Origin of the sequence: Salinicola socius, from assembly GCF_001937195.1 — a bacterium.
GTDB lineage: Bacteria > Pseudomonadota > Gammaproteobacteria > Pseudomonadales > Halomonadaceae > Salinicola > Salinicola socius.
Genome location: NZ_MSDO01000028.1, coordinates 1 through 44,091, shown reverse-complemented (window position 1 = coordinate 44,091; position 44,091 = coordinate 1). Strand labels below are relative to the sequence as shown.

Genomic DNA, 44,091 nt, shown 5'->3' with positions numbered 1-44,091 from the left:
CCGACATCGTCGCGCAGGTCGTTCCACTCCATGCACGCCACCTGACACGCCTTGCAGCCGATGCATTTGGAGACATCGATCAGCTTGGCCACTTCATCGACGTGACTCCGGACCTGAGGAGGCGTCGTCGTGGTGGCGGAGCGGGCGATGATGTTCTGGGAGTTGTTCATGTGCCCTCCTTAGACCTTGTCGACGCGGACGGTGAACGACTTGTATTCCGGCGTCTGAGTATTGGCATCGCCGACGAACGGCGTCAGGGCGTTGACCAGGTATCCCTTCTTGGCCACTCCGGTGAATCCCCAATGCAGCGGGATCCCCACATGGTGGACCTGCCTGTCGCCGATCATCATCGGTCGCAGCCGTTTGGTCACCACTGCCACGGCCTTGATGAAGCCCCGTTTCGACGACACCTTCACCCAGTCACCGGCCACGATGCCGATCTCGCTGGCCAGCGCTTCGCCGATCTCGACGAACTGCTGGGGCTGCACGATGGCATTGAGTTCGGCATGCTTGGTCCAGAAGTGGAAATGCTCGGTGAGCCGGTAGGTGGTCGCCGCGTGCGGGAACTCCTCGGGCTTGCCCAGCGCCTCGCGATCCTCGTCGAAAATGCGGGCGGCCGGATTGTTGCGAGCCCTTTCCTTGCCCGGATGCAGCAGGTTCTGGGGCACCGGCGACTCGAACGGTTCGTAATGTTCAGGGAACGGCCCGTCGACCATGCTCTGCCCGGCGAACAGATGGCCGACGCCCTCCGGCTGCATGATGAACGGCATCTGCCCTTGCGACGGCGGCGAGTTGGTCGGGAAGTCGGGTACGTCGGCGCCGACCCAGGCACCCTGCTCGCCATCCCACCAGATGAACGCCTTTTCAGGCCCCCAGGGCCGTCCCTGGACGTCCGCGCTCGCCCGGTTGTAGAGAATTCGCCGATTCATCGGCCAGGCCCACGCCCAACCCAGCGTGTTGCCGGTACCGTAGGGATCGGAATTGTCGCGGTTGGCCATCTGGTTGCCGGCTTCGGTCCAGCAGCCGGTGAATATCCAGCAGCCAGACGCGGTACGCCCGTCAGCGGTCAGTTCCGCGAACCCGGCGAGCTGCTCGCCGGCGCGTCGGGTGACATTACCCTGCTCGTCGGTGAGATCCTCCAGCGCACGGCCGTTGAACTCGCGTGCCAGCTCGTCCGCCTTCGGATCGGCCGGAATCCGGTAATCCCAGGTCAGGTTGAGAATCGGATCGGGAAAGACACCCCCTTCCGCCTGATAAAGCTGCTTCAGCTTGAGAAACAGCTCGCCCATGATGCGGGTATCCGGACGCGAATCCCCCGGTGGCGGTGCCGCCGCCCAGTGCCATTGCAACCAGCGGGCGCTGTTGACGATCGAGCCCTCGTCCTCGGCGAAACAGCAGGTTGGCAGACGGAACACTTCGGTGCCGATCTGGCTGGAATCGACATCGTTGTACTCGCCGTAATTCTTCCAGAACTCGCTGGTTTCGGTGTTGAGCGGATCCATCACCACCAGATACTTCAGCGAAGAGAGCGCCCTGGTCACCTTGGCCCGATTGGGGAACGACGCCAGCGGATTGAACCCCTGACAGAAATAGCCGTTGAGCTCGCCCTTGGACATGCGCTCGAATGTGTCGAGGATGTCGTAGAGCGGCCGCTCGAGCTTGGGCAGCCAGTCGAAGCACCAGTCGTTGCCTTCATTGGCCGCATCGCCGTACCACGTCTTCATCAGACTGACGTGGAATTTTTCGTAGTTCTTCCAGTAGGAGACCTGGCCCTCGACGGTCGGCTGCTTGGTGCGTTTGTCGATATAGGCGCGGTAGTCCTGCTCCTTGGCGTTGGCCAGGGTCATGTAGCCGGGCAAGAGCTGGGACAGCAGGCCCAGGTCGGTCAGGCCCTGGATGTTGGAGTGTCCGCGCAAGGCGTTGACGCCGCCGCCCGGCATGCCCATGTTGCCCAGCAACAGCTGGACCATGGCGGCCGTACGGATGATCTGGGATCCGATCGAATGCTGCGTCCACCCCAGCGCGTAGAGGATGGTCATGGTCTTGTCGGGGACCGCCATCGCCGCGATCTTCTTCCAGATCCGCTGGATGTTGTCGACCGTGATCCCGGTAATGCTCGAGACCATGTCCGGGGTGTAACGCGAATAGTGTTCCCGCAGCAACTGATAGACGCAGCGCGGATTCTGCAAGGACGCGTCGCGACGAGCGAAACCGTCGTCGCCCATCTCGTACATCCACGACTGCTTGTCGTAGCTGCGGGTCGACTCGTCATACCCGGAGAACAGACCGTCCTCGAACCCGTAATCCTCGCGCACGATCAGCGCCGCGTCGGTGTAGTTCAGCACGTACTCGCGCTGGATCTGATCGGTCTCGATCAGATAGCTGATCAGCCCGCCGAGAAACGCGATATCGGTGCCGGTGCGGATGAACGCCTTGTCCTGCGCCACGGCGCCGGTACGAGTGAAGCGCGGGTCGATCGTGATCAACTCGGCTTTATTGTGCTCGATGGCCTCGGTGACCCAGCGAAAGCCCACAGGGTGTGCTTCGGCGGAGTTGCCACCCATCGACAGAATCAGATTGGCATTGCGGATGTCGACCCAGTGATTGGTCATGGCACCGCGACCGAATGAAGGGGCAAGACCTGCCACCGTCGGTCCGTGTCAAACGCGTGCCTGGTTGTCGAACGCCACCATGCCGAGATTGCGCACCACCTTGTGGGTGATGTAGCCGGCTTCGTTGGAAGAGCCGGAGGCCGCCAGGAAGCCGGTCGTCGTCCAGTGGTTGACCGTCTCGCCTTGTGCGGTGCGCTGGACGAAATTGGCGTCGCGATCGTCCTTCATGTGCCGGGCGATACGGTTCAGCGCCTCGTCCCAGCTGATTCGTGTCCATTCGCTGGAGCCCGCTTCACGAACTTGCGGATATTCGAGCCGCCCCTTGCTGTGAACGAAGTCGAGCAGGCCAGCGCCTTTGGGGCAGAGCGAACCACGAGACACCGGATGATCGGGATCGCCTTCGATATGGAAGACATTCTGCTCGACGTTCTTGGAGCCGTCGCCCTTGCTGTAGATCAGAATGCCACAGCCTACCGAGCAGTAGGTGCAGGTGTTGCGGGTCTCTTTGGCGTGGGTCAGCTTGAACTGGCGGATCGAGGCTTCGGCGGGTTCGGGCGCAAACCCCATCATCGCCAGGCTCGAACTCGCCAATCCCGCCCCGCCCAGTTTGAAAAACTGGCGCCGAGTGACGTTGATTGACATGTGTCATCCTCATCGGTCATTGGCGGGCACCTCTACTCTTCAACGGTCATTCTGCGGGTGCCTCGCTTTTCTTATAGCAAACGGCTAGGCAAGCTGTCGTCATCACAAGCCCGGTAATTTGTCGGTAACGACTAAAGTCGTATCACCAGAACGGCAAAACGCCCACTCCCCGGAAGGGGGAATGGGCGCTCGTTCCGCAATGACCCGACTTGGCAGTACGTTGCTACACGGCTTTGGCAGGCGTTACCTCCGGCTTCGCCTTGGCCAGCAGGAACAGCACCACGGTAATGACCGCGCCGACGATGTCGCTGATCAACCCCGGGAAAATCAACGCCAGCGCACCGACCGCCGCCAGTATTCGCCAGAACGGGTTGAGCGGGCGTCGCAGATAGCCCTCGACCGCCACGGCCAGCAGCAGCACCCCGACCACCCCGGTCACGATGACCCACAGCGTGTTCCACAGGGTCGCATCGATCATCAGCATGCTGTGCGCGAATACGAACATGTAGGGCACCACGAAGCCGGCGATCGCCAGTTTCATCGCCTGGAAACCGGTGGCGTTGGGCGAGCCGCCGCTGATACCGGCGCCCGCATAGGCGGCCAGCGCCACGGGCGGCGTCAGGTTGGCGAACAGCCCGAAGTAGAACACGAACATGTGGGCCACGAAGATCGCCGTCTCGTTGCTGCCCGCCAGCTCCCGGAACATCGGCAGATTCAGCAGAATCGGCGCGGCCATGGTGCTGGTGATGATGTAGGTCGGAATACTCGGCAGGCCCATGCCGAGCACGATCGATGCGATCATGGTCAGCACCAGCGTGACCAGCAGCTGGATCATCGGAATCGGAATCTGCTGGCCCAGCGTCACCACGGCGTCAGCCGCTTCCAGCGCGATACCGGTGAGCGTGGCGATCCCGACGATGATCCCCACTGCCCCACAGGCCACGGCAACGGGAATGGCATTGCGCACCCCGTCGTGCATGGCATCACGACAGTCGGCCACATCCATCTTCTCGGCCACCATCCCCAGCTTGGCCCGCAGCGCGTTGATGGCCACCGTCACCGCAATGATCAAGAACAGCGTCCAGCGGCTGGCCGGAAAATTGGGCAGCGCGTGTCCACCGATCAACGCCCGCAGCTGCGGCTCGAAGATCAGCAGTGCCAGAATCAGGCTGAGCCCGATCGCCACGCGGCGCGTACCGCAGATCAGTACCGTTGCCGCGATCGACCAGAATGCCGCGAAGAACGGCGCCCGCCCCTCGAACAGCAGCCATAGCAGCACGGCCATCGGTATCAGCAGGTGACCGCGCTTGAGCATGACCTCCTTGAGCGGCGTGAGCTGGGAGCGAGGAATACCCTCCAGGCCGTTGCGCATGGCGCGCAGATGTACCTGGAACAGCACGCCAAGATAGTAGAGCAGCGCCGGAATGATCCCCGCCAGAATGACCTGGGTGTAGGGAACTGCCAGCACCTCGGCCATGATGAAGGCCGCTGCGCCCATGATCGGCGGCAGGATCTGACCGCCGACGCTGGCAGCGGCTTCGACCGCTCCGGCAAAGTTCGCCTTGTAGCCGGTCTTCTTCATCAACGGAATGGTAAAGGCCCCTGTCGTCACCACATTGGCGATGGCGGAGCCGTTGATCGAACCCAGAAAGCCGCTGGCGATGACCGCCACCTTGGCCGGCCCGCCCCGGGTATGTCCGGCGATGGCCAGCGCAAGATCGTTGAACAGCTGCCCCAGTCCGGACTTGCCGAGAAAGGCACCGAACAGGATGAACAGAATGATATAGCTCGCCGAGACCCCGATCGCCGTGCCCAGCAGCCCTTCGGTGATAAACACCAGATGGGAGATGATCTGCTTGCAGGTGGCGAGGACGATCGCCTCGTTGACCTGCGGGTAGAACGAGAGCTTGGCATAGAAGCCGTAGACCAGGAACAAAGCGGCCAGAATCGTCAGGCCCCAGCCGGTGACACGCCGGGTTGCGTCCAGCACCAGCAGAATCGCCACCATGCCGACCACCATGTCGACATTGTTGATGCGTCCTGCCGAAGCGATCACGCGATCGGACACCATCAGCATGTAGACACCGATGCCGAATGCGATCAGTGCCACGATGGCGTCGCCCCATGGCACCCGGTCGCGGGCTCCCTTGCGAGTCAACGGATAGAGAATGAAGGCCAGACCCAGCAGGGTATAGAGGTGGATGCTGCGCTGGGCGACATCAACCAGCGGCCCCGAAAACGAGGTGTAGAGATGAAACAGTGCCAGCAGTACCGACACGGCCATGACGAACCGGATCACCGAGCGCGGCAGTCTGTCTCGTACCAGACTTTCGCGGTCGAATTTTTCCAGTGCCTCCTTGACCGACGGATCCTGTGAATCGTCGGCGGAGATCGTGTTTTTCTGTTCGGACATGTGCCTTCCTCGCCAAGCGGGGATCTATGACAACCAGGGTCGCACCAGTGCCGGCAAGACTTGCCACAACGGCACCCTGAGTATGGAAAAAGTCAGTATTCGGGGCGGATCGCCGCGCGACAGCGGAATGGTATGGCCCGCGAAGATCAGACGGTAATGCTCTTCCACGGCTGCCTGCACCGCCAGCGGATCGACCACGCGATCGATGCCGGTCATCACCACCCAGCCATCCTCGAGATGGGTTTCGGTACCCGCATGCGACGGAACACCCGCACCGAACGTCTTGAAGCGCGTGCCGGTGATCTCTATGGCGTCGCCCGCGGTCACCGCGAACCACTCTTCCCAATCTTCTTTCTCGACCGAATGCATCCAGCGCAGCGTAAAGGTCGTGCCCTGCCACCCCGGAAAGGCAAAACGCCACTGCGGCCCATCACGAATGACCAACCACGGTAGCGGATACGCAGCGGTGGCGACCCCCAGGATCACCACCGCTGCGATACTCAGCCAGATTTTACGCATCAAGACGATTCATCAGAACGATTTATCAGACCGATCCACCAGGGCGATCCACCAGGGCGATTCATCGAGACCGTCATCATGACTGGCGCCTTGATCGGTCGGTCACGCCATCCCGCTCAGGATTGCGGCTCCTTGTCCTGCGCGTTGTCATCACCGCTGGTCTCGCTCCCCTCGGCAGCGTCGATGTTGTCTTCGGGCGTCTCGGCGCTGGTCTGCTTGGACGGTTCAGCTTCGGCACCATCGGATGTCGTCGTCGACGCTTTCTCGTTGGCCGGCATCGAAGCGGTCTCTTCCGACAGATCGCTGTCATCACCGGCACTAGCCGCATCGCCATCAGTTGCTGCACCCTCGGAAGAAGACAGCGTTTCGTAGAAGGCTTCGGCGCCCGGATGCACCGGTACGACCAGATTCTTGTCCATGGTGCTGGGATCGAACTGCTTGAGCGCACCCACGGAGACGCTGTCGGATTCCAGATAGTCATGGAACCGCTTGGCCAGATCCTCGGCCACATCGTCCCGCATGGAGGACGGCACGATCATGATGTTGCGGATCGCCACGGTATCCACGGCGTCACCCAGATTGTAGCGCTCGGGCGCCCCGGCCGGGATCTCGTAGTTCTCGTAGTACGGATACTTTTCCAGCAGCGTGGAGGCAACGTCGCCGCTGACCGGAACGAAGGTCACGTCGGTGCTCTGCATCAGCCCGGTGATGCTGGAGTTGGGCACGCCGGAGGTGAAGAACGCGGCATCGAGGTTGCCGTTGCTCATCTCGGTCACGCTGTCGGCATAGCCGGTATGGCTGACCTGGGCCAGATCGTCGTAGCTGAGGCCCGCCGATTCCAGCACCTTGGCAGCACTCTGTTCGACCCCGGAGCCGACCTTGCCCACGCCGACACGCTTGCCTTTCAGATCGGCAATGCTGTGGACATCGCTGTCGGCCGTGGCGACGATTTGCACCACGTTGGGATACAGACCAGCGATGGTCTCGATATCGGCAGGCTGGCCCTCGAACTGGTTCTGGCCCTTGACGGCGTCGTAAGCCACGTCGCTCATCACGATGGCGACCTGATTCAGACCATCGTTGATGTTGTTGATGTTCTGCACGGAGGCACCGGTCGACACCACCTGTACGCCGTCGACCAGGTCGCTCTTTTCGAACACGCTCTTCAGCGCCCCGCCGATCGGATAGTAGCTGCCACCGGTACCGCCGGTGCCGAAGATCAGATTGACGGGTTCGCCGCCGGCGGCAGCGGTGTCCTGGCTATCGGCATTATCTGCACTGCCGGCGGTGTCCGAAGACGCCGTGTCCTGAGTGCTGGAACCGGAGGACTGGGTCTCCTGTTGCGACGATGATGACTCTTGAGACTCGCTTTTGGCCTGATCATCACTGTCGTCACCGCAACCCACCAGCAGTGCGCCGGAAAGGCCCAGCGCCGCGACCAGCATTCCTGTGCGTAACATCATGGTTCACCCCGTCATTGAAACGTCATCGACCCATCTGATCGACGAAAAAGAAACCGTACAGTGACCCAAGAGTAAGGAACGCCCGGCGGCGATACCATGCCTGAACCACTGCATACCACTAAAGTCTAAGATTTTTTGGCATCCTGCGATAACACGCGTCGTACCACGCCACCGATGGTCAGCCCCTGAACCAGGATCGAGAACAGCACGATGATGTAGGTCACCATCACCATGGTATTTCGGTAATCGCTCTCGGGCAGGCCCAGCGCCAAGGCCACCGAGATGCCACCTCGCAGCCCGCCCCAGGTCAGCACACGCGTGGTGCCGTGACGAAAATGGACACACCGGTTCAATATGGCAATGGGTAGACCGATGGTGAGCAGGCGCGTCACCAGAATGACGACGATGATCGGGCCAGCAACGATGAGGTACGACCACTCGAAGGGAATGAGCAGCAGTTCGAGGCCGATCAGTACGAACAGCACCGCGTTGAGAATCTCGTCGATCAGTTCCCAGAAGCCGTCGACGTAGCGACGGGTGGTATCCGACATGGCATGTTCGCGGCCGCGATTGCCGATGAACAGCCCGGCAATGACCATCGAGATCGGCCCCGACACATGAAGATGCGTCGCCAGCGTATAACCGCCCAGCACCAGCGCAAGGGTGACCAGCACCTCGATCTGATACTGATCGATGCTCTTCATCATCCAGTAGGCGACATACCCCATCACCAGCCCGAGCAGAATGCCGCCGCCGGCCTCTTCCAGGAACAGCATCGCGGAGTGCGTGACCGTCAGCGCTTCGGTCGCGTTCGCCGCTCCCAGCATCATGGTGAACACCACCACCGCGACGCCGTCGTTGAACAGCGACTCGCCGACGATCTTGATCTCCATATCTTCCGGCGCGCCCGCGCTACGCATGATCCCGAGTACGGCGATCGGATCCGTCGGCGAGATCAACGCCCCGAAGACCAGGCAGTAGAGATAAGGCACCGCGATATGGAAGGTGGCGAAAAGCCACCAGGCCGCGCTACCGATCACCACGGTCGAGATCACCACACCGACGGTCGCCAGCAGACCGATCGAGTAGCGATAACGCTTGAGCTTGTGGAAATCGACGTGCAACGCCCCGGCGAACAGCAGCAGCGACAGCATCCCGTCCATCAGCAAGGTGTTGAAGTTTATCTGCCCCAGCCAGGCCTCGGCCCAATCGGTAATCCCGTCGAAGCCAGCGTGGCTCAACGCGATCAACAACATCGAAGCCAGCAGCGAGATGCACATCACCCCGATCGTCGCCGGCAGCTTGAGGAACCGGTAGTTGAACCACGCAAACAGCGCGGTGATCGTGATGAAGACTGCTGCGATTTCCAGCATGGAATTCTTCCCTGTGCCTGCCGCGGCGAATTGTCGGTGAGCGTCCGGCCCGGAGCCTTTACGATAGAGGATCGCAGCGGGGCGGGCTTGATAAGGGTTCATTCAGCCGATCGGTGACAAAAAAAGCGGGCCCGGAAATCCGGGTCCGCTTCGTCGTCGTGTGCCGATCAGACCCTGCAGGCCGGCGCCGACATGCAGGGCTCTCCAGGGACTCGCGATTACAGACCGGCAGCGGCTCTCAGCGTCTCGGCCTTGTCCGTCTTCTCCCACGGGAAGGCGGTAAAGGTCTCGGTCTGCGTTTCGCCGTTGACGTCGGTCCAGGTGTAGCTCGATTCGAACGGTTCGCGTCCGAAGTGGCCGTAGGAGGCCGTCAGTTGATACATCGGATGGAGCAGATCGAGCATGCGCGTAATGGCGTGGGGGCGCAGGTCGAAGTGCTCGCGCACCAGCTCGATGATCCTGGTTTCGCTGACACTGGCGGTGCCGAAGGTGTTGATCGAGACCGAGGTCGGCTCGGCGACACCGATGGCGTAGGAGACCTGAATCTCGCACTTGTCGGCGAGACCGGCAGCCACGATGTTCTTGGCCACGTAGCGCCCGGCATAGGCAGCACTGCGGTCGACCTTGGACGGATCCTTGCCGGAAAACGCGCCGCCGCCGTGGCGCGCCATACCGCCGTAGGTATCGACGATGATCTTGCGTCCGGTCAGCCCGCAATCACCCACCGGACCGCCGATCACGAACTTGCCGGTCGGGTTGATGTGGAACCGGGTCTTGTCATGTATCCACTTCGCCGGGAGGACATCACGGATGATCAGATCCTCCACCGCCTTGCGCAGATCTTCCTGGGAGATGTCTGGATCGTGCTGGGTCGACAGCACCACGGCATCCACGCCGTTGGGCTTGCCGTCGTCGTCATAGCTGAAGGTGATCTGGCTCTTGGCGTCGGGACGCAACCACGAAAGCGTACCGTTCTTGCGCAGTTCCGCCTGACGCTCGACGAGCCGGTGCGAATAGTGGATCGGCGCCGGCATGAACGATTCGGTCTCGTTGGTGGCGTAACCGAACATCAGGCCCTGATCGCCCGCGCCCTGATCTTCGGGCTTGCTGCGATCGACGCCCTGGGCGATATCGACGCTCTGCTTTCCGATCAGGTTGATCACGCCGCAGGTTTCGCCATCGAAGCCGACTTCCGAAGAGGTATAGCCAATATCGATGATCACCTTGCGCACCAGGTCTTCCAGGTCGACCCAGGCGGAGGTTGAAATTTCCCCGGCAACGATGGCGACGCCGGTCTTGACCAGCGTCTCGCAAGCCACGCGCGCCTGCTTGTCCCGCGCGATGATGGCGTCCAGCACGGCATCGGAAATCTGATCGGCGATCTTGTCCGGATGACCTTCGGACACGGATTCGGAGGTAAACAGAGAGTATTCGCTCATGGCGTACGGAGATCCCTTCGTTCACTGGTTGCGGCCCGCACGTGCGACCCGCCTGACAAAACGCAGCGCCGTCGGTCGGGAAGACGGATGAAACGACGCACGACATCGCTCTCCCGGACACGCCGGGACAGGGTACAAAAGTCTACACACAGAATGGCTAGCTGCCTATGTTTTGCCACCCGCGCGGATGATTGACCGGTGCTATCGAGGGCTAGCGGCGAGGGCTAGCGGCGAGGGCTAGCGGCGAGGGCTAGCGGCGAGGGCTAGCGGCGAGGGCTAGCGGCGAGGGCTAGCGGCGAGGGCTAGCGGCGAGGGCTACCGGTACCGTGCACGATATCGACCAGCCGCTCGATACCCGCCGTGGCATTCTCCCGCTGCCAGGCATTGCGGCCGAAAATCACGCCCCGTGCGCCGTTATCCAGTGCATCCCGGGTGAAACACGCCAGCGCCTCGTCGTCGTTCATCGCCGACCCACCCAGGACGAGTACCGGAACCGGACAGCTCTGTACGAGGCCCTGCATGTCCCGAGGGTCGCCGGTGAACTGCGCCTTGATCAGATCGGCTCCCAGCTCGGCGCCGATCCTCGCCACCCGCGCGATGCGCTCGCCATCGAGACGACCGTCTTCGCGCCCTTGCTCACGGTGCCCCCACACCACCGCCTCGACGATCAGTGGCAGTCCGATCGCCTCGCACTGGCGGGCGGTCTCCGCTACCGCCCGAAGGTTGTCGGCTTCGCGCCCGGGGTCGTCGTAACCGGAAATCAGACACATCACTACCGCGTCCGCCCCCATCGCCTGCGCCTGGGCGGGCGTTGCGATCATGCGGTGATACTCCTCTCCCGCCAGCGTGAAGTCGCCCACCATCGGATAGTCGATCCGAAGCACCACTTTGGGCGCGCGGCTGTCGGCGAACAGGTCAGCGCAAGACTTGAGCATGCCGGGCGACAACAGCACCGCTTCCGGACCGGCCGCGACGATCGCCTCGCAGGTCCGACGCGCATCGATGGCATGCTCCACAGGTCCCGCCAGCAGCGTACGATCGAACGCCACCATGCAGCTCGATCCGGTCTCGCGGCGAAACAGCCGTCCGGTGCGCAAGCCGCTGGCAGAAAAGACGGTCGTCATGGTGTGATCTCCTGGGCAGAGGACGTTCCCGGGTCTTCAGTGGCAGCCGCGACAGCCTCCGGCGGCTCCCCGCAAATTGGCGCGAGCGAAACGCCATGCGCCCGCAGGGCCACCTCTCGCACCGCCTCGATTTCGTCCCGGCAGCGTGATTCGGACCATTCCAGGGCCCTTCGGCAATGCGATGCGACCTCCTCGACCACGACGCCGTCCAGTTGCCCGGAGAGCGCAATCGGCAGACGACGGAACAGCACGTCTGCCAGATGCTCGACGCGCTCGAAGCGGCAGACGAAATCGATCTCCCCGACACGATAATCCGTCATCGAATTCAGCGGGCGCTGACGACAGACACCATCAGCGCTCATCCTCGCGCAGTGCCGCCCTACCGCTTCGCCTCGAGTGCCATAGCGGCTCAACAGGGTGATCGCCCGATGCCGGTCGCCGTCGCAGAGCGCGGTTACCCGCGCAAGCCAGGCCTCCCGCGATATCGCATCGCGGGGGTAATCCTTCCCGCCTCCGATCGCCAGCTCGCGGGTATCGATCTCGCGTCGGCAGCCGAGCCTGGCAAGCACGTCGTCGGCGACCTCCTCGGCAAACCCGCGAAATGTGGTCCATTTGCCGCCGACCAGCGACAGCACCGGCCAATCCTGGATGCGATCCTCGACGATGGCGTGATCTCGGCTGATCTGGCCCGGATCGGCGGCGTCGCTGCGCGGGAGCGGACGCACCCCGCTATAGCGATAACGCACCTGATCCGGTCCGATCGGCACGTCGGGGAACAGATAGCGCACCGCCTCGAGCATGTAGTCGCGTTCGGCATCCTCGCAGACGGCCTGGTCCGGATCGGGGCAACGAATGTCGGTGGCGCCGACCAGTACGTGATTCATGAACGGATAGATCAGGCAGATGCGACCATCCGGGGTGCCGAAATAGATCATCCGCCCGTCGAGCTGATCCCGAAGGATCGGCACATCGACGATCAGATGGCCGCCCTTGGTACCACCGATGTGCTGCGTTCCGCGCCCCAACCGACGGTTGATCTCATCGATCCAGGCGCCGCCGGCGTTGACGATGAGCTGGGGGCGGACCGTGAAAGCGTTGCCGTCTTCATCGTTGAAACTCACCGCTCCGCCTTCGCCACCGGTCAGGGTCACATGGTTGAGTGCCATCGCCCCGCGATGGGTCCGGCAGCCATCGTCGATCAGCTCGTAGCCGAGGCGTTCGGCCTGGCTGATCGCGGCATCGTAGTAGGTGTGAAGCGCACGAACGTCGCGGCGAATGTCCGGCAGCGATTCCCGCACCCGGCGCCCCAGCATCAGCGAATGACGCGGCATGCTGCGAAAGTGGCGACCGAAGAAGTCATAGAGCGTCAGCCCGACTTCACTGATCAGGATGCCGCGGTCGTCGATCTTCGCCGGGCGACGAAAGAACCGCTGGATCGACGGCCAGATGCCCCCCCACCAGCTGTGCGTCGGCATCGCGGTGCGCAGCGGATGCACCACGTGCGGCGCGTTGCGCAGCAGCAGATTACGCTCGCGGGTCGACTGCGCCACCAGGCGGAACTCCCCGGTCTCCAGATACTTGAGGCCGCCGTGAATCAGTCGCGAAGGCGCCGCGCTGGCCCCGGCACAGAAGTCCTGCTTGTCGACGATCAGCGTATCGACACCCTGCAACGCCAGATCGCGAAACAGGCCGGCACCGTTGATGCCGGCGCCGATGATCAGCACCGAGACCGCCGGATCGGCCCGCAGTCGTTCCAGCGTCTGCTGACGCGTCAGCGGTGGTGGATTCAGAGATTCGGTCATCGTGCGGCTCCCGCCGTTGGACTGGGTTGAGGTTCGACTGCCGGCGATGCCAACGGCGGCGCGTCGGCATCGAGCGTCGCCCACAGCGGACGCAGGCACTCCACCAACCGCTGGTAACGTTCGAAGCCCCGCTGGCACTCGGCCTGGCGCCGGGCCTCGGGTGTATAGCGATGGTCGATCTCGCAAAGCGGTGTAGCTGACGCAATGGCGGGAAACACCTCGGCCGCCACCCCCGCGCAGATGGCGGCACCCCAGGCGGCCGCTTCCTGGATACGGGACGTCTCCAGCGGCCGGCCGAGCGAATCGGAGAAGAGCTGCGCCAGCCGCGGCGAGTGACTGCCGCCGCCGGTGATGCGCACGCGGTCGATGGGGAAAGTCGACGCCAGCGCATCGACATGGACGCGATGATTGAACACCACGCCTTCCAGAATCGCGCGGAGTACATGGCCGCGATCATGCCAGCCCTGCAGCCCGAACAGCCCGGCGCTGGCGGGTTCGTCATAGGGTGAGCCGTAAAGGAACGGGTGATAGACCAGTCGAGACGGGCTTTGGAACGCGGCGTCCAGCGATGCTTCCATCTCGGCGAAAAAGGCACCGGTATCGCCGTCGCCGGCCCGCCCCCATTGGCGATGAAACCATTCGAGATTGCTCGAGGAAGCCGGTGAAATCGCCATGTTGAGCCATTGGCCAGGGCGCAGTCCGTTGCGCGTGGCCCAGCGCGAGTCGGGCTTCGGCGCGTCGGAGAAGACCTCGTTGATGCTGAAGGTGCCGGCTGCGATGGTCAGGGTATCCGACTCGACATTTCCCAACCCCACCGCGCTGGCCGTGACATCGTGAAGCCCCGCCGCCACCGGCGTACCGGCTTTGAGGCCGGTGGCGCGCGCAGCCGCCATGCTGACATGGCCGGCAATCTCGTCGGGCATGCGGACAGCCGGCAGCGTGTCGAAGACACTATCGATACCCAGCATCGACAGCGCCTCCCGGCTATAACGCTGCGTGTTCACATCGGTATAGCCGGTGCTGGCCTCGGTGAAGTCGGTGGCAACCTCGCCGGTCAGCTTGAATCGCAGCCAGTCCTTGCAGGTCAGCACGTGGCCGAGCGCGGACAACCGTTCGGGTTGATGTTCCTGCATCCATGCCAGCAAGGTCACCGGCGAGAAGGCAAAAGGCATCTGTCCGATCCGCGCCAGCGCCTCGTCACGCACGCCTTCTCGACACCAGCGTTCGACGATGCCCGCCGCGCGGCTATCGAGCGAGGTGATGGCTTGGCCGAGCGGCTCGCCTTTCCGATCGAGCGGATAGAGCCCATCGCCGTGCGCCGTGACGCCGATCGCCACAATCTCGCTGCCATCCACGTTGGCAGCGGCCAGCGCAGCGCGTATCGCCTGAGCGGCACTTGCCCAGGTGGCATTCATGTCACGTTCGACCCAGTGTGCCTGAGGATGCTCGAGCCGGGACGCCTCCCGCCCGATGCCCACGACATTGCCGTCGGTATCGAAAATCACCGCTTTGGTGGAACTGGAGCCTCCGTCGAGCCCCAGCAGATAACCGCGTGACATGGCTGTCTCCCGTCAATCGCATCCCCGCACCGCCGAAAAGGTACGGAATGAACGCTTCATGCCGCCATTTCTAACACTCTTTTGTGATCGAGCGACGTTAGACGTTGGTGTTAAACATCACCGCTGACAACAGATATTATTTTAATTTCAATCAATTAAAGTTTATCGCTAAAAGGTAAATCCTCTTCAAGACCAAAGTCATACGGCAAATCATCACTTTTTGATGTTATTTAATTGGCACTCGCTTCAGTTATCCCAACATGTCACCGCCGAGGTAGCTCATGCCCGATTCTCGAGTGTCTCTTCCCGACAGCATGCAGGCCGTGGTCTGTCGCGGGCCCGGCGACTATCGCCTCGAACGCGCGCCGACGCCCAGGCCCGGCCAGGGCGAGCTGATCCTCAGGATCCAGGCCTGCGGCATCTGTTCGAGCGATCTCAAATGCCGCGACGGAGCCGCGATGTACTGGGGCGACGGCGACCGCTTCGCGCCTTTCGTGAAGCCGCCAATGATCGTCGGCCACGAATTCGCCGGCGAGGTGGTCGCGCTGGGCGAAGAGGCTGCCGAGCGTTTTGGCGTCTCGCTGGGCGATCGGGTGGTGCCGGAGCAGATTCTGCCCTGCCGACAGTGCTTCTATTGTCAGCGCGGCCACTACTGGATGTGCGAGGTGCACAACATCTTCGGCTTTCAGGGTGGCGTCGCCGATGGCGGCATGGCGGAATACCTGCGCGTGCCGGCCAACGCGGTGCTGCATAGGGTCGATCCTCGCCTGAGCGTCGAGGACGCCGCCTTCCTCGAGCCGCTGGCCTGCGGTATCCATGCGGTCAATCGCGCCGAGATCCAGTTCGACGATACCGTGGTGATCGCCGGCGGCGGCCCGATCGGCCTGGCCATGGTTCAGCTCGCCAGGCTCAAGACGCCCAGACAGCTGATTCTGGTCGACACTCATGACGACCGCCTGGATCTGGCTCGCGACTACGGCGCCGATCACGGCTTCACTCCGCATCGCGACGATATCGCCAAGGAGATACGTGCTCTCACCGGCGGTTACGGCTGCGAGGTCTATATCGACGCCACCGGTTCATCGAGCGGCGTAGTCCAGGGCCTGGAATCGCTACGCAAGCTGGGCCGTTTCGTCGAGTTCAGCGTGTTCAAGGAACCCACTACCGTCGACTGGTCGACGATCGGTGATCGCAAGGAGCTGGATATTCGCGGCTCGCACCTATCACCGCACACGTATCCGGTGGCGATCGACCTGCTCGCTCGCGGGTTGGTGACGACCCGCGGCATCGTCACCCATCACGTTCCGCTGGCCGATTTCGAGCGAGGCTTCGAGATCGCCGCCCAGCGCGACTCGATCAAGGTCGTGCTGACGACGGGCGCGTCATGAGCTCGCTCGAAGCCGTACCGCCTCGCACCGCGACAAGGGGCGCAACAGCACGCCGCCAGGCGATGCTGGACTACATCATTCAGGCCGGCTCGGCCCAGGTCGACGAGCTGGCCGAGCGCTTCGGCGTCAGCCGGATGACGGTACATCGCGATCTCGACGCCCTCTCCGACCAGGGCATGGTCAACAAGCAGCATGGCGGGGTCACCACTCGCTCCTCCAGCGTGTTCGAAAGCAACTTCGCGCTGCGTTCGCATATCGCCACGCGGGAAAAGCAGGCGCTGGCCCGTGCGGCGCTGGAGGAGATCGCGTCCGGCGAAGCGGTGATGCTGGACGACTCCACGACGGCTGCCGAATTGGCTTCACTGCTGCCCAGCCGTGAGCCGTTGACCGTCATCACCAATAGTCTGGAGAGCATCGAACGGCTCAAGGCCGCCAGCGGCATCAAGCTGATCACCCTGGGCGGGGATTACCAGCCGCGCTTCAACGCAACGTTCGGCCTGCTGTGCGAGCAAACGCTCGCCAACCTGCGGGCCAACGTCGCGGTGCTTTCCGCATCGGCCATCCTCGGCACCACGGCTTACGTGCAGGACCCCGCAGTGACCCAGATCAAGCGCGCACAGATGGCGGCGGCAGAGCGCCGGATACTGCTCGTCCACAGCGCCAAGTTCGGCCACGGCGCATTGCATCGGCTGGCCGACCTGGGCGAATTCGACCTGGTCCTGATCGATGCGGGCCTGACGGACGAGCATCGCCAGGTACTGGATGATGCCGAAATTCGGTATCGGTTGATCGCTATCTAATCTGATCGGCGAAACGTCATCGACTGCCCCCCAACGAAACCGCCGCGAGCCTTAGCCCGCGGCGGTCGGTCGTCCTCAACCCGGTTTCGGAGGATCACTGCTCCATGACGAACGCAGAGGTGTACTGATCGACATTGTCCGGCGTGATGAGGATGCAATCGTAGAGTTTCTTCTCGCCGCCGAGCCCGGTTTCACCTGAAGTGATGAACTTGTCTGCCATGCGTACGGCGTCTTCGGAAAAGATCGCTACCGGCTGCAGCACGGTATACGCCAATTCACCGGCCTTGATCGCATCGACCGCATCGGGCGAACCGTCGAAACCACCGACGACGATATCCTTCAGCTTGCCGGCTTCCTTGAGGGCCGCAATCGCGCCCAATGCCATCTCGTCGTTGCCGCTGATCACGCCCTGGATATCCGGGTTGGCCTGCAGCAGGCTCTGCATCTTGTTGAACCCTTGGGTGCGATCCCAGTTGGCAACGTCCTCGCCGACCTTCTTGAGATCCGGATACTGACTCAGCACGGTTTCGTAGCCGTTGGAGCGGGTCGCCGCGTTGTTGTCCGACGGAGCGCCTTTCAACTCGACGTAATTGGCCGAGTCGCCGACCGACTGAACCCACTGCTGGGCGCCCATTGCCGCCCCCTGCGCATTGTTGGACACCAATTGCGCCTTGGCCAGGCCCTGCTCATTGATCTCGGCGTTGACCAGGAATACCGGAATGCCGGCATCGACGGCCTTGCGCACCGCGCCGACCGATCCGTCGGCGTTGGCAGGGTCGAGAATGATCGCCTTGGCCTGGTTGGTGATCGCGGTATCGATTTGTCGACTTTCCGTATTGGTATCGCCCTTGTGGGCACTGACATTGGCCTCGTACCCCAACTCCTCGGCGGTTTCACGGGCGATCTTGCCTTCCGTGAACCAGTAAGGGTTGGAGGTATCGTTGACGATGATCGAGATCAGCCCCTTGTCCTGCGCCATGGCACTTCCGGCGAGTAACGGCGCACTCACGGCGAGGGCTGCGATCAGCAGGCGCTTTCCTGTCTTGAACATGATGGATCACCCTTTTTTGCGGTTGTGTTGGTCTAACGTGTTGTGCTCTAGCTCGCGTTGATCGAGACGCACGGATCAATGCTGTGTTGCCGGCTTGCCGGCGGGACTTTCCGCCCCGGTCGTCACGCGTTCAGCGTCGGCGTTCGAGGCTGGAGAAGAGGGGGGCTGGGGCGTCTTTGGCTCTGGAGACGTAGGCTCGGACAATTTGCCGGCGCGTTTCTTGCGCCCGCTGTACTGAATGCTGTTGAGCAGCACCGCCAGCACGATCACGGCGCCTGTGAACACGGTCTGCCAGTAGGAAGAGACACCGATGATGACGAGGCCATCGGAGAGGAAGCCGATCACGAACGCCCCGAGCAGCGTGCCGCGCACGTTGCCACGACCACCGGTCAGTGCGGCACCGCCGATCACGACACCCGCGATGGCGGTCAGCTCGTAGGTGGTACCCGCCGTCGGGCCGGCCGACGTCAACTGAGAAGAGAGCACGAGGCCCGCGATGGCCGCGCAGATGCCAGAAAGCACGTAGACAGAGACCTGGACCCGCTTGACCGGCACGCCGGAGAGCTCGGCGGCACGCGCATTGCCGCCCGTCGAGTAGACCCAGCGCCCGAAAGGGGTGCGCGCCAGAGCCAGAATGGTGATGACCGCCACTGCTGCCAGAATCAACACGCCCACCGGTACGCCGAACAGACGGTTGAAGCCGAGCCAGTCGAAGCCGGTGTTGCCAAGCTCCGGGCTGCCTCCGAGATTGTTGTAGGTCAGACCATCGGTCATCAGCAGCGCCACGCCTCGGGCGACATAGAGCAGACCCAGCGTCGCGACGAAGGCCGGTACCTTGAAGTAGGCGATCAGTACGCCATTGATGGCGCCGATGAACGCGCCGACCGCGCAGGTCAGGATTACCACCACCCACACCGGCGGATAGAGCGTGACGCCGAACATGTCGAAGGTCACGCCCTGCATCAGAAAGCCCGCGACCACCCCGCACAGTCCCAGCGTCGAGCCCACCGACAGATCGATACCGCCGGTGAGAATGACCAGCAGCATGCCGATCGACAGCAACCCGAAGATCGCCACGTGGGACGACATGGTCAGAAAATTACCGGTCGAGAAATAGACCGGTGACAGCGCCGAAAAGATGATGATGATCGCGATCAGGGCGAAAAAGGCTCGCCCCTCGAGCAGCAGGCGCCCCAGATCGAAGCCACCCCGTTGGCGCTCTGCCGCTTGGCTGTGTTTGGACATATCAAAACTCCGTTCGAGAAAAGGCGCTAACGTGTTCTTGTCAGGCGACCACGGCTTCGCCGGAGGCCGCCATGATCTGCTCCTTGGAAGCGTCGGCGCCGAATTCGGCCGCGATACGTCCGCGACTCATCACCACGATGCGGTGTGCGATGCTCAGGCATTCGCCGACTTCGGAAGTGGAGAAGATCACCGCCAGGCCCTGTCGGGATGCGCCTTCCGCCAGCAGTTTGAACACCTCGGCCTTGGCGCCGATATCGATACCGCGACTCGGCTCGTCGAGAACGACGACCCGCGGATGGGTCGCCAGCATCTTGCCGATGACCACCTTCTGCTGGTTACCACCGGAGAGCGATCCGATTTCGGCTTTGGGGCCATCCGTCTTGATATGCACGCTGGCGATCGACTCATCCACCACGCCGCGTTCCCGCGGGCCCGAGGTCAGCAACCAGCGGGTGAACGCCTTGATGCTGGCCAGCGACAGGTTCTCGCCCACCGACATGGTCTGAACCAGGCCATCGCGCTGGCGATCTTCCGGCACCAGCACCAGCCCCTTGGCGATGCGATCGGCGATACTCAGGTGCGAGACGTCCTCGCCCTCCAGCACCACCCGCCCACCGCTCAGCGGCACGCGACCGGCCACGCACTCGAGCAGCTCGGTTCGCCCCGCGCCCATCAACCCGTAGATGCAGACGATCTCGCCGGCACGCACGTCCAGCGACAGATGATCGACCACCGAGCGCTCCGGCACGGCGACATCGGCGATGCTGACGTCGTCCAGCGATAGCGCCACCTCGCCCAGGGCGTGACCGGTCGGCGGCGAGCCCAGATCGAAGTTCTCGCCGACCATGTTGCGCACGATCCACTCCAGATCGATATCCGCGCGCCTGGCGTCGGCCGTCATCACGCCGTCGCGCAGCACGACCGCGTGATCGGTGATCAGCAGCGCCTCTTCCAGATGGTGAGAGATATAGACGATCGACACCCCGCGACTCTTGAGATCGCGAATCACCCGGAACAGCACTTCGACTTCGGTCGCCGACAGCGCCGAGGTCGGCTCGTCCATGATCAGAATGCGCGAATTGACCGATAGCGCGCGGGCGATCTCGACGATCTGCTGCTGGCCCAGGCGCAAATCCTCGACCGGGGTCAACGGATCGATCGGCTCGTCGAGTTCTTCCATCAAGGCACGGGTCTGACGCGCCTCCTCGGCGTAGTCGATACCCATCGCCCCCTTCAGCTCGCGCCCCATGAAGATGTTGTCGCGAACGCTGAGGTTGGGCGCCAGACTGAGTTCCTGATGGATGATCGATATCCCCAGGCGCTGGGCGTCGGTGGTCGAGGCGAAGCGCACCGGCTCGCCTTCCAGCAGGATCTCGCCGGAGGTCGGCTGCATCACGCCGGAGAGGATTTTCATCAACGTCGACTTGCCGGCGCCGTTCTCGCCGAACAGCGTGGTCACCTGACCGCGATAGACGTCGAAGTTGACGGTCTTGAGCGCATGCACGCTACCGAACGACTTGGCGACATCCCGCGCCGACAGCACGATGTCGTCGGCGGGTTCGCTGGCAGGCGCAGGCTGGATGGGAGATGAGGGCATCATTCCACCTCCAGACTGACGGGCGTCACCAGCCAGTTCTTGGGATTGATCAACTTGAACACGCCGGTCACGCCGACGCTCTTGCCGCTCAGATTGGCAGTATCGATATCCGCCAGCACCGCCTGCTTCATGGCGTCATTGATCGACGCTCCCGCATTCTGATACTCGATCTGGTTGGTGAACTCGCCGAACGATATCTCGCCGGTAGCATCGCGCAGGTCGGTGCCGTTGATCGCCGGGCCGGTCTGCACGCGAATGGTGATGTCGTCGGACACGCCGTCCACCGTGACCGGATAGATGCCGGAACGGGCCTCGCCGAAAGTGCCGGTGAACGTGACCGGCACCACCGGCCCGAAGCCTTCACCAATGCCGTACTTCTGTCCCGCCGCAGTGGAGTCATCGAGAACGGCCGATGCCAGCTCACTGGCCTCGACCGCACGCTCTTCGACGCTGGCCTGGATGTCGGGAAAATGCTCGCCACCGTAGGTGTCCGCCGAGAAGCCACCCTCGAGCGCCGCCTCCGAGCCGATCTCGACCACCTTGGTATCCCAGGCCATTATGGCCAGCACTACGACCACGCAGGCACCGATGATCAGACGTCCCTTCAGCTTGTTCGGCGCCGCTGGCCGACTGGCAACTGCTGCACTCATGAAAAGCGTCCTCTTTTGCAAACCTGTCGACTCAAGGGATCAGCACGATCTTCAAGGACTTCGAACCGCTCTTCATCAGCTCGAACCCTTCCTCGTACTTCTCCAGCGGCAGCTTGTGAGTCACCACCCCTTCGGTCGGGAAATCGCCGTTGCGGATCCCCTCGATGACCAGCGGATAACAGTACGGGCCGAGGTGGGAGCCCAGCACGTCGAGCTCCTTGCGGTCGGAGATGATGCTCCAGTCAACGCTGACCGGATCCTTGAACACGCTGAACTCGACGAAGCGCCCCAGCTTGCGAATCATCGACAGCCCCTGCTCGACCGACTTGGGATGCCCGGTCGCCTCGATATAGACATCGCAGCCGTAGCCCTCGGTCATCTCCTTGATGATCGAGACCACGTCGTCGCGCCTGGGGTTGAGGGTCAGGTCGGCGCCGAACTTCTTGGCCAGCTCCAGACGCTCGTCGAACAGGTCGAGCACGATCAATTTCTCCGCGCCCGCTTTCTTGGCTGCGCCGACCATGCCGAGCCCCAGCGTGCCGGCACCGGAAAGCACCACCACATCGCCCAGCTCGATTCTGGCGCGCTGCACCGCATGCAGCGAGCAGGCATAAGGCTCGATCAGGATCGCCTTCTCCAGCGGCAGCTCCTCGGGGACGTGGTAGTTGATCGCCTCCTTGGTGAACTTCATGTACTCGGCCATGCCGCCGTTGACGTTGTTCTGGAAGCCGTAGAGATCGTGCTTCTCGCACATCCAATACTGGCCGCGACCGCAGAAACGACAGTTCCAGCACGGCACGATCTGCTCGGAGATCACGCGGTCGCCGACCGCATATCCCTCGACCTCGGCGCCAACCTTGACCACCCGCCCGATGAACTCGTGCCCCGGGATCATCGGCGCCTTGATATAGGCGGGCTGCGTCTCGTCGCCCCAGAAACTCGGCGCGCCGTCGTAGGACTTGATATCCCCCGCGCAGATGCCACATCCCTCGACCTTGACCAGGATCTCCTTGGCGTCGATCTCGGGGACCGGCACTTCCTCGTAGCGATAATCGTTGGGCGCATAGGCGACCACCGCCTTCATCGTCTTGGGAATATCGCCAGCGGGGCTTGGCTGCGTGGATGCCGCGGTGGACTCGCTCATAAGGGCCTCCCGTAAAAACACATGATCAAACTTCGGTCATATGTTTTTAGCCCCAATCCCCTCAAGACATCAATAGACAAACTTCTAAGACTTTAGCCATAGCATTTTTTTATTTTTTAAATTCAAAAGCTTATAGAAAAAACTAAGGATCGGTTGAGACTAAAGTCATTGATTGTTTTTTATACGCCTCAAGACGAAATTGATGCCGCAAGACGACCTAAAGAACAGATTAATGATCATATGATCAATACCAATAAAAAAGGCGCCGAATTGGCGCCTTGGACAGCAGGACATCGGCTCAACGGTGACTCTGTTCGTAGGCCTCGATCCGATCCACCTTGGGTTGAGATCGACCACCCGACTCGAACTCGCTGCCAAGGAAAGCCTCGACAATCGTCTTGGCCAATTCGATGCCGATCACGCGCGCCCCCATGGTGACGATCTGGGCATCATTGCTCTTGCGCGCACGCTCGGCCGAGTAGGTGTCGTGGGCCTGCGCGGCACGAATGCCCGGCACCTTGTTGGCGGAAATCGCCACGCCGATACCGGTGCCACACATCAGGATCCCGCGATCATGGCGACCCTCCGCAACGGCTTCCGCGACCTTGATCGCGATATCCGGATAGAGCACGGGCTTCGCATCGTGAGTGCCGAAATCCTCGACTTCGTGCCCCAGCGACCTGACGTGCTCGATCATGGCCTCCTTCATGTCATACGCCGCTTCATCACACCCCAGCGCCACTCGCCACTTCTGTGCCATCACTCACCTCCCGTGCTGTCAATGGCGTCGATAGCCGACCGACACATCATAGCCATACACCGCTCATATGAACAACATTCCTTCATATGAGCAAAAGGTCGCGACCGGAAGCGCCAAAAAACGAGGCTATACGACGGTAAAAGCCACTCACCCCGGGGAATCCGACTCCTTACCGAGTGCTATTGGCCCTTGACCATCGCCACCAAAGTCTCATATCGCGCGGTTCTGCTCTCGTTATGATGATCTCTCGAAGCCCTTCATATCCAAATGCGCACCACAAGATCATTTTTTCATCGGCTGAAGCGATCGGATCCTCATCAACCGTCCAGGCCGATATCCACCCAACCGCCCGGAGCGTCGGCCATGACACGTCTCTACAACGATCCTGTAAATTTCGTCGACGAAGCCACCGAAGGATTTGTCGCTGCCCATGCCCAACGTGTCTGCCAGGTGCCCGGCGGGGTGATCCGCAGTACCCGCAGCGAACCCAATACCGTCGCCGTGGTCATCGGTGGCGGGTCGGGCCACTATCCCGCTTTCGCTGGGCTGGTCGGCCAGGGTCTGGCCCACGGCGCGGTGATGGGCAACCTGTTCGCCTCCCCGTCGGCCCAGCAGGTCTACAACGTCTGCAAGGCCGCCAACAACGGTGCTGGCGTCCTGCTCAGCTTCGGCAATTACGCCGGTGACGTGCTCCACTTCGGTCAGGCACGGGAACGCCTGATTCGCGAAGGCATTCCCTGCGAGATCGTCGCCGTCATCGACGACGTTTCCAGCGCCAGTCAGGATGAAATTCACAAGCGGCGCGGCATCGCCGGCGACTTGACCGTGTTCAAGATTGCGGCGGCGGCCGCGGAGGCGGGCTATTCGCTCGAAGAGGTCGTTCGTGTCTCGCGCGCCGCCAATTTCCGCACGCGCTCGATGGGCGTCGCGTTCGATGGCTGTACCTTGCCGGGCGCGAAGGATGCGCTGTTCCATGTGCCTTCGGGCAAGATGGCGGTTGGCCTGGGTATTCACGGCGAACCGGGCATCAGCGAGCAGGAGGTGCCCTCCGCCGATGCCCTGGCGGAACTGCTTGTCTCGCATCTGCTCGAGGAGATTCCCGACGGCATCGACAGCGCCAGAGGCGCCAGGGTCTCGGTGCTGCTCAACGGCCTGGGTTCGATCAAGTACGAAGAGCTGTTCGTGGTCTATCGCCGGGTTCACCAACTCCTCGGCGATGCCGGACTTGAAATCGTCGAGCCGGAAGTGGGTGAACTGGTGACCAGTCTCGACATGGCAGGCGCCTCGTTGACGCTGTTCTGGCTCGACGACGAACTGGAGCGTCTATGGCAGGCGCCGGCGGATGCCCCTGCCTACCGCAAGGGTAGTCTCGAGGCTGCGCCCCCCGTCGATCGCTCCCAGCTCGACATCCCCGATGTCGATGCCATCCCCCCGGCGAGCGAGGTGTCGATTGCCGCCGCCCGACGCGTCTATCAGGCCTTGAGCGCGACGCGCAAGATCATCGACCAGAACGTCGAAGAACTCGGCCGTCTGGATGCCATCGCCGGCGACGGCGACCACGGCATCGGCATGCAGCGCGGTGTCGTCGCCGCCGAACTGGCTGCCGAGGACGCCGTCAGCCGCAACGCGGGCGCCGGCACTCTGCTACGCTTGGCCGCAGAGGCGTGGGCAGACCGCGCCGGTGGAACCTCCGGCGCCATCTGGGGTGTCATGCTCAACGCGCTGAGCGTGACCCTCGGAGATGAAGACGAGCCGACGCCGGCGCACTACGCAAGCGGCATCAGCAAGGCCCGGGACGACGTCATGACGTTCGGCAAGGCCAAGCTGGGCGACAAGACCCTGGTCGATGCGCTGGTGCCATTCAGTGAGACGCTGGAACGCGCCCTCGCCGCCGGAGACGATTTTTCGGACGCGTGGCGCAAGGCCGTCGACGCGGCCGCCAATGCCGCCCAGGCCACGGCCGAGCTGAAGCCAAAATTGGGGCGCGCGCGCCCGCTGGCGGAGAAGAGTCTGGGCACACCCGACCCGGGCGCCGTCTCGCTGTCGATGATCGTCGCCGCCGTCCAGGGCGTCATCGATCGGCAATGAGCCGCGCGGCAACAGACTTGGCGACAATGCGCCGGACAGGGCCGCCTGGGCCCATACCGAGTGAATGATCCACACGAGAACATCATGGCAAAACGTTCCGTTACGCTGGGCATCAGCTTCAAGATGTACTTCGGCTATGCCCAGACGGTGGACTGGTGTCGCCAGATCGCCGATAACCTCGTCCATCACCCTGCCGTCCTGGACGGCAGGGTGTCGCTGTTCGTGCTGCCGAGTTTCCCCGCGCTGCCCCCGGTACTCGACTGCTTTGCCGACACGCCCATTGGCGTCGGGGGGCAAAACCTGTATCAGTCGCCTAACGGTGCTTATACTGGCGAAGTGAGTGGGGCCATGCTGGCTGAAATGGGCTGCCGCTTCGTGGAGATCGGCCATGCCGAACGGCGACGCCTGTTCGGTGAGGATGACGCCATCATTGCCGCCAAGACGCAGGTCGCATTGTCGCATCGTCTGGTGCCGGTGCTCTGTATCGGCGAAGCGGATCGCGGCGATCCGGCCGACGCCGTTGCCGAATGTCGCGGACAGATCGATTCGGCCCTGGCACTGGCGACAGCGGCGCAGCGACAGCAGCCCGTGGTGATTGCCTACGAGCCACACTGGGCGATCGGTGCCGCACAACCGGCGTCGCTTGCGCATATTGCAGCGGTCTGCCGAGGGTTGCGCCAGTATCTGGGGGCGCAATCGCAGGCCAGCGTGATCTATGGCGGCAGCGCCGGTCCGGACCTGTTGACGCGACTGGCCGGCCAGGTCGACGGGCTGTTCCTGGGACGGTTTGCCCATGACCCGGCCGCGTTCGAGGCGATCGTGAACGAAGCTTCGGAACTCGCGTCCAACTAATCATTCACCTCGGACGAGACAATCGCATCGAATCGAGTGATCGCATCCAGCCAGACACATGCGTCACGATGCATGCCAGATCACGTCTCGCGCCATCATCCATATACGATCTAGGGGATCCGAAAGCCAATGCCATCTCGTCGTCAGCTAGCCAACGCCATCCGTGCGCTTTCCATGGACGCGGTACAGAAGGCCAACTCCGGCCACCCCGGTATGCCGATGGGCATGGCGGATATCGCGGAAGTGCTGTGGAACGATCATCTCAAGCACAACCCGACCAACCCGGATTGGGAAGATCGCGACCGCTTCATTCTCTCCAACGGTCACGGTTCGATGCTGCACTACTCGCTGCTTCATCTGACCGGATACGACCTGCCGATGAAGGAGCTCGAGAACTTCCGTCAGTTGGGTTCGAAAACCCCCGGTCATCCGGAACACGGCTACACCGCCGGCATCGAAACCACCACCGGTCCGCTGGGTCAGGGGCTGGCCAACGGTGTCGGCATGGCCATCGCCGAGCGCACGCTGGCCGCGCAGTTCAATCGTGACGGCCACGAGATCGTCGACCACCGCGTCTGGGTCTTCGCGGGCGACGGCTGCCTGATGGAAGGCATCAGCCACGAGGCGTGCTCGCTGGCCGGCACGCTCGGTCTCGGCAATCTGGTCGTGTTCTACGACGACAACGGCATCTCGATCGATGGCGAAGTCGAAGGCTGGTTCACCGACGATACCGGCAAGCGTTTCGAAGCCTATCACTGGCACGTGATCCGCGATGTCGACGGCCACGATGCGGAACAGATCAGCGCCGCCATCGAAGAAGCCAAGCGCGTGACCGACAAGCCGTCGCTGATCATGTGCAAGACGGTCATCGGCTTCGGCTCGCCCAACAAGGCCGGCAAGGAAGAGAGCCACGGTGCCGCTCTGGGCGAAGACGAAGTCGCCGCGGCGCGCAAGCAACTCGGCTGGGAATACCCGGCCTTCGAGATCCCCGACGAGTACTATCAGGCATGGGACGCGCGCGACAAGGGCCGGAAGCTCGAAGCCGAATACGACGAGAAGCTGGCCGCCTACGAGAAGGCGCATCCGGAACTCGCCAAGGAGCTCAAGCGCCGCTACAACGGCGAACTGCCGGCCACCTTCGACGGTGACGCCCTGATCAAGGCCGCTCAGGAGAAGTCCGAGACCACCGCCTCCCGCAAGGCGTCGCTGGGCGTGCTCAATGAACTGGGGCCGGATCTGCCCGAACTGTTCGGCGGCAGCGCCGACCTGGCACCGTCCAACCTGACGCTGTGGAAAGGCGCCAAGGCGATCACCAAGGACGACTTCAACGGCGGCTATCTGCACTACGGCGTGCGCGAATTCGGCATGGGAGCGATTGCCAACGGGATCGCCACCCATGGTGGTTTCATTCCTTATGACGCCACCTTCCTGGTGTTCATGGAGTACATGCACAATGCCGTGCGCATGTCGGCGCTGTCGCACACCCGGATCCTCCATGTCTTCACTCACGACTCCATCGGCCTGGGCGAAGACGGCCCGACACACCAGCCTATCGAGCAACTGGCGGATCTGCGTAACCTGCCGGGCCTGGCGACCTGGCGTCCGTGCGATGCCACCGAAACCACGGCGGCCTGGGTCGAGGGGCTGAAGCGGGAGAAAGGGCCGACGGCGCTGATCTTCTCGCGTCAGGACCTACCGGCGCAGTCACGTGACGAATCTCAGTTGAAGAACATCCGTCGCGGCGGCTACGTGCTGAAAGATGCCGAAGGTGGCAAGCCTGAACTGATCCTGATCGCCACCGGATCCGAGGTGGGCCTGGCGATGGATGCCGCCAAGGAGCTCGAAGGCAAGGGCAAGCGAGTCCGCGTGGTTTCCATGCCCTGCACCAGCGCTTTCGACGAGCAGGACGAGAGCTATCGCGAGTCCGTGCTGCCCAGAGCAGTCCGCTCGCGTCTGGCGGTAGAAGCGGCCATTCCGTCGACCTGGTACAAGTACGTCGGTCTCGACGGCGACGTCATCGGCATGACCACCTACGGCGAGTCAGGCAAGGCCGGCGATCTGTTCAAGCACTTCGGCTTCACCGTCGACAACGTCGTCGCTCGCGCCGAGAAGCTGCTGGGTTGACCTTCGAGGCTCGGATGGGCTGACCATCGACGCCCGACGCAGGCACTCATCGAAACGCCCGGCCCTGGCCGGGCGTTTTTCGTTGGCGGATTCGTTGCCAGCCGGGGCGAGCGCCGCAACGATCCGGATGGGTCGGAAAAGCCATCGAGCGATGGTCAGGCAAAACCTAGTCGGGTTTGTCGTCGACCCGCGTCGCTTCATCCAGGCGCAGAATGGTATGGGCGTTGGTGACGCTGGTCGCGAGCGTATCGATGACGCCCGTGCGTAGCGCCCCGAGAATGCCGGCCGCCTTGGTGTTCTCGGCGGCGATGGCGATGACGTCGGGAATACGCGCCAGATCGGTGATGGTCAGGCCGATGACGCGGCCCTGCATCGGTGTCATCGACGGCCGGCCGTAGATGTCGATGAAGTCGTAGCCCATCATGTCGCCGACGGTGCCGGAAAGCCGCGCCTCGGCGGTCTCCTGCGGCGTGAACCAGCCCATCCGCACCATGTTGCTGTTTTCGCTGAGATCGCCGATGCCGATCAGGGCGAGATCGGCGCGTCGGGCTCGGTCCAGCGTCTGGCGAATGGTCGGATTTTCGTACATCGCGTCGCGCAGCTCGAGATTCTGCACCAGTGCCGGCGCATAGAGCGTCTCGCTGTCGCCGCCGAACTTGATCGCCAGGCGCCGGCAGATATGGTCGGGATTCATGTACTCCCCGGCCCGCACCGATCCTCCGATGGCGCAAACGAAGGAACACTGGCGCTGGCCCTGCTCGAACACGTTGTCCGCCACGGCTCCGACATTGCGGCCCATACCGACGGCGACGATCGCCCCTTCGCTCAACTGGCGGGAGAGATGATCGGCCACCAGGCTCGCCACGTTGGCCCGCTGACCGTCGGAATCGGCATGATCGAGCGCGATCAGGGCGCGCTTGATGCCGAAACGCCGCTTGAGCGCCTGTTCGATTTCCGCACTGACGGCGGGATGCTGACGCACCCTGACGTCGACGATACCTTCTGCCTGCGCACGCTTGAGCAACCGCCCCGCCTTGACGCGAGAGATCCCCAGCCGATTGGCGATGACCTCCTGCGTTTCCCCCTCGGTGTAATAGAGAGTGGCAATTTCCGTCATCAGGGCGATATCGGCGTTTTCGTTGCGCTCGTTCATGCACGCTTCCATGTTTTGAGAAAATCGAATTCTGAAAGGTCGAATCCGGCTCGGCTCGGCCGCCCAACGATACCACAAGCGCCCTCGACTCCGGCTTTCTCGCGGGCCAGGAACGGCGTAGACTATTGGCGGATTGCGGTTCGCCGCAGTCGGTTCTCAGGGCGGGGTGAAAGTCCCCACCGGCGGTGATGATGCGGCGTGGAAAGACGCCAGCATCTCAGCCCGCGAGCGCTCGAAGGCATCGCCTTCGAGGTCAGCAGATTCGGTGTCATTCCGAAGCCGACGGTGATAGTCCGGATGAAAGAGAACGGTTCCCCTTGCTAGGATTTGAAAACCTAATGACGATCCGGCCGGTTCATCCGTCGCTATCGATGTTTCACCATTGATCGACGCTTACCCGCCAGCTCCGACCTCAAGCGGATCCGCAGCCCTGATTCTGGTTAACCAACGTTCAGGAAACGACCATGAATCAGTCCTATCCGCCGCAGCTCTCCCCCCAGACGCTGTCGCAACGCATCGCCTTCATCCGCGCCGACTGGCACGGTGATATCGTCGGCAATTGCCACGCCGCCTTCCTGGAAGCCGTCTCCGAACGCGGCTTCTCCGCCGATCAGGTCGACACCTTCACCGTTCCCGGCGTGTTCGAGATCCCGCTGCAGGCCAAGCTGCTGGCGAAGAGCGGCCGCTACGCGGCGATCGTCGCCTCAGGGTTCGTCGTCGACGGCGGCATCTACCGTCATGACTTCGTCTCCACCGCCGTGATCGACGCGCTGATGGCGCTGCAATTGGAGCAGGAAGTGCCGGTGCTCTCCGCCGTGCTGACACCGCATCACTTCCACGAACACGAGGCGCATACCGCGTTCTTCCGGCAGCACTTCCTGACCAAGGGGCGCGAAGCGGCCGAGGCGTGTCTGACGACGATGGAGAATCTCAATCAGGTGCGGAAGCTTAGCGCCGACTGATCCGGCCCGCGGGGCCTGTGAATCAAGAACACGCCAACAACGGGCGTGGAAAAAAAAGCCCCGCCATCACTGATGGCGGGGCTTTTGCATGACTAACGACGGTTCAGCTTTCGATTTCAGGCTGGCGCCGGTTGCGGATGTTGAGATAGATCGCGAAGGCCAGTGATACCGCAATCAAGACCCACAGGAACATGGCGATCGGGCTCTTGGTGAAGAAGATCGAATAGTTGCCGTAGGACTCGAGACTCTTCACGAAGTAGACCTCTGCCGACTTGCCAAGAATGAAGCCGATGATCAGTGGCACGGTTTCCAGACCGATCTTGTGCGCGACCCAACCAAAGACGCCGAAGAGCAACAGTGTCCACACATCGAACATGATGCCGTAATTGATCGCATACGCCCCGACCACGCACATCATGATGATCAGCGGGTAGAGAATGTACTTGGGAACTTCAATCACCTTGGCAATATGCCGAATCGCAAAGTACATGATGCCGAACATCAGCACGTTGGCGATGACCAGCGCAATGATGATCAGATACCAGGTATCCATGTTATTGCCGATGAACAGCGGTCCGACCTGGATGCCCTGCAGCGTGAACGCCCCGATCAGGATCGCGGTGGTGGAATCTCCCGGGATGCCCAGCGAGAGCAGCGGTACCAGCGCGCCCCCTGTCAGAGCATTGTTGGATGCCTCCGAGGATACGATGCCCTGCGGTGCGCCCTTGCCCATTTGCGAGGAGTCACGCGAAAAGTTCTTCTCCTGGCTGTAAGCCAGTACCGACGCCGCACTGCCGCCGACGCCCGGCAGCATGCCGACGAAGGTGCCGATCCCCGAAGAGCGAACCAAGTTGGTCAACTGACCCTTGAACACGCCGAAAGAGAATTTCTTGCCGCCCTTGAGTGAGATCCGGCCGTGTTCACTGTCGCCCTTGAACCCGGTCTCGGCATCGAGCAGCACCGTGGTCAGACCGAAGATACCGATCAGCACCGGCAGCAGCGAGAAGCCGTCGATCAGGTAGTACTCCATGAAGTCGAACATCAGACGGGTCTCGCCGTTACCGCCCTCCATGATCGAGTAGGTACCGATCAGACTCAGCCAGACGCCCAGCACGCCGCTGAAAATACCCATCAGCAAGTTCGAACAGAGCGAGGCGATGACGGTCAGCGCCAGCAAAATGATCAGGAATTTCTCGACGTTCGAGAACTTGATCGCGAAATCCGCCAGTACCGGAGCAAAGAAGAAAAGAACGGCCGCACTGAAAAGCCCGCCGAAGATCGAGGCGACGATGCCGGTCTTGAGTGCGCGTTCGCCCTCGCCCTTTTGGGCCATGGGATAGCCATCGAACGTGGTACAGATCGACGAAGGCGTACCGGGAATATTGAGCAGCACCGCCGGCACCATACCGCCGGAGATCCCGCCGACATAGAGACCTAGCAGCAGCGCAACGCCATTCTCGAGACCGAAGGCGTAGGTCAGAGGCAGGCAGACAGCGACGGCCATGGTCGCGGTCATACCGGGAATGGCACCGAAAATGATGCCGATCAATGTTCCCGCGGCGATCAGCCCGAAGAACATCGGTGTTAGGTGAGACAGGATATCCATGAGGCGAGTCTCCGATGGTCAGGGCAGCGTGATGCGAAACAGTTGCGCGAGCACATACCACGCAATCGCGGGTGCAATCAGTGCGTTCAACACAATGATCACCACCAGCCGCCGCGACAACTGGCCAACGTACAAAAGCGATAACAGGAACACGAAAACGATAGAGCAGATCAGGAAGCTGTATCCCGTATTGGGAAAGACATCGCTCAACACGCCCATCATGTAGAAGTAGACGGTCGTCAGCGCCAGCGTGCCGAAGAATCGCTTGCGATCGAAATCGCCCTCGCGCCCGGCCAGCACGCGACCCGCATGTTTCAAGCCCGGCACCAGCAAGCGGTAACGAGTCAGCAGAATCGCAGCCAGCAGGATGAGCAGTATCCAAGTGACGATTCGGGGGAAAAAGAGATGCGATTGATCGAAGTCGATAGTCACATCGAATAGCGACAACCATTGGCTTTCCATGGAAAGCGGCTCCTGCGCCGGGGCGTCGCCGGCAGTATCTTTGGTGAAAACGAACCGTGCCGGCCAGCGAACGCCGGCCGGCACGCCGCAGGATCAACCCTTGAGGTTGTTGATGATGTTTTCGTACTTGCCGTTCTTCTGCTGAATCCACTCCGAAGCCTCGGTCGACGGCTTGAAGTCCGGCACGAGGAACGTGCGCTTGAGCTGCTGCTGGAGTTCGTCTTCCTCGAAGACCTGAGCCAGGGTGTCGTCGATGCAATCGATCGCCGCCTGATCCATGTCTTTGTTGTAGAGGAAGAAGAACTCCTTATCGAAGGTGAAGCTCTCGTCGGAGTCCGCACTCATGGGAATGTCGACGTTGGCGTACTTCATGAGCTGCTCGCGAGTCGTATCGCCCATGCCCTCTTCATTGGTCTGGGCGATGGTTTCCTCGGGCGAGGTGAGCCAGACGAAGCGCATCGCTTTCTGGTCATCTTCCGGCAGGTTGGTGTATTGCTCATTGGCCTGCACCGAGCCGTTGATGACGTCCACCGCACCGTCGAACAGCAGCTGGTTCTTGTCAGCCTGCGAGCCGGTGTTGACCGCAACGATGTTACCTTCCTTGCCCGGATGCTCGAGGCGAACCGCGTTCTTGAGCGCGGAAAAACCGAGCTCGGAAACGCCGCCGGGCTGGATGGCGACACGAATCTTCTTGTCGTTGCCGGCTGCTGCGATGATGTCGTCCATCGACTGATAGGGCGAGTCCTTCGGCACCAGATACGCGTTGCCCGGGTTGATGGCGAACGTCGGACCGACCTTGTAGCTCTCGAAGATGTCGGGATAGCCGTTCACACCATAGAGGTTGCCGAGATAGCTGCCATCGTGGAACACCATGATGGTGTTGCCGCGGCGGTCACGCTCGAGGGCGCGGAAGGCGCCCATTACGCCCACGGCGTCGACCTTGGCATTGATGTCGAGCTTCTTGGCGAGCTGGTCGACGACGATGCTGGACGCCTGATAGGTATCACCACCGGTCGAAGTCGAACCGATCACGACGCGCAGGTTACCCGGAATAGGACAATCTTCAGCGGCTTGCGCCGTTGCCGATACGCCGATGGCGGCACTGGCCAGCATTGCCAGGCAGGTCTTGCTCCAAATCGCTTTCATGATGCGTCTCCCTCATGTTCCGTTGTCACCATTCGACGCACGGCTCGCCGTGTCATCCAACCGGTGGGAATCAAATGATAGCGTTATCATCGAACACGTCTTGCACGGTAGAGAAAGCGACTTTGTCAGACAATTCAACTTAAGTATCCCGACCAAAGTCGCATAAGGCTGGCTATGACAACTTGCTGATATCGGGACAAAAAAAGAGCCCGGCCAAAGCCGGGCTCTTGCCACTGACAACCAACGTCTAACGCCGGGTCATCATGTTCAGGCGATCGTCACGTCCTTGGAGAGGTAGACGTCCTGAACGGCGTTGAGCAGTTCGATACCTTCCTTCAGCGGCTTCTGGAACGCCTTGCGTCCGGAGATCAGACCCATGCCACCGGCACGCTTGTTGATGACGGCGGTGCGGACGGCTTCGCCCAGATCGGAATGGCCTTTGGAGCCACCGCCGGAGTTGATCAGCCCGGCACGTCCCATGAACGAGTTGGCCACCTGATAGCGCGCCAGGTCGATCGGATGATCGCTGGTCAGCTCGCTGTAGACCTTGTCGTGGGTGTGACCGAAACCGATCGCCTTGTAGCCGCCGTTGTTCTCCGGCAGCTTCTGCTTGACGATATCCGCCTTGATGGTCGCCGCCAGATGCACCGCCTGGCTGGTGAGGTCGGAGGAGACGTGATAGTCGGTGCCGTCCTTCTTGAACTCCGGATTGCGCAGGTACGACCACAGCACGGTGACCATGCCCAGCTCATGAGCGCGCTCGAAAGCCTCGCTGACTTCCTGGATCTGGCGGCGGCTATCTTCGGAGCCGAAATAGATGGTGGCGCCGACCGCGATGCAACCCATGTCGTGGGCCTGCTCGATCTGCGCGAACATCGTCTGTTCGTACATCGCCGGCAGCGTCAGGCTTTCGTTGTGGTTGAGCTTGAGCATCATCGGGATCTTGTGGGCATAGCGTCGCGCCACCGACGACAGCACGCCGAGCGTCGAACAGACGCTGTTGCATCCACCCTGCAGGGCCAGCTCGACGATGTTCTTGGGATCGAAGTACATCGGGTTGGGCGCAAAGGAGGCGCCGGCCGAGTGCTCGATGCCCTGGTCGACCGGCAGGATGCTGAGATAGCCGGTGCCACCCAGACGGCCGTTGTTGAACAGCGTCTGCAGGTTGCGCAGCACGTGCGGGCTGCGGTCATTGTCGGAGAACACGCGGTCGACGAAGTCGGGACCAGGCAGATACAGATCCTCTTTCTTGAAGCCCGTGCAGGTGTAGTTGAGAAGGCTGTCGGCTTCATCGCCCAGCAGCTTGGCAATATCGGTCATGTTGCTTGTCCTCTGTCCTCAAGATGGGTCATCGGGGAATCTCGACCTGAGCCGCTTCCCTCTCTACCATGGATGGCTACCGAAGATGGCTATCCCGCTCTGCCAAGGAAGACAAATCGATAGTGCCTGTCCCGGCGTCACCATAACGCGCACTACCAGGAAAGGCAGGTATCAGCCCGATGGCGTCGCACGACCGGTCCCACCGAACCCGATCACGCGCTGGTTTACTGAACAACATCTGCCGCCGTTTCACACCGCGCCGCCCGTTCCGACACCCCTCTTCGTCGCGGCGATCATCGACTGACAACGAAATCATCGCCAAGAATAAGCGACAATGCGCCGCAGATCACGTCCGTGCATCATTTCTGCATCGCTCGTCTCTTCTGCCCGACGCCCTGACGGGGGCTATCCCAGATTGTCACGTTTCGTATCCTGGCGACGGCTGAAAATCGTCATGGGAAAGTCTTGAGCCGTTGGCCATGGCCCTGTCTCGAGCATCACTGCGGCCGGGTAACGCCGGGCATTTGATATGATGGCTCTCTTTTCAGCGACCGAGACTTCCGTGATGTCCGTTCTGCGCGGCTTCCTGTGGCTGCTCGCCTTCCTGCTGCTGGGGCAAACCCTGGTGCGGCTGTTCCACATTCCGATGCCCAGCGGCGTGATCGGGATGCTGCTGCTGACCTTGTGGTTCAGTTTTCGCGGTCGCATGAACCGGGATGTCGTCCAGATCAGCCAACCGCTGATCGCCATGCTGGCGCTACTGATCATGCCCGGTGTGGTCGAGATATTCTTTGTCGCCGATCAATTTGCGGATCAATGGACGGCGATTCTGACCGCCCTGATCGTCGGCACGTTGCTCAGCGTGCTGTCGAGCCTGTTGCTGATGCGTCGCTATCTGGCTCATGACGACTTGTCTCACAACGATTTGCCTCGCAACGACACGCCTCGCAACGACGATCCTTCCAGCCCTGTCGGAACCGTTGACCATGAATGAGTGGCTCGATCGCCTTTCACAGTTGCCACAGCAGTGGTTCGAGTCGCCGATCGCCGCCATCGCGCTGACGCTTGGCGCCTATTTCTTCGGCGTTCGCCTGTTCAAGCTGTTGCGCCGCCCCACCTGGTGCCCGCCGATGCTGATCGCGGCGATCGGGATTGCCACGGTGATTGCCCTGCTCCCCATCGGCATCGACGACTACAACCGCGGCGCCAGTTGGCTGATGCTGTTGCTGGGGCCCGCCACCGTGGCGCTGGCCGTGCCGCTGTATCAGCAGCTACCGCAGATTCGTGCCCTGTGGAAACCGATTCTGATGACACTGCCGCTGTCGGCGACCCTGGCTGCCTGCTACGCGGTATTGATAGCGGCGATCATGGGCGCGCCGCAGGACGTGCTCGCGTCACTGGCACCGAAGTCGGTGACCTCTCCCATCGCGCTCAGTCTGGCCGAAGAGCTGGGTGGCTCACGGGCACTGCTGATGGGGGCTCTGCTGACGACGGGGGTCACCGCCATTTTCGGGGTGGAATGGTTGAGCCGAATGCTAAGAATCCGCGACCCCCGACTGATCGGCCTGGCGCTGGGCATCAATGGGCATGCCCTCGGCACGGTGCGCGCGTTCGAGATCAGCGGTGTCGCCGGCGCTTTTGCCTCGCTGGGCATGAGTCTGACCGGCGCCTTCACCGCCATCGTGCTGCCGCTCGTCTGGCATCTTTTCTACTGAACGTCGCTTGTTGGCTACTGGGCAGCGCGCGTTTTACCCGAATCAGCGCTTGATACATGTGGTGCCGATGCCTGACAGCGACGCAGATCCCGCTACGCTGTTAGCAGTCGTCGAATTCCTCGACGTCCTTGGTCAGGTCCGTGCAAAGGAGAGCCACGATGACGATAGCCAGTGACAGCGGTCAGGGAGACCCGACGCTGGTGCTCATGCACTTTTTCGGCAGCTCCCATCATGAGTGGAAAGCGGTCCTGCCACTTCTCGACGAGCGATACCGGGCGATCACGCTGGACATGCCAGGATTCGGCCGTGCCAGCGAGGTGACGGGATTCGACGTCGCCTCGATGACACGACACGTCGAACAGTGCATCGAATCTGCCGAACTCGACAACGTCATTCTGGTGGGGCACTCGTTTTCCGGTCGCATCGCCATGACGGTCGCCGCCAATCGCCCGGCGTGGCTGCGGGCGCTGATTCTGATCGCCCCGTCGCCGCCGGGCCCGCAGTCGATCAGCGAGGAGGAGCATCGATTCCAGCTGGAGTTCGATTTCAGCGAAGCCCAGGCACGCCAGTTCATCGACGGTGCCAGCGAAGTCTCGCTCGCCCCCACGCTTTACCAGCAGGCGGTGGAGGACGCCATCAATGCCAACCCGGCGGCGTGGCGCGCCTGGCCCATGACGACCTATGCCGAGGATTGGCGCGAGGCCGTCGGTAAACTGCCCTACCCGGCCTGGGTGCTGGTCGGTGACAAGGACCCGTCGCTGCCGCCAAGGACGCAACGAGAGCAGGTGATGCCGCACCTGCCGCAAGGCAAGCTCCAGGTGTTTCCCGGCTATGGTCACCTGCTGCCCATGGAGATGCCGGAGACACTGGCCGAAGAGCTCAACGCGATCGCTGTTCAAGCCAGCTCAAGTCGATGAGACCGGGTCGATTAGCGCGGATCGCATAGCCCGGATCGCTTAGCCCGGATCGATGGACTCAAAGGGTTAAGCGCTAGCCGCTGAACGGTAGACCTGAACCCGGCCGGCCATCGGCTAGCGCCGGTGCCCGGCCCGTCACCGCGATGCAGAGACCGAGCAGCCATGGCCATGGCGGGTGACGCGCGCTCGGCGCTGCGGTAGACACGGGCGATCCACCGAGTCTCTGACATAGCTCGAGGAGCCGCTTCGACGCCTCCGGTGTCGCCACCGTGTCGACGGGCCCCGGCCGGTCAGCCGCTTTCTCCCAGCCGGCCAGGCGCTCGGCAACCGCCAATCCGGCCGGACCGGCGTAACGGTAGCCATCGAAAGCCACGCGAGCCACATCGACCAGTTCGCACGCCCCCTGCAGACGGGCCATGCGCAATACGACCCGCATCGCGGCACGGGCCGCCGGGCCGTTCTCGCCGTCGAGACAGCGCCGATCCCGCGGCGAGAGCGCGAAGCCGTCGTTGGCGGCGGTGGCCGGGGGCTGCTCGTGACCGAGCTCGCCGCCGGCGATCACATTGGCAAGGCCCGCCAAGTGCGGCCCACTGAGCACCAGTTGCCTGCCGCGATGGAGCGTGATGAGACGCGCCGACTGCGCCAGGGCAAACCGCGCGGCGTCCAGCACCACGATCGGCACCGAGAGCGACAGTACCTCCTCGGCGACGATGGCACCCAGTGCGATGATGCCATCGGCCCGGTCGAGCACGATCAACGCCGGCGCCTGCCCGGCGTAAATCGCCTCCAGCAGCACCGCGCCGCCGATATCGGAACCCTGATCGTGGGGAACGACCAGCGCCCGCCCGACCAGGGACTCGCCACACAGCGGGTGGTGTGGATCGATGATTTCGCCCCGGCTGGGGTCCACCCCGCCCCATAGACCGAGCGGCGTAGAGCTGGCCATGACGACACCGCTGCCCTCGCCTTCGACCAGGCATTCATTGGCGGAGAGATAGAACGATAGCGACTCAAGACGGCGCGTCATCACGATCGAGCCCCCGAATGCGCCATCAAACGCTGAAACTTCGGTATCGCATTCGGGACCATAGCCATCTGCAACACCACTCAAGGCAAGAAACATCCTCTCAAACTATGGGGCGGTGCTCCTTTCGTCCAGCCTTTCCGTCCAGCGGTTTCCTCTATTCGGCTGAGATTTGTCCTCACCGATCGGTGCCCGGTTCAGGCTCGGCTCGTCATGATCGAATGCGTTAAGATGTCGATCTCGAACCGTCTCCTCAACATCGGGTTAACAGATTCGCCCATGACCTACCGCGTCGCCATCAACGGCTACGGCCGTATCGGCCAGAGCGTGCTGCGTGCGCTGATCGAACGCCCCGATCTCCCGCTGGAAATCGTGGCGATCAACGAGCTCTCCGACCAGGAGACGATCGCCTACCTCACGCGCTACGACACCACCCACGGGCGGTTTCCCGGTCACGTCGAAGCGCGCGACGGCTGCCTGATCGTCAACGGTAGATCCATTCGTATTCTCAACGCCGCCGAGCCGGAGGCACTGCCGTGGGAGGCGCTTGGCATCGATCTGTTGCTGGAGTGCTCCGGCAGCTTCAAGGATAGCGCCACCGCCGAGCGACATCTGCAGGCCGGCGCGGCGCGGCTGCTGTTCTCCCAGCCGGCGGAAGCGGACGTCGATGCCACCGTGGTCTACGGCGTCAACCAGAGCGCGATCACCCGCGACATGCGCGTTCTTTCGGCAGCCTCCTGCACGACCAACTGCCTGGTGCCGATCCTCGACGTGCTGGAAGATGCCTTCGGGGTTTCTCACGGCGTTACCACCACCATCCACTCGGCCATGAACGACCAGCCGGTGATCGACGCCTACCACAACAGCGATCTGCGCCTGACGCGTTCGGCGATGCATTCGATCATCCCGGTGGACTCCGGGCTGGCTCGCGGCATCGGCCGCCTGATGCCGCATCTGGCCGATCGCTTCGAATGTCTTCACGTTCGCGTGCCGACCATCAACGTCTCGGCCATGGACCTGTCGATCTCGCTCGAACGCGATACCGACGCCGCCGCCGTCAACGCCTGCCTGGAAGCCGCCAGCCGTGAGCGCTACCTGGGTCTGCTCGGCGTGACCTACGAGCCGATGGCCTCGGTCGACTTCAACCACGATCCGCGCTCGGGTATCGTGGATGCCACTCAGACCCGCGTGGCCGGCGGTCACCTGCTCAAGCTGCTGTGCTGGTTCGACAATGAATGGGGCTTCGCCAACCGGATGCTCGACGTCGCTCACCACTGGCTCGGACTGTCATCTTCCATCTCCGAACCCGCCACCTCCTCAGGAGAGGGTATTTAAGAAACAGGCGAACAAAGACGAGACAAGGCGAAACCAGATGAAACAGCGCAGTTTACGAGCAGTAAATGAGCATGTTGAAGAGGGTTTCAACGCCGTATCGGCGAGTGCAGCCCTTTATTAAACACCCTCTAAGGAAAGGATTTCATGACCGTACTCAAGATGTCTGAACTGGATCTCTCCGGCAAGCGCGTGCTGATCCGCGAAGATCTCAACGTCCCGGTCAAGGGCGGCAAGGTCACCAGCGATGCCCGCATCCGCGCCAGTCTGCCGACCATCCAGGCCGCGCTCGATGCCGGCGCCAGCGTGATGCTGATGAGCCATCTGGGCCGGCCGACCGAAGGCGAGCCTGCGGACGAGTTCACGCTGGCCCCGGTGGCAGAACACCTCTCCAGCCTGCTCGGCAAGCCGGTACGGCTGGAGAAGGACTACCTGAACGGCAAGCTCGAGATCGCCGAAGGCGAGGTCGTGCTGCTCGAGAACGTGCGCTACAACAAGGGCGAGAAGACAGACGACGAAGCGCTGGCCAAGGCTTACGCCGCCCTCTGCGACATCTACGTCATGGACGCCTTCGGCACCGCCCACCGTGCCCAGGCCTCCACCCATGGCGTGATCCGGTTCGCACCGCAATCCTGCGCCGGCCCGCTGCTGGCCAACGAGCTCGACGCGCTGGAGAAGGCGCTCAGCGCACCCAAACGCCCGATGGCCGCCATCGTCGGTGGCTCCAAGGTGTCGACCAAGCTCGACGTGCTCTATTCACTGTCGGAGAAGTGCGATCAGTTGATCGTCGGTGGCGGTATCGCCAACACCTTCATCGCGGCGGCGGGCTATGGCGTGGGCAAATCGCTCTATGAAGCGGATCTGGTCGACAAGGCCAAGGAGCTGATGGACAAGGTCGAGATCCCGCTACCCACCGATGTCGTCGTCGCCACCGAGTTTTCCGAATCTGCCACGGCAACGGTCAAGCCGGTCGATCAGGTCGGCGATGACGAGATGATCCTGGATATCGGACCGGAGACCGCAAAACACCTCGCCAGCCTGCTGGAAAATGCCGGCACGATCCTGTGGAACGGCCCGGTCGGCGTGTTCGAGATCGATCAGTTCGGCAAGGGCACCGAAGTGCTGTCGAAGGCGATTGCCGCAAGCCCGGGATTCTCCATCGCCGGCGGTGGCGACACCCTGGCCGCCATCGACAAGTATGGTATCGCCGATCAGGTCTCCTATATCTCCACCGGCGGCGGGGCCTTCCTCGAATACGTCGAAGGCAAGACCTTGCCCGCGGTAGCGGCACTGGAAAAAGCCGCGCAGGAAAAAGCCGCGCAGGAAAAAGCCGCCAAGTAACGAAGGCTTTCGATCAGGTGATAGACACGACACCGGTCCTCGGGCCGGTGTCGTCTCGTTCGGCCACCACTTATCCCATCACGGAGCCGCCTGGGTCTCGTCCTGGCCGCTCTCCAAGCGGCTGCCCTCACGCGCAGGCAACATCAACGGCGTGCGCGATGGAAATAGCCGTGCATGGTCCTTCAGGAGAAGGTCGTAACATTCGCAGGCGGCCATTTCCAACCCCTGCCGGTCCAGTATTGTGATGTCACCCCGACGGTAACGAATGAGTCGGCGCGATTGCAGGGTACCTGCTGCAAGGGTGACACCACTTCTACGGACGCCAAGCATGTCTGCGAGAAATTCGTGGGTCAGGTGGAAGTGGTCGGCGTGAGCGCGATCCTGAGTCATCAGTAACCAGCGCGCCAAACGTGGCTCGATGTCGTGAAAATGGGCGCAGGCAGCATTTTGCGTCAATTGGGCAATTTGTACGTAAAGATAATGCTTGAGTGTCCGTTGTAATATCTGGTTATTGTTCAGAATGCGGTGCAAGCCAATGGTACTTATACGCAGAGCCGCGCCCGGCCCCTGAACCACCGCTCGGCACGAGGCGGTGTTGACGCCGAGTACCAGCGTGGCGCCAAGCATACCCTCGTTACCCATCAATCCCAGCGCCAATGGATGGTTGCCACCGAGGGTAGTGACCAGAGAGATAAAGCAAGTCGTCGGGAAATATAGATACCGAAAAGAGTGATCGCTTTCACAGAGAACGCTACCAAACGCCAGCTCTACCGCTTCGCATTGCTCGACAACACTGCTTCGCTCGTTATCCGGAAGGCAGTCAAGCAACTGATTGGTCATCGACGTTGGAGGTGCAACTGACATGGAGGTTTTCCAGCAGCACAGGAGTAGAGAATTTCGGCGTGAGAAAGGTGCCTGGACGATCCCGCTTCACCCAGATTGCATGTCTAAAGGACAGCAGTCTGTTCGTTACAGCACGCAGCGTCAGGCTGCGCCGGCGCTTTCGGCGCACTGACACAATCTAGAACCGATAAGGCTTTTCCTGGTCATATCGACCTTGCATCGGTGCCATTTTTTCCTGGCTTGCCCGATGCTTTTCAGGTGCGCCCTGGCTCACAGCTATCGGATGAAATCCGGCTTTGCCTGGATATCGTCCATCGATTCGAACTCTGGCATGGATGAGTCGCAAGAGAATGACGCAAGCGACATCAAAAGTGATCTGACAATAATCGGTCGGTTTCCTTTTTCACCACGGCATAACACTCACAACTTAGCTGCTCGAGTCTGGGCCGATCCAGTACCGTGATGTGACCACGCCGGTATTCGATAACGCCCAGCTTTTGCAACTTGCCCGCGGCCTCGGTGACGCCCTCGCGGCGAACACCCAGCATGTTGGCGATCAACTCCTGCGTCATGGTTATCTGATTGTCTGGCAGACGATCCAGCGACAGTAGTAGCCAGCGACACAGCTGCTGATCGATAGAATGGTGGCGGTTGCACACCGCTGTCTGCGACATCTGGGTAATCAATGCCTGGGTGTAGCGCAACATCAGTACCAGCATCTCGCCGTGACGATTGAACTCATCCTTGAGCCGCTGCCCGAGTAATCGAAATGCATAGCCGCCGCTCTGTACTATGGCGCGGCTCGGGGTGCTCTCCCCACCCATGAACAAAGCGATACCGACGACCCCTTCGTTACCGACGACGGAGATCTCCGCCGAGGCACCACTTTCCATCACATAGAGCAGCGAAATGATTGAATCAGTGGGGAAATACACATATCGCATGGTTTCTCCGGATTCGTACATCACCTTGCCCAATGGCAGTGAAACCAGCTCGAGATGATCGACCAGGCGTTTCTTCGACTCATGAGGCAAGGCAGCCAATAAGAGATTCTGCTGCGGTCGCGGTAACTCAGGCATCGCAGCCTCCAGCCGAGGAGATCGGCCTGATGGGAAAACCTGATGGAAAAACACAGGGCTGAAGCGCCCACATTCTGTTCGATGGCGTACATAACGAGAGCCAATAGTGGACCCCCAGAGTCGGTTATGCGATCCCCCTGTGCTCCAAGCATGGGGTAGTGCCGAAAAAGGTTGATCCAGGTCAATCAGGTGAACAGGGGCGCAACTCTCTAAAAGTAGAAGCCCAGATCCCCGCTGGGAACTCTTGTGTTCGCTAGCGCACGGTGGATATCTCTGCCTACAGGCATGATGACCATTGCTCATGATCTGGCATGCATAAGCATCACCTGTTCGGGGTGGATGAGCGACAACTGACAGGAGGGCCCGGAATGACAGCGTCTGAATCTGGTCCCAAGTCCGACGTGGGCAATCTTGGCACCATCGTCACCGTCCGTGGCAGCGTCATCGACATTCGCTTCGACGGGACACTACCGCCGGTCAATAGCCTACTGCATGCGGGCGACGGTGATCGGGTCACTATCGAGGTGCTGGCTCAACGCGATGAGC

Annotated in this window: 34 protein-coding genes, 1 pseudogene and 1 riboswitch; of the genes and pseudogenes, 11 read left to right on the top strand and 24 right to left on the bottom strand. The window is 61.9% G+C overall.

Annotation, left to right across the window (positions count from 1 at the left end; all coding sequences use genetic code 11):
* The 10 genes and pseudogenes from BTW07_RS20305 to BTW07_RS17355 all read right to left on the bottom strand — a co-directional run.
* Positions 1 to 170: pseudogene (locus tag BTW07_RS20305) on the bottom strand (formate dehydrogenase subunit beta); the annotation flags it as partial.
* Between the two features lie 9 nt (positions 171 to 179).
* Positions 180 to 3,179, bottom strand: coding sequence for a formate dehydrogenase-N subunit alpha (fdnG, locus tag BTW07_RS17400; RefSeq protein WP_244158433.1), 3,000 nt, complete (start codon positions 3,177 to 3,179; stop codon positions 180 to 182).
* A gap of 298 nt (positions 3,180 to 3,477) precedes the next feature.
* Positions 3,478 to 5,667 (bottom strand): TRAP transporter permease, encoded by a 2,190-nt coding sequence (locus BTW07_RS17390; RefSeq protein ID WP_075571436.1) that lies wholly within the window; start codon positions 5,665 to 5,667, stop codon positions 3,478 to 3,480.
* A 24-nt stretch (positions 5,668 to 5,691) separates the two neighbouring features.
* Positions 5,692 to 6,186, bottom strand: coding sequence for a DUF1850 domain-containing protein (locus BTW07_RS17385; protein ID WP_075571435.1), 495 nt, complete (start codon positions 6,184 to 6,186; stop codon positions 5,692 to 5,694).
* 116 nt (positions 6,187 to 6,302) lie between these two features.
* Positions 6,303 to 7,649 (bottom strand): TAXI family TRAP transporter solute-binding subunit, encoded by a 1,347-nt coding sequence (locus BTW07_RS17380; protein WP_083942005.1) that lies wholly within the window; start codon positions 7,647 to 7,649, stop codon positions 6,303 to 6,305.
* 125 nt (positions 7,650 to 7,774) lie between these two features.
* A complete protein-coding gene (locus BTW07_RS17375) occupies positions 7,775 to 9,022 on the bottom strand; it encodes a cation:proton antiporter (protein WP_075571434.1) in 1,248 nt (415 codons plus the stop codon).
* Between the two features lie 218 nt (positions 9,023 to 9,240).
* Positions 9,241 to 10,461 carry a methionine adenosyltransferase gene (gene metK, locus BTW07_RS17370; protein WP_075571433.1) on the bottom strand — a complete coding sequence of 407 codons (1,221 nt, stop codon included), beginning with the start codon at positions 10,459 to 10,461 and terminating at the stop codon, positions 9,241 to 9,243.
* 302 nt (positions 10,462 to 10,763) lie between these two features.
* Positions 10,764 to 11,585 carry a class I fructose-bisphosphate aldolase gene (locus BTW07_RS17365; protein ID WP_075571432.1) on the bottom strand — a complete coding sequence of 274 codons (822 nt, stop codon included), beginning with the start codon at positions 11,583 to 11,585 and terminating at the stop codon, positions 10,764 to 10,766.
* Positions 11,582 to 13,387 (bottom strand): glycerol-3-phosphate dehydrogenase/oxidase, encoded by a 1,806-nt coding sequence (locus tag BTW07_RS17360; protein ID WP_083942003.1) that lies wholly within the window; start codon positions 13,385 to 13,387, stop codon positions 11,582 to 11,584. The genes BTW07_RS17365 and BTW07_RS17360 overlap by 4 nt, the downstream gene beginning before the upstream one ends.
* Entirely contained in the window at positions 13,384 to 14,946 is a 1,563-nt protein-coding gene (locus tag BTW07_RS17355; protein ID WP_075571431.1) for an FGGY-family carbohydrate kinase, read from the bottom strand. Before BTW07_RS17355 ends, BTW07_RS17360 begins: the two co-directional genes overlap by 4 nt.
* A gap of 281 nt (positions 14,947 to 15,227) precedes the next feature.
* Between BTW07_RS17355 and BTW07_RS17350 the strand changes: the two genes are divergently transcribed.
* Together BTW07_RS17350 and BTW07_RS17345 are read left to right on the top strand one after the other, a co-directional pair.
* Positions 15,228 to 16,334 carry an alcohol dehydrogenase catalytic domain-containing protein gene (locus tag BTW07_RS17350; RefSeq protein ID WP_110661490.1) on the top strand — a complete coding sequence of 369 codons (1,107 nt, stop codon included), beginning with the start codon at positions 15,228 to 15,230 and terminating at the stop codon, positions 16,332 to 16,334.
* A complete protein-coding gene (locus BTW07_RS17345) occupies positions 16,331 to 17,134 on the top strand; it encodes a DeoR/GlpR family DNA-binding transcription regulator (RefSeq protein WP_075571430.1) in 804 nt (267 codons plus the stop codon). Before BTW07_RS17350 ends, BTW07_RS17345 begins: the two co-directional genes overlap by 4 nt.
* A 94-nt stretch (positions 17,135 to 17,228) precedes the next feature.
* On the opposite strand, the gene BTW07_RS17340 is transcribed toward BTW07_RS17345, so the two are convergent.
* The 6 genes from BTW07_RS17340 to rpiB all read right to left on the bottom strand — a co-directional run bounded on the left by BTW07_RS17340 (position 17,229) and on the right by rpiB (position 23,581).
* Positions 17,229 to 18,185, bottom strand: a complete 957-nt coding sequence (locus BTW07_RS17340) for a D-ribose ABC transporter substrate-binding protein (RefSeq protein WP_075571429.1) — start codon at positions 18,183 to 18,185, stop codon at positions 17,229 to 17,231.
* A 75-nt stretch (positions 18,186 to 18,260) separates the two neighbouring features.
* Complete coding sequence (locus BTW07_RS17335; RefSeq protein ID WP_075571428.1) at positions 18,261 to 19,430, bottom strand: ABC transporter permease; 1,170 nt, start codon at positions 19,428 to 19,430, stop codon at positions 18,261 to 18,263.
* A gap of 40 nt (positions 19,431 to 19,470) precedes the next feature.
* Positions 19,471 to 21,027, bottom strand: a complete 1,557-nt coding sequence (locus BTW07_RS17330) for a sugar ABC transporter ATP-binding protein (protein ID WP_075571440.1) — start codon at positions 21,025 to 21,027, stop codon at positions 19,471 to 19,473.
* Positions 21,027 to 21,677 (bottom strand): DUF2291 family protein, encoded by a 651-nt coding sequence (locus BTW07_RS17325; RefSeq protein ID WP_075571427.1) that lies wholly within the window; start codon positions 21,675 to 21,677, stop codon positions 21,027 to 21,029. The genes BTW07_RS17330 and BTW07_RS17325 overlap by 1 nt, the downstream gene beginning before the upstream one ends.
* A 31-nt stretch (positions 21,678 to 21,708) precedes the next feature.
* Positions 21,709 to 22,821: an MDR/zinc-dependent alcohol dehydrogenase-like family protein gene (locus BTW07_RS17320; protein ID WP_075571426.1), complete on the bottom strand. Its 1,113-nt coding sequence runs from the start codon at positions 22,819 to 22,821 to the stop codon at positions 21,709 to 21,711.
* Positions 22,822 to 23,119: 298 nt separating this feature from the next.
* On the bottom strand, positions 23,120 to 23,581 hold the full coding sequence (rpiB, locus tag BTW07_RS17315; protein ID WP_075571425.1) for a ribose 5-phosphate isomerase B: 462 nt from the start codon (positions 23,579 to 23,581) through the stop codon (positions 23,120 to 23,122).
* 363 nt (positions 23,582 to 23,944) lie between these two features.
* Between rpiB and BTW07_RS17310 the strand changes: the two genes are divergently transcribed.
* The 3 genes from BTW07_RS17310 to tkt all read left to right on the top strand — a co-directional run bounded on the left by BTW07_RS17310 (position 23,945) and on the right by tkt (position 28,645).
* Positions 23,945 to 25,669, top strand: coding sequence for a dihydroxyacetone kinase family protein (locus BTW07_RS17310; protein WP_075571424.1), 1,725 nt, complete (start codon positions 23,945 to 23,947; stop codon positions 25,667 to 25,669).
* Positions 25,670 to 25,753: 84 nt separating this feature from the next.
* Positions 25,754 to 26,521 carry a triose-phosphate isomerase family protein gene (locus BTW07_RS17305; protein WP_075571423.1) on the top strand — a complete coding sequence of 256 codons (768 nt, stop codon included), beginning with the start codon at positions 25,754 to 25,756 and terminating at the stop codon, positions 26,519 to 26,521.
* Between the two features lie 129 nt (positions 26,522 to 26,650).
* On the top strand, positions 26,651 to 28,645 hold the full coding sequence (gene tkt / locus BTW07_RS17300; protein WP_075571422.1) for a transketolase: 1,995 nt from the start codon (positions 26,651 to 26,653) through the stop codon (positions 28,643 to 28,645).
* Between the two features lie 166 nt (positions 28,646 to 28,811).
* Here the strand turns inward: tkt and BTW07_RS17295 are convergent, their stop codons facing one another.
* Positions 28,812 to 29,798: a sugar-binding transcriptional regulator gene (locus BTW07_RS17295; RefSeq protein WP_075571421.1), complete on the bottom strand. Its 987-nt coding sequence runs from the start codon at positions 29,796 to 29,798 to the stop codon at positions 28,812 to 28,814.
* Positions 29,799 to 29,946: 148 nt separating this feature from the next.
* Positions 29,947 to 30,111: riboswitch (FMN riboswitch) on the top strand.
* A gap of 151 nt (positions 30,112 to 30,262) precedes the next feature.
* Between BTW07_RS17295 and BTW07_RS17290 the strand changes: the two genes are divergently transcribed.
* Positions 30,263 to 30,760 carry a 6,7-dimethyl-8-ribityllumazine synthase gene (locus BTW07_RS17290; RefSeq protein WP_075571420.1) on the top strand — a complete coding sequence of 166 codons (498 nt, stop codon included), beginning with the start codon at positions 30,263 to 30,265 and terminating at the stop codon, positions 30,758 to 30,760.
* A 103-nt stretch (positions 30,761 to 30,863) separates the two neighbouring features.
* On the opposite strand, the gene BTW07_RS17285 is transcribed toward BTW07_RS17290, so the two are convergent.
* The 4 genes from BTW07_RS17285 to BTW07_RS17270 all read right to left on the bottom strand — a co-directional run bounded on the left by BTW07_RS17285 (position 30,864) and on the right by BTW07_RS17270 (position 35,294).
* Complete coding sequence (locus BTW07_RS17285; protein WP_075571419.1) at positions 30,864 to 32,366, bottom strand: tripartite tricarboxylate transporter permease; 1,503 nt, start codon at positions 32,364 to 32,366, stop codon at positions 30,864 to 30,866.
* Positions 32,367 to 32,384: 18 nt separating this feature from the next.
* On the bottom strand, positions 32,385 to 32,828 hold the full coding sequence (locus BTW07_RS17280) for a tripartite tricarboxylate transporter TctB family protein (RefSeq protein ID WP_075571439.1): 444 nt from the start codon (positions 32,826 to 32,828) through the stop codon (positions 32,385 to 32,387).
* Between the two features lie 93 nt (positions 32,829 to 32,921).
* Positions 32,922 to 33,974, bottom strand: a complete 1,053-nt coding sequence (locus tag BTW07_RS17275) for a type 2 periplasmic-binding domain-containing protein (protein WP_075571418.1) — start codon at positions 33,972 to 33,974, stop codon at positions 32,922 to 32,924.
* Positions 33,975 to 34,241: 267 nt separating this feature from the next.
* Complete coding sequence (locus BTW07_RS17270) at positions 34,242 to 35,294, bottom strand: class I fructose-bisphosphate aldolase (protein WP_075571417.1); 1,053 nt, start codon at positions 35,292 to 35,294, stop codon at positions 34,242 to 34,244.
* 565 nt (positions 35,295 to 35,859) lie between these two features.
* Between BTW07_RS17270 and BTW07_RS17265 the strand changes: the two genes are divergently transcribed.
* The 3 genes from BTW07_RS17265 to BTW07_RS17255 all read left to right on the top strand — a co-directional run bounded on the left by BTW07_RS17265 (position 35,860) and on the right by BTW07_RS17255 (position 37,926).
* Positions 35,860 to 36,288, top strand: a complete 429-nt coding sequence (locus BTW07_RS17265; protein ID WP_083942011.1) for a CidA/LrgA family protein — start codon at positions 35,860 to 35,862, stop codon at positions 36,286 to 36,288.
* Positions 36,281 to 37,009, top strand: coding sequence for an LrgB family protein (locus BTW07_RS17260; RefSeq protein ID WP_075571415.1), 729 nt, complete (start codon positions 36,281 to 36,283; stop codon positions 37,007 to 37,009). The genes BTW07_RS17265 and BTW07_RS17260 overlap by 8 nt, the downstream gene beginning before the upstream one ends.
* Before the next feature lie 158 nt (positions 37,010 to 37,167).
* Positions 37,168 to 37,926, top strand: a complete 759-nt coding sequence (locus BTW07_RS17255; protein ID WP_075571414.1) for an alpha/beta fold hydrolase — start codon at positions 37,168 to 37,170, stop codon at positions 37,924 to 37,926.
* A gap of 73 nt (positions 37,927 to 37,999) precedes the next feature.
* On the opposite strand, the gene BTW07_RS17250 is transcribed toward BTW07_RS17255, so the two are convergent.
* On the bottom strand, positions 38,000 to 38,953 hold the full coding sequence (locus BTW07_RS17250; RefSeq protein ID WP_158025892.1) for an aconitase X swivel domain-containing protein: 954 nt from the start codon (positions 38,951 to 38,953) through the stop codon (positions 38,000 to 38,002).
* 276 nt (positions 38,954 to 39,229) lie between these two features.
* Between BTW07_RS17250 and BTW07_RS17245 the strand changes: the two genes are divergently transcribed.
* Together BTW07_RS17245 and BTW07_RS17240 are read left to right on the top strand one after the other, a co-directional pair.
* Complete coding sequence (locus BTW07_RS17245) at positions 39,230 to 40,285, top strand: type I glyceraldehyde-3-phosphate dehydrogenase (RefSeq protein WP_075571438.1); 1,056 nt, start codon at positions 39,230 to 39,232, stop codon at positions 40,283 to 40,285.
* A gap of 144 nt (positions 40,286 to 40,429) precedes the next feature.
* On the top strand, positions 40,430 to 41,623 hold the full coding sequence (locus BTW07_RS17240; protein WP_075571412.1) for a phosphoglycerate kinase: 1,194 nt from the start codon (positions 40,430 to 40,432) through the stop codon (positions 41,621 to 41,623).
* Between the two features lie 78 nt (positions 41,624 to 41,701).
* On the opposite strand, the gene BTW07_RS17235 is transcribed toward BTW07_RS17240, so the two are convergent.
* Entirely contained in the window at positions 41,702 to 42,487 is a 786-nt protein-coding gene (locus BTW07_RS17235; protein ID WP_075571411.1) for a Crp/Fnr family transcriptional regulator, read from the bottom strand.
* 344 nt (positions 42,488 to 42,831) lie between these two features.
* Positions 42,832 to 43,545 (bottom strand): Crp/Fnr family transcriptional regulator, encoded by a 714-nt coding sequence (locus BTW07_RS17230; RefSeq protein ID WP_075571410.1) that lies wholly within the window; start codon positions 43,543 to 43,545, stop codon positions 42,832 to 42,834.
* Between the last annotated feature and the right edge of the window lie 546 nt (positions 43,546 to 44,091).

Bases quoted from the DNA above. Each gene is read 5' to 3' on its own strand.
- BTW07_RS17390 (WP_075571436.1), bottom strand. From the start codon at position 5,667: ATGTCCGAACAGAAAAACACGATCTCCGCCGACGATTCACAGGATCCG.
- BTW07_RS17385 (WP_075571435.1), bottom strand. From the start codon at position 6,186: ATGCGTAAAATCTGGCTGAGTATCGCAGCGGTGGTGATCCTGGGGGTC.
- BTW07_RS17380 (WP_083942005.1), bottom strand. From the start codon at position 7,649: ATGATGTTACGCACAGGAATGCTGGTCGCGGCGCTGGGCCTTTCCGGC.
- BTW07_RS17375 (WP_075571434.1), bottom strand. From the start codon at position 9,022: ATGCTGGAAATCGCAGCAGTCTTCATCACGATCACCGCGCTGTTTGCG.
- metK (WP_075571433.1), bottom strand. From the start codon at position 10,461: ATGAGCGAATACTCTCTGTTTACCTCCGAATCCGTGTCCGAAGGTCAT.
- BTW07_RS17365 (WP_075571432.1), bottom strand. From the start codon at position 11,585: ATGACGACCGTCTTTTCTGCCAGCGGCTTGCGCACCGGACGGCTGTTT.
- BTW07_RS17360 (WP_083942003.1), bottom strand. From the start codon at position 13,387: ATGACCGAATCTCTGAATCCACCACCGCTGACGCGTCAGCAGACGCTG.
- BTW07_RS17355 (WP_075571431.1), bottom strand. From the start codon at position 14,946: ATGTCACGCGGTTATCTGCTGGGGCTCGACGGAGGCTCCAGTTCCACC.
- BTW07_RS17350 (WP_110661490.1), top strand. From the start codon at position 15,228: ATGCCCGATTCTCGAGTGTCTCTTCCCGACAGCATGCAGGCCGTGGTC.
- BTW07_RS17345 (WP_075571430.1), top strand. From the start codon at position 16,331: ATGAGCTCGCTCGAAGCCGTACCGCCTCGCACCGCGACAAGGGGCGCA.
- BTW07_RS17340 (WP_075571429.1), bottom strand. From the start codon at position 18,185: ATGTTCAAGACAGGAAAGCGCCTGCTGATCGCAGCCCTCGCCGTGAGT.
- BTW07_RS17335 (WP_075571428.1), bottom strand. From the start codon at position 19,430: ATGTCCAAACACAGCCAAGCGGCAGAGCGCCAACGGGGTGGCTTCGAT.
- BTW07_RS17330 (WP_075571440.1), bottom strand. From the start codon at position 21,027: ATGCCCTCATCTCCCATCCAGCCTGCGCCTGCCAGCGAACCCGCCGAC.
- BTW07_RS17325 (WP_075571427.1), bottom strand. From the start codon at position 21,677: ATGAGTGCAGCAGTTGCCAGTCGGCCAGCGGCGCCGAACAAGCTGAAG.
- BTW07_RS17320 (WP_075571426.1), bottom strand. From the start codon at position 22,821: ATGAGCGAGTCCACCGCGGCATCCACGCAGCCAAGCCCCGCTGGCGAT.
- rpiB (WP_075571425.1), bottom strand. From the start codon at position 23,581: ATGGCACAGAAGTGGCGAGTGGCGCTGGGGTGTGATGAAGCGGCGTAT.
- BTW07_RS17310 (WP_075571424.1), top strand. From the start codon at position 23,945: ATGACACGTCTCTACAACGATCCTGTAAATTTCGTCGACGAAGCCACC.
- BTW07_RS17305 (WP_075571423.1), top strand. From the start codon at position 25,754: ATGGCAAAACGTTCCGTTACGCTGGGCATCAGCTTCAAGATGTACTTC.
- tkt (WP_075571422.1), top strand. From the start codon at position 26,651: ATGCCATCTCGTCGTCAGCTAGCCAACGCCATCCGTGCGCTTTCCATG.
- BTW07_RS17295 (WP_075571421.1), bottom strand. From the start codon at position 29,798: ATGAACGAGCGCAACGAAAACGCCGATATCGCCCTGATGACGGAAATT.
- BTW07_RS17290 (WP_075571420.1), top strand. From the start codon at position 30,263: ATGAATCAGTCCTATCCGCCGCAGCTCTCCCCCCAGACGCTGTCGCAA.
- BTW07_RS17285 (WP_075571419.1), bottom strand. From the start codon at position 32,366: ATGGATATCCTGTCTCACCTAACACCGATGTTCTTCGGGCTGATCGCC.
- BTW07_RS17280 (WP_075571439.1), bottom strand. From the start codon at position 32,828: ATGGAAAGCCAATGGTTGTCGCTATTCGATGTGACTATCGACTTCGAT.
- BTW07_RS17275 (WP_075571418.1), bottom strand. From the start codon at position 33,974: ATGAAAGCGATTTGGAGCAAGACCTGCCTGGCAATGCTGGCCAGTGCC.
- BTW07_RS17270 (WP_075571417.1), bottom strand. From the start codon at position 35,294: ATGACCGATATTGCCAAGCTGCTGGGCGATGAAGCCGACAGCCTTCTC.
- BTW07_RS17265 (WP_083942011.1), top strand. From the start codon at position 35,860: ATGTCCGTTCTGCGCGGCTTCCTGTGGCTGCTCGCCTTCCTGCTGCTG.
- BTW07_RS17260 (WP_075571415.1), top strand. From the start codon at position 36,281: ATGAATGAGTGGCTCGATCGCCTTTCACAGTTGCCACAGCAGTGGTTC.
- BTW07_RS17255 (WP_075571414.1), top strand. From the start codon at position 37,168: ATGACGATAGCCAGTGACAGCGGTCAGGGAGACCCGACGCTGGTGCTC.
- BTW07_RS17250 (WP_158025892.1), bottom strand. From the start codon at position 38,953: ATGACGCGCCGTCTTGAGTCGCTATCGTTCTATCTCTCCGCCAATGAA.
- BTW07_RS17245 (WP_075571438.1), top strand. From the start codon at position 39,230: ATGACCTACCGCGTCGCCATCAACGGCTACGGCCGTATCGGCCAGAGC.
- BTW07_RS17240 (WP_075571412.1), top strand. From the start codon at position 40,430: ATGACCGTACTCAAGATGTCTGAACTGGATCTCTCCGGCAAGCGCGTG.
- BTW07_RS17235 (WP_075571411.1), bottom strand. From the start codon at position 42,487: ATGTCAGTTGCACCTCCAACGTCGATGACCAATCAGTTGCTTGACTGC.
- BTW07_RS17230 (WP_075571410.1), bottom strand. From the start codon at position 43,545: ATGCCTGAGTTACCGCGACCGCAGCAGAATCTCTTATTGGCTGCCTTG.